The organism is Candidatus Acidiferrales bacterium, assembly GCA_035515795.1.
Taxonomy (GTDB): domain Bacteria; phylum Bacteroidota; class Ignavibacteria; order Kryptoniales; family JAKASW01; genus JAKASW01.
In genome coordinates this window covers 1-52847 of sequence record DATJAY010000001.1, presented here as the reverse complement: position 1 = coordinate 52847, position 52847 = coordinate 1, and the positions used below count along the sequence as shown (strand labels likewise).

Genomic DNA, 52847 nt, shown 5'->3' with positions numbered 1-52847 from the left:
TTTCAAAAATTTCACCAAGAGTCATCGGTAGAATTTGAGAATTCATGATTTCACTCCGCAGGTTATCAAGGTGTTCCGAGAAATAAATGATGGAAAATTTCGTTTGTCATCAAGAGCACAACTGGAATGAATTTAGATAAGCTGAGCCGAAAAGTCAAAGAAAATCAAACAGAAATGGAATCCGATCTCGATTTTTTGAGATGAGTTTTGAGCTGTAAAACCCGGGTTTGATCTCAGCACCGGAATGTCAAATCGCGAAGAGGCGGCAATAATTCTGAATAATCCGCCGTTCTTTGTGTCTCGGCAGATAAGAACCTCACAGCTGAGTCATCGCCGGATTAATGCAGGATTATCTAAGGATTATTGTCCGTGAGTCCATCGCATAAGCGGAAAAATATCCCACTGAACCGTTGGTGAGATTTGTGTTTGGGTTGGCGGGAGACAGAGAGGTTGGACTCTGGTCTGCGGCTATAACGTTTCTGAGAGTATAAAGATAGTCGTAGGTAGCCTTATCGATCGAGAGAAGGTCGACTTTCACGGTGTCGCCAGGGCCAATCTTGGCGCTGTTGTCGTTTCGATCCGTTCTGATGCCGAAGCGGAACGTAATTTCATTTCCATTTGTAAACTCATCGTCGGCTATGAAGATTCCGCCTCGTCCGCCTCTGATTGAATCAGGCGGAATAGAATTCACATGCGGTATGATGCGATAATAATTTCCGGACTGAGGGGGATCTTTGAACACCACGTAAAAATCGTAGCCCGATTCGCCGAACAGACTGGCTGAAGGTTGGGCATAGAAGGAATCTATGTCTACCTTCCGAGGCATCGTGGAGACAGCGTCATATTCCTTTCCATTTGCAATTACTTTCAACGAGTATGTTATCCCCGGTGCGCCGTCGGGCCTCAAGGAATAATAAACCCCGTTTGCAGAATCCTGCCTCAGAGTGTCGACATCGCCGGCATTGTCTGAAATTACTACCGTTGCGTTTGTTATCGGTTGAAAGTATAAGGAAGGCGTGAAGTAATCTCCCGTCATATTTATCACGACGGAATCCATTCCGCCCTGGTCGTTCACGAGTCCTTCAATCACTATCTGCGGGCTTGTCTGGTTGAGGTCGATGGAGATGACTTTTTGACAGGAAGAGAGACTGAAGAGCAGGAGCAACAGAAATAATATTCGATCGTGTCTGCGAGTCATGATGTAATTCTAAAAATTAAAATTATAAGTTATTGATGGCATGATAGGGAATATCGTGGTCTGCACCGCCTGTGTCTCGTTTGGATTGTCCGGGTTTTGCCGGAAGGTGATGGAGTACGCGTTCTGGCGATTGTAGGCATTGTAGATCGAGAAGTTCAAGTTTGAATGTTGGTTGATCGTCCATGTTGCCGACAGATCGAGTCTGTTATATGCCGGCATTCGATAACCGTTCTTTGAAGTATAATATGGCACAAGTCGTCCGTCGATCATGTAGTTGCCGCTCGGGAAAGTAACCGCGTTGCCGGCATAATAAACCCAGGTCGCACCAAATGTCCACGTGTCGTTTAAGTCATATGTGACGACGGCTGAAAAGGCATGAGTCCGGTCCTGCGTTGCAGGGAACGGATTCCCGTTGTTTATCTGCGCGAACTTTTCTTCCGTTCGCGAAAGTGTGTAAGAAAGCCACCCAGCGATTGGCCCGATTTTTTTCTTAACGAGTAATTCTGCACCGTAGCTCCATCCCGTCCCATATAACAGAAGAGACTCGACAACCGGATTAAGCTGCAAGTCGGCGCCGTTCCGGTAATCGATCAGGTTGCGCATTAATTTGTAGTAAAGAACGAGCGAAGATTCATATTGGTTGTTGTCGAAGTTCTTGAAATATCCGATGTCAACCTGGTCCGCATACTCCGGCGGAACATTATTTGTGCTCGGAACCCACAGATCGCTCGGATTAGTCGAAGTCGAATTTGAAAGAAGGTGCAGGTACTGGACAGTCCTGTCGTAAGAAGATTTGATAGAGTTTTCCTGGTCGAGAATGTATGTCAGCGCAATGCGCGGCTCAAGGCTCACGTAAGTCTTTATTGATTTTCCGGACCCATAAGCTGCTGTGTCCATAATGTCTCCCAGGTCATTATAAGTGTAGACTGTGCCCGGGCCAAGGAGAGTAAATGATGAGACTCTTAACCCGTAGTCGAGATTCAAATCTGAGAGTATGCCGATCTGGTGGGAGATGTATGCCGCATTCTCGAGGGCATACTTGTGTTCAAGCGACAGGCTGTTGACGGAACTTGTCGAACTGGATGTGATAGCACCGGGGAAGAATGTGTGATAAATCGAATTGAGGCCGAAACTGATGGTATTACCCGAGGTCATGAAATACTGGAAATCGGTTTTGAAATTTGCATCCTGGATCCCCGATGTTATCTCAAATTGGTTCGTGCCTAAACCTACATCGTTTGTGTATTCGTAGTCGCTGTAGATCAGCGAAGTATTGGAGAAAAATTTGTCGCCAAAAACATGGTTCCATCTCAAAGTCGCGGTTGCGTTCCCCCAGTTGAATCCGAAAATATCCGGATAATTGAAATTGTCTCTTCCGAAATATCCCGACAAAAAAACGCGGTCTTTATCGCCGAGCGTGTAATTCACCTTCGCGTTCAAATCGTAGAAATACAAACGCACACGGTTTATGGTCGTGTCCTTGGAGAGTCTGAGGAAGAGATCCGCGTAAGTTCTGCGACCGGAAATGATGAAGGAACCTTGATCTTTGATGATCGGTCCGTCGACGGTCAACCGCGAATCGAGGAGTCCGATTCCGCCCGTGGCACCGAATTTTTTGTCGTTGCCATCGTTGGTCCGGATATCGACCACAGAAGACAACCGCCCGCCGTATTCTGCCGGCATGCCTCCAGTGATGACCGTGACGTCGTTTATCGCATCCGAATTAAATACAGAAAGAAACCCAAGAAGGTGAGATGGATTATAGACGGGAGCCTCGTCGAGCACGATCAAGTTTTGATCCGCGCTTCCGCCGCGCGCATAGAAGGCGGTGCTTCCTTCGCCTGCCGCCTCGATTCCTGGAAGGAACTGGATGGTCTTCAAAATATCCTGTTCGCCGAGAATGACGGGGATTGCTTTTACCTGCTGAACCTGAAGGTTGTTCGAGCTCGTGTTTGTGGAGACGACGTTTGCGTTGCTGTGTTCTCCCGACACCACCACTTCGCTTTCGGTTATCGGCTGAGGCGCAAGTGAGAAATTAATTGTCCGGTCGCGATCGAGAACGATCGTATCGAGCTTAGTCTTGAAGCCGAGATACTGGATATTGACCGCGTATGTTCCTTCCGGAAGCGTAATTGAATAAAAGCCGTAAGCATTGGAAGATGCGCCCACATCTTTCAGTTCTCTCACGATGACAGTCGCCCCGATGAGGACTTCACCGGTCTCAGAATTCTTGATTGTGCCGCTGAAAGTATAACTCTGCTTGACCCGCGCGTGAGCATCATACGCTGTGGGCATGACTGTCGCAGTTAATATGAAAAGCAGGGAAGTCCTCATGTCACAGTCTTATCGACGTTGAAGCAAATCATACGGTTTAATAATAATTCAACGACAAATCTTTCATTGCCGTTCCACCTCGTAACGAACAACCTTTGACAGAATTAAATATGGAATGATAGAAATCCTAATGTATTAATTCGACAATCTTATTGTGAGATGATGACCCTCTAATCAAGCGAATCTTTGAGCGTGAAACTTTCAAGAATTTGCTCAAAGAAATGAGGAGAGCTTCATTTGCTTTGCCTTCGATGGGTTTCGCGCGAAGGAATACTTCGAAATTGTCCGGAGCCTTTTGTATTACTTCATCGCGTTTAGATGAAGGATGGACTTTAACTTTCAGATACATTAGTGATGGTATGAAGTGTCGGGGCGGTGGGATTCGAACCCACGACCTTGGCGCGAAACGCGCCACGCTCTAAGTGCTTGTCTTAGTTTCAACATCTTCCAGATATCTTGCGGCTCCGCGAGACTTTATTCCCATTTCCTTTTTTACAGCTTCGGAACGCGATTGAAATTCTTCGAAATGTACCAGTTTCCAGGGAACCTCTCTTCGTGTTGAAGGAGTGTCTCCGTTGTTGTGTCTCATCAAACGGTTCTCAAGTTCCTTCGTGCTACCTGTGTAATATCTGAGGGTTTTCTCACTCTGGATGATATATGCGAAATACATTCTCTGTCGGCGCGGTGGGATTCGAACCCATGACCTTGGCGCGAAACGCGCCACGCTCTAACTCCCATACTTAGTTTTGATATCTATTAGAAATGTTACCGCTCAGAAGATATATGCGAAATAATCTGTCGGGGCGGTGGGATTCGAACCCACGACCTCTTGGTCCCGAACCAAGCGCTCTAACCGGGCTGAGCCACGCCCCGCAATTGACTTATAATATAACCTTTGGGATTGTTTTGGAAAAGGTTTTTCATAATTAATACGCGGATAACTTACTTTGATTGCGTATTAGGGCACAGCAAGCTAAATTCTTAGGTGGATAAGAAGGAAATCATTCATGCCCTCGAAGAAATCTCTTTGCTCCTTGAATTGAAAGGCGAAGATAAATTCAAAGCCGTCGCGTATTCTAGAGCTGCGCGATCTTTATCTCAAACTACCTCCGATGTCGTAGGGCTCATTCAGAAGGGCGAGGCTAGAAAAATACCGGGAATTGGCGAAACATTGTCAAAAAAATTATCCGAATTCGTCGAAACAGGAAGGATTTCTTACCTTGAAGAACTGAAAAGCTCATTTCCACCGGGACTTACGGAACTGTTCGAAATCCAGGGACTCGGCCCGAACAAAGTTCGAGCCTTATATGAAGAGCTTGACATAAAATCCCTTTCCGAGCTTGAATACGCCTGCCACGAAAACCGTCTTGTTACCTTAAAAGGTTTCGGCAAGAAAACTCAGGACAAGATTCTCGCCGAGATTGAAAAGGTGAAAGCGAATAGCGAATACCACCTCCTGAACGTTATCCATGCGACTGCCAATGAAATATCTGCGGCGCTTGAAAAGTTGTCGGGAGTTGAGAAGTATGAATTCACCGGCAGCTACCGGCGGAGGAGAGAGATAATTCGTGACATCGATTGCGTCATAAAATTTAAGTCGGGTGAGCGGGATAAACTTTTTGCATCCTTGCAGAAGCTGAAGGGTGTGAAGGAAGTCAAAGATGTTCAGAATGATTTTGTCTCAGTCATCTGGGAAAATGGAATACAGGTTGAGTTCATTATCACGAACAAAGCCGAGAATCCGTTTGCAATTTTGCATTCGACAGGAAGCAAGGAGTTTTATCAGAGCCTGAGGGAATACGCCTCTTCCCGCGGATACACATTGTTATCGAACGAGTTAAAGAAGGGGAAAGAAAAATTACAGTTCGAGTCCGAAGAGGATATTTTCAGCGAGCTGGGACTCCAGTTTATTCCTCCTGAGCTGCGCGAGGACGGAGATGCGGTAAGGGCCGCTTCGAAAGGTGAAATACCGAAGCTCATTGAACTCGAGGACATAATCGGGGTGTTCCATGTTCACACCAACTGGAGCGACGGCGCCGACTCGATTGAAGACATGGTGAAAGCCGCGCGTAAACTTGGACTGAAATATCTGGGACTCAGCGATCACAGCAAAGTCGCAATCTACGCAAACGGTTTGGACGAAAAGAGGCTGAAGGAACAATCCGACGCGGTGGACAAGATCAACGCAGTACAGAAAGATTTTTTTGTGTTCAAAGGAAGCGAAGTAGATATATTGTCGGATGGCAAGCTTGATTTTGGTGACGGCGTTTTGAAGAAGCTTGACTTCTCAGTCGGCTCCGTTCACAGCAGACTGGGCATGAAAAAGGATGAGGCGACAAAAAGACTTGTCAGCGCCATGAAAAATCCGTACCTGACGATTCTTGGCCACATGACCGGCAGACTGCTCCTCGGCAGAAATGGCTACGAAGTCGACGTCGATGACATAATCAAGACGGCATCTCGGAACAAAAAAGTCATAGAAATTAATGCTAACCCTCATCGTCTCGATATCGACTGGCGTAACATAAAGAAGGCTAAAGAAGCCGGTGTGAAATTCTCGATCAATCCTGATGCTCACTCCAAAGCCGGGCTGGCGGATTTCATATACGGAGTTTACATCGCAAGAAAGGGCTGGCTCACGAGGGATGACCTTTTGAACACGATGGACGTGGATCGTGTGAAAAAATTCTTGAAGAATGCCAAAGGGTAAACAAAATTCTTTATTGCTGGTCTTAGATTTTGGATTGAGCATCTGATGTTTGAAATTTCACATGCTTGATGATGGATGCCAAAGGTACTATTCGTTCCTCTGAATAAAGTGGTTGAATTAAAAACCGGGGAGACCCTTTTTAAAGCGGCGCGCGTAAATGGAATTCCAATTGGAAGCTCCTGCCGTGGAGACTGCGTATGCGGCTGGTGTAAAGTCGAGGTTGTCGACGGGATGCAAAATCTTTCGTCGCCTGAAGAATGCGAGAAGAAACTCATGAGGTCGGGCAATTACGGGAAAACGGAAAGAGTTGCCTGCCGGGCAAGAGTCTATGGAGACGTGCGTATTACCACGGGATATTGGTAACGGAAATCTTAAGCGATGATTTATGAATTCTTATGAGATACATTCGCCACATTTTTATTTGTACCAATAGAAGAAATGACGATGATCCCAAAGGTTCCTGCGCGCAAAAGGGAAGCGAGGAAATCCGCGGGTTGTTCAAGAAGGAATTGCATGACCGCGGCTTGAAAACAAAAGTCAGGGCAAACAAAGCCGGCTGCCTTGACGTTTGCGAATATGGACCGAACGTCGTGATTTACCCGGAAGGAGTGTGGTACTGTCACGTAAAGAGAGAAGACGTCGCCGAAATCATAGAACGCCACATCATCGGCGGTGAAGTTGTCGAACGGCTCCTTCTGCCCGATCCACGGTACAAACCTGAGAGGATGAAATACGATCCTATAGACGGGCGATTTTCCCGGTCGGATGAGAAGTAAGATCTCGTCGTTGACTTGCATTTGATTTGTGCACGGTATAATATTTTAGCGGACATTTGCTCAGAATGCCCTAAAAATGAGATTGTGCAACAATAAAAGGGGGAGTATATGAAGCGCAGTCGGACAATTTTCTTTTTGGGTGTAATTGTCGCGGTTATCATGACCAATTTCGGATGCAGCCATGTGACATCACCGGGCAATAATCCCAATCCCAATCCCAATCCACTACCTATCAGTCCCATCGAAAAGCAAGTCGAGTCGGCAACTAATTCGTTTGCGGCAAATCTCTTCGGACAGGTTGCGGCACAGGAAAAGGGAGAAAACTTTTTCATCTCGCCGCTCAGCGTTTCAATGGCGTTGGCAATGACATTAAACGGAGCTAACGGGAAGACATACGACGACATGCAGAAAACTCTCGGTCTCAGCGGACTGACGAATGATGAAATCAACCAATCGTACCAGAGTTTAATCACCATGTTCAGCAATCTCGATCCGAATGTTACATTCAATATTGCGAACTCAATATGGTACAGGAACACTTTTCAAGTGATCAGCAGCTTTCTGACGACCGACTCGGTGTATTACAATGCGGATGTGAGACCGCTCAATTTCAGCGACCCTAATGCAGCTAATGTCGTCAACTCGTGGGTAAGCGACAAAACGAACGGGAAAATTCCCGATGTGATTTCGCCGCCGATTGATCCCGGCACCATGATGTATTTGATAAACGCCCTCTACTTTAATGGCACCTGGAAATATGAATTTGATTCTGCAAACACGGAAGACAAACCATTTGCACTCTTGAGCGGAACAAATGAAAATGTCCCGACCATGATGGTACATGATACCGTGATGAAATATTATTCGGACAGCAGTTTCACGGCCGTGGAACTTCCGTACGGAAGCGGCGATTACAGTATGTTGGTATTGCTGCCGAATGGGTCGTCGTCATTTTCGGACGCCGAGGTTTCCTTGACTCAGACCGAGGTGAATAACATCATAGACGGTTTATCGGAACAAGACGTTGTAGTGAGCCTTCCAAAATTCAAGGTGGAATACAAAACGGATTTAGTCCGTATCCTTACGAATTTGGGAATGGGAAGCGCGTTCAGCGGCGGAGCCGATTTTACGAGGATCAACAAAACTATGCCATTGCAAATCACCGGTGTCCTCCACAAGACTTACATCGATGTGAATGAAAGAGGAACGGAGGCAGCAGCGGTGACGGTAGTGACTGTAGGAACAACTGTCGTGGGTCCACATATCGGACCAATCTATTTCACCGTCGATAGGCCTTTTATCTTTCTTATCAAGGAGAACCACGACAACACCATCATGTTCATGGGAGCTGTTGTCGATCCAACTGCATCTAGTCAGAATTGAACGATACCTTGTCAAGGCAGAAAGTCCGAAGGAGCGCTTCGCAGAAACCCTGACAAGGTTTTATTATCGACAGATTTTTCTATTCAGCTCCATTTGACTAAATTTCCATGTACCAAGAACAATTCGAGCGACCCATAAATCTATGCCCGTCAGTGCAATTCAAGCTAAAACCAGGAAAGAAGCTAAATCAAATTTCGCAGGTATCTCTGTCAAGGATCGCGCGAAGAAAGTTCTTGAGCTTTTGAAGAGAGAATATCCTGATGCGAGAGCCGCATTGAGTTTCAGTTCGCCGTTCGAACTTCTGATTGCAACGATCCTTTCGGCTCAGTGCACCGACGCGCGCGTCAATATGGTCACGCCGGGCCTTTTCGCGAAATATCCTTCGCCGAAAAGTCTTGCCGGGGCCGACAGGAAGGAGCTTGAGAAAGAAATAAAATCGACGGGGTTTTTTCGGCAGAAAGCCAAATCGATTCTGAGCACCAGCAAATCGATTGTGGAAAAGTACGACGGGGAAGTTCCGCGGACCATGGAAGAGCTGCTGACTCTCGATGGCGTCGGTAGGAAAACTGCTAACGTAGTTCTTGGAAATGCCTTTGGAATTCCCGGGATCGCAGTCGACACTCATGTCAGAAGACTCTCACGACGGCTCGGTTTCTCCAAAGAAGATGATCCGACAAAGATCGAATTCGATTTGATGGATTTGTTTCCGCCGAAAGACTGGGCGATGTTATCGCATCTGTTGATCTCACACGGCAGAAGGGTCTGCACCGCAAGGCTTCCAAAATGCGAGGGATGCATCGTCAACAAGTTATGTCCATCCGCATTAGGTTTTACCGGCAAGGAAGGAAAAAATTGAAAATAAGAGTAGCACACAGTCCCGATTCAGATGACGCCTTCATGTTCTATGCACTTGCCAATAAAAAGTTTGATACGGGTGGAATCGAATTTGAAAATATTTTGAGCGACATCGAAACGCTGAACCAGAAGGCAATGAACGGGGAATATGAAGTAAGCGCGGTGTCAATCCACGCTTATCCTTACATTGCAGACAAATACCAGATGCTCAGCAGCGGGGCAAGCATGGGAGACGGTTACGGCCCGATGGTGGTCAGCACGAAGCCGTACAAAGTTGGAGACATAAATAATCTTAAAATCGCAATTCCGGGGAAACGAACATCGGCGTTTCTCGCGCTCAGCATTTTCGCCGGGACTTTCGAATATCAGGTAGTTCCGTTTGATCAAATAATTGAGAACGTCTTATCCGGTAATTTCGACGCAGGATTGATAATACATGAGGGGCAGCTCACGTACGAAAGCACCGGACTGCACAACATAGTCGATCTCGGAGCGTGGTTTAAAGAAAAATTCGATTTGCCTCTTCCTCTCGGTGGAAATGTCGTTCGACGCGACCTATCGTCGGAGGTCAAGAAAAAAGTCGCTTACTATTTGAAAAAGAGCATTGCCTACTCGCTCGAACATCGTGAGGAAGGGTTGAGATATGCTTTGGAGTTTGCCAGAGGAATGAATCGGAATCTTGCCGATAGATTTGTCGGAATGTACGTGAACGACTGGACTCTCGACTACGGCAAGAAGGGGAAAGAGGCGATTCAGTTGTTTTTGGATTTGGCTTACGAGCGGAATCTTTTGCCGGCGAGATGCAAAGCAGAGTTCGTCGAAACGCCGGAACAATTGTAATGGCACAGGATTTTGCACGTGCCTGGCAAAAATCGGAAAATGAAAAGTCGAATGAGACTATGAACAATATCTCCGGTCGAGGACAAATGAAGACCGGTGCAAAGGTCGCTCTTTTTGTTATGATCGTCGGCGGCGTGTTTTACCTTGGAGGGTCATCTGCGCGGGCGATAATCGGAAACGATCTCGTCGAGATCGGAACTTTGAGGTTTCGGCAGGATATACCGTTCGATGCGGAAAAGGAAATTTATAACCTGCTTGCACGGACTTCGCTTCTGATCGTGTTCGGCTACCTTCTTGCGCTGGTTGGATTCATCACGTTTTTGTCGAAGTCCGATTTACGCATGAAGGATAACCCAAACACTTTCATGGCGATCATCCTTTTCGCGATTTTCATTCCGATAGAGTTTTATACTTCGTATCTTGATCTGAGGTTTTTTTTATCTTACGTGGATTTTCAACTACAGCTCTTTCTCGGTGCAGACCCTGGGCCGCTGCGCGATGAAATGCGCAAGCTGTTTGTTGAGAGGGTGAGCGGTCTTGGCGGACTCTCGGTCATAGCAATACTTTCATATTATAGTGCGATCGCTGCACTGGTCTTCCGTCCGATAAAAACAAATAAAAAGAGAACTGAATCTCCGGAAGGAATAAGGAAAAATGCCGAAGCTGAAAACTGAAGCGCTGATTGCAGAGCTCGAGGAAGCCGCATCGCAATTGGGCCTGAAGGTTATCTATGAAAAAGGTGATTTCAGCGGTGGCTACTGCATTCTAAAAGAGGAAAAACTAATCGTCATAAATAAAAAATTTGATCAGAAACATCGTGCCTCGACGCTGGCGAGAAGCTTGTCTGAAGTGGGGATAGAAAATTTGTTCCTGAAGCCGGCAATACGTGAATTCATCGAAGAACAGAAGGAGACTCGAAATGAAACTACTCGTAGCTAATGGTCCCAACTTGAACTTGACTGGACTGCGCGAGCCCGAGATTTACGGCAAAGATACACTCGCGACCATCAATTCGGAGATGAAGGCTAAATTTCCAGAGATCGGTTTCGAATTTTTCCAGACAAACAGCGAAGGAGATCTGATCAATAAAATTCAGTCGGTTGATAAAGACGGTTTCGACGGAGCCATTCTTAACGCCGGAGCATTGAGTCATTACAGCGTCGCATTGAGAGACGCAATCGCGTCGATCAAAAGACCGGTTGTTGAAGTTCATCTTTCACAGGTTTTTGCCCGCGAAGAATTTCGGAGGAAAAGTGCGATCTCGGAAGTATGCAAAGGAACGGTAACGGGCTTCGGGAAGTTTTCATATTTTGCCGCCGTGTTCGCACTCTCTGAGATTCTGAAGAAATGATCAAGGCTGTAGTTTTCGACCTCGATAACACTCTGGTTGACTTCATGAAAATGAAGGGAGAGGCGATCGACGCTGCGATTCGCGCCATGATTGATGCCGGACTGGACTTGTCTTACGACGAGGTGAAGAAAAGGATCGACGCGATTTACAAGGAGAAAGGGATCGAATTTCAGTACGTCTTCGATTCGCTGCTTTCTGATATCTTCGATAAGGTAGATTATAAAATTTTGTCGGCGGGCGTGGTCGCGTATCGTCGCGCTCGTGAAGCGGCGCTCGTGCCGTATCCGCACGTTAACATGACCCTCTACGAGCTATTGAAGATGGGAATGAAGCTCGCGGTGGTGTCGGATGCACCGGCAAGAGAGGCATGGCTGCGTTTGACTTATTTGAATATGCACAATATCTTCGATGTCGTGGTGACGTTTGAGGATACCAATGAGCGAAAGCCCCACCCGGCTCCGTTCACTCTCGCCCTTAAGAAGTTGGGCGTTAAGGCGGTTGAAGCGTTGATGGTGGGCGATTGGGCCGAGCGCGACATTATCGGCGCAAAGAAGGTCGGAATGAAGACCGTCTTCGCGCGTTACGGCGACACATTCGACACGGTGATATCCGGCGGCGATTATGAGGCCAACGATATTCAGGAGCTTGTCGGGATAATCAAACGGGAGAATTCCGGTGGTTGAAGGAGTCGGCATAGACATAGTTGAAGTCGGCAGGATCAGGACGAGCATCGAGGATTATGGCACACTCTTCGTGGATAGAATTTTCACAGGTGAAGAAATAAAATACTGTTCCGACAAACCCAATCCGTTCCAGCATTATGCGGCGAGATTTGCCGCCAAGGAAGCTTTCAGTAAAGCGACCGGCACCGGATGGAACAGCGATTTCTCCTGGCAGGAAGTAGAGGTGACAAACGAGCCGAGCGGGAGACCATGCCTTCGACTGAATGGATCTGCGCTCAGAAGTTTCGGCATGAAAAAAATATTTCTGTCATTGTCGCATTCGGGAGATTATGTTGCGGCGGTCGTTATTATCTCATCCGAAGGCTGACCCGCCGGGCGGGAGAATCCTGACTTAAACCACGGTTCGTTTTTCAACGTCTCATTATCAGACAAAATCAAAAGCATGAGAAACTCCTTACTTTCCGAATCTTCCGAGGACTTCCATGCTGGCATTCGTCCCTTTTCAGGTTTTTTTCGAAAACCGGACGAGTAGAGTTCTTTTCCCGAAGGGATCCTGTTAGGAGAATGCAAAGTCCAAGCGATCTGGAACTTATAGGGCAAGTAAAAGATGGAAATGACAGAGCCTTTTCAGAAATCGTTGACCGCTATGAAAAAAAAGTTTTTTTCGTGGTCAAAAGGATGCTCAATGATGACGACGAGTCTGCCGATGCAACCCAGGAGGTTTTCATAAAGCTGCATGATTCTCTCAAGAAATTTCGCGGCGATGCAAATCTATACACGTACATATACAGAATTGCAACGAACGTTTCTATCAGCTACCTGCGGAAGAGGAAAGTAAGGGCTGTTGTGAGATTGGATGAAGTTGTGTCGAATATGTTGAGTGGAGGAAGTGAGCCTCAACGCCAGGTGGACCAGGATGAGTTGAAGAAACTTGTCTCCAGGGCGGTAGCCGCACTTCCGGTGCAGCAGAGGCAAGTTTTTATCTTGAGGTTTTATGAAGAGCTGTCATACGAAGAGATAGCTCAGGTGATGCACAGATCTCTGGGTGCGCTGAAAGCAAATTATTTTCACGCAATGAAAAAAATCGGAGAATTTTTAAAAAATGAAATGCGATGATGTCGTTCTGAATCTGCCGGACTATGTTCTTGACAGGGTTGAACCCAATCTTAAAAGGAGTATTGAAAGCCATCTTGGGTCGTGTTCCGAGTGCAATGAAGAACTTGCAGCGATGAGGAAGGCAATCACGATTCTGGACGGAGTGGAGCGCGAAGAATACCCCGACGGGTTTTGGCAGGAGTTGAGGGTCTCTATCATGGAGAGGATTACTGTGCCGCGGCCCGCGCCATGGAAAGTCCCTGCATTTGCCGGAGGGCTTGTCGTTCTTCTGCTGGCATTCGGAATAGGAGTTTACGAATATTCGTTCAAATCCGGTGAGCCGGTGTCGAGCATAACGAGCTTGGCTGCTTCACTTCCCGCGGAGCAGGTTATCGATCTCTCCAATCTCAACGTGAACTATGTTAGTTCTGCAGCTCTGCCGCTCCATGAAACGGATGAGATCAGCACCGTGGACGATTCGTTGCAGCTGGCTGTCGTCAAATCGATGTGGGCGTCGGTTGCGGATTCGTCTATGTCTCTTGAAGATTTTGATTACACGGGGAATATTTCTTCTAACTAAGAGGATGATCATGAAGAGAATTGCAGTTCTGTTTTTCCTTTTGCCCGCTGCTTATCTGTTCGGGCAAGAAATGGGCCCGCCGCCGGAAGGCCCTCCGATGAACCGCGAAGTCGGGAGACAGCTTGAGCAGATAAAAATCTGGCAGATGACGAAGGATATGGATCTTCCGATGGGTAAGGCTGAGAAGTTTTTCCCGCTTTATAATAATTACGACTCCCAGCTCAGGAATATCGCTATGGAGCGAAGAGGAGCGGTCCGTGCGCTCGATTCTTTGCTGAAGGAAAATGCGGAAGACCCCGAGCTAAAAAAACAAGTCCAGCAAATTCTGAATCTTGACGCTCAGCTGGCGGAAGAACATGCAAAATTCATGCAGTCGTTGGAGGGGGTACTTTCACCGATTGAGGTCGCAAAATATATAGTTTTTGAACAAAAATTTGAGCGCGAGATTCGCGAACGGGTTAGAATGATAATGCAACAGAGGATGAGGGAACGAGGTTATTGAGAATTTTTTTTTGCCGACACTTTTAATTCCCGCCTTCATATCTTAAATTTATTGCCGGATCCCGTATGCGGGGTCTTCCTTAATTTGAAATCGATAACAATTTTCGTTGACCTTTGAAATCGAAAGCTCTTTTGCACATTGCCGTTTTCATGGACGTCGTGGCGGCATTAAAAATATCCGCAAACAGAGCGGTAGCTGGGAACCTGCAGGGGGGCATCACCAGTGCACAAAACCTCCCGCTGGCCGCAGTCATTGCGGCCGTAATATTTCTCGCCGAGGTTTTATCCCGAAAGAAAATATCCAATTTGCTCGTGGCATTTTTCTTCCTGACTGCGATGATTTTTTTAGCATGTTCGTTTTATCTTCCTCCTGCCGGTGAAGCTTCAGGCGAGCCATCTGTCCTGGCATATGCGGCAGTGATGATTCAGTTTTCAAGCATCGCGGTAATTTCATTCACGAAGCGTCCCAACATTGGCAAAATTTTAGCCGGAATTGTTTTCATCGCCGGAGTCTTTACGTTCGCCGGGTTCATCTATACTTTCACGAACGGCGAAACATTTCGTCCTGGCATGAAGAGTGATGCCGCGGTAGTGCTTGGTGCTTCCGTGTGGGGAAAATACAAACCGAGCCCGATACTTCGCGGCAGACTGGAGACGGCCATCAATATATTTAATTCCGGCCAGGCCAAAAAAATCATCGTCACAGGCGGAACCAAGAGGTTCGATACTATAGAGTCGGAGGTCCAGGCATGGTACCTCAGACAGCGAGGCATTCCCGATTCGTCCATAGTTGCCGAACATAATACTTTTTGTACCAGTGAACAGGCGGAATATATTAAGGATGTTCTCGTAGATTCGCTCGGGATGAAGAACATTGTGGTGGTAACAGATAATTGGCATTTGCCTCGTGTGCTGTTGATGTGCTCATGGGAAGGCGTCACGCAGGCCGGGATTTATGGAGCGGCAAGTTCATACAGGTTGTTTGCCGCAAACGAATTCTACTCCCGTCTTCGGGAGTCTGCCGCAATACAGGTCTTCCTCCTTTTTGGAGCATGAAGTGGATTTTGAATTTCAAACCATGAGTGTTGGATCGACGGCCGGCAACAAATATCCAGAATCCAAAAATTAGAATTCAAATTTAATTTACAATGGCTTCTCAACGAAGACTCGCTCGTGAACGCGTACTCCAGACGCTCTATGCGTATGAAATGTCCGGAACGTCTCCGGATTTCTTGAGCAACGACATTTTTAAAGACATTGTGGATCGAGCAGCACTTGAATTTGCCAGGAAGCTTTTTCGCGATACTCTTGAACATGTGCAGGATCTGGACTTGGTTCTTCAAGGGCATCTGGACCATTGGGATATTTCACGTGTCAACCCGGTCGACCGCAGTTTGCTCAGGATGGGTGTGGCGGAAATTCTTTTTGCTCAGGAGATTCCAACGAAAGTGACGATGAACGAAATTATTGAATTGGCAAAGAGATACAGCACGGAAGAGAGTCCGAAATTCGTCAACGGAATACTCGATGCTTCTCTAAAGCAGTTGTCGAGTGAAGGAAAAATAAAGAAAAGCGGCAGAGGACTGGTAAATACTTCGGTAAAAAAGAAATTATGACCGAAGAGCGCTACTCTCGTCTCACGATTTTCTCCTGGACGCTTTTCGATTACGCTCGCACATCCTTTTCGGTAATGATAAAAACGGTGGGGTATGCTTTGTACTTTCGTGAAATCGTAACTGCCGGGACGTCACGCGGAGATTTTTATTGGGGGCTCGCGGATAGCATCTCAATGATTATTGCCGCAGCGTTATCACCGGCATTGGGAGCAGCAAGCGATTATTCGCACAAGAGGAAAAGATTCCTGATGGCGTTTTCGATGTTGTGCATACTCGCGACCGCATTGCTGTACTGGATAGAAAGAGGTATGATACTTGCGGGAATGATCGTGTTCATCGCAGCGAATGTAGGGTTTCAGGGCGGCTACACTTTCTATGATGCGTTCTTGCCGGAGATCGCACCAAGATATATTTACGGCCGCGTGTCAGGATACGGGTTTGGGATGGGATACCTTGGCGCGCTGTCGATATTGGCGATCGCATTTCCACTCATAAGGGGAGGCTTCGATCCGGGCAACATCCAGAGTTTTCGGCTGAGCTTTCTAATCGTGTCTGCATTCTTTGCCGTGTTCTCAATTCCAGCTTTTCTCAGACTTCGCGATCACTCGGGCGTCTACCGGCACAAGCTTCCGTACTTTCGCCTGGGACTCAGACGGGCCGTCAGAACTTTCAAACGGCTCGGAAAGTATAAGTCGCTCTCGAGATTTCTGCTTGCATTCTTTTTATACATAGATGGTGTCAATACCGTAATTTTTTTCTCTGCACTCTATGCGCGTGGCACACTCGGGTTCACCGAAATCGAAGTAGTAATGTTTTTCATCGTGGCGCAATCGACGGCTATCTTGGGCTCGGTCGTGTTCGGGATATTGACCGACCACTGGGGGCCGAAAAGAAGCATTACCATCACGCTGTTCATCTGGGTTGCGGTCGTGACCTCGGCATTCTTCATTCAGACTAAATGGGAGTTTTATATCGTCGGTTTGTTTGCCGGAATGGCGATCGGTTCATCACAGTCTTCGAGCAGAAGTCTCATGGCTCTGTTGAGTCCGGCGGAACATGCGGCGGAATTTTTCGGATTCTACGATGGAATTGCCGGCAATGCATCCGCCATCATGGGGCCCCTTACATTCGGAGCGATATCCAGTTTCACAGGGAGCCAGAGAATTGCCGTCCTTTCCGTGCTGATATTTTTTGTCGGGGGGATTATATTACTTCGACAGGTCAAGATCGAGTGGCATGGGCGAACGGAGAACGGAGAGTCGGGTTGATGTCGCACTTTAAATTGTTAACCGTCGGAAGTTGAATGTTAAGGCCGATTCTTTTGTTAATCATTACAACGATGAGCATTGCAGTTTACCCGCAAAAATATGTAGTCCTCGAAGTAAAGAACAATTTTATCGATGTCGAGAACGGCAAACCTTTTAAGTTCCTCATAGAAGTGAGACCGTCGAGCGGGATTCATGTAAATGCTCAACCGCCGATTTCAGTGAAGCCGTGTGACAGCGCGGCGAAGGTGAGTGTTAAAGAGCCTCCGAAATCGGGAGAATATCTGGATTTGTCGAATCCGATCGAAGTGGAATGTAACGTCACCGGCCTCGACGCGGGATCGCATGAACTGGGCTTCGTCGTCGGCTATACCTTTTGCTCGAACAAAGAGGGGTGGTGTCGCATGAGCAAGGATACAGTTTCCGTGGTCGTGAGAGTGAAAAAGTAATTGAAGCCGGTCTACTTCATCTCCGATATTCACCTCGGCGCTCCGACACTCTCGCAGGATTTTGAAACGAAGAGGCGAAAAGAGGTGTTGAAATTCCTGGACGTTGTGGTCGGGAATGGAAGCAGGCTGATCGTAGTTGGTGATCTATTCGATTTTTGGTTTGAATATAGATATGTCGTGCCGAAAGATTATTTTTGGCTGTACGTGAAGCTCAAGGAAATGGTCGATGGCGGGATTGCTGTGGATTATGTCGCGGGAAATCACGATTTTTTTCTGGGAGAATTTTTTGAGAAGTCTATCGGGCTCCGAGTTCACCAGGAAGGTTTTTCCGAGAACATAAACGGAAAGAGGTTCTTGATAATACACGGAGACGGTTTGGCACAGAAAGACTCCGGATACAGGATGTTGAAGAAAATATTGAGAAATAACCATTCGAGAACATTTATCCGATGGATTCATCCGGATGTCGGTTTCTATTTTGCGAAGGCTTTCTCAAAAAAGAGCAGGGAGTATACGTCGAGCAAAGATTTCGGCGAGGCAGACGGGATGTTGATGTTCGCAGAAAGGAAAATCAGCGAGGGTTATGATTTTGTCATCATGGGACACAATCATGTACCACGATGCGAGTATTTCCCGCGCATCCCGGCTCCGCCTGCGGGACATCCGAACGGGAAAGGCGTATATGTAAATCTTGGGGATTGGCTGAAGAATTTTACTTACGGCATTTTTGACGGCGACACCGTAAAATTAATGAACTGGGAAGTAGAAGCATGAAGTGGCGCTATTCCAAAGAAGAGATGGAACGTTATTTCAACGATCCTGAATACAGAAAAAGCAGGAGAGGGGGAAAAAAGTTTTTTTCGAGAGGTAAACTTAAATTCAGATTATGGATGATCGGGGGGATTTTGGTCCTCTTGATGGTATATGTGATTTACATAATTTCCGGACTTCCCTCACTCGAGGAGCTGGAAAATCCGAAACCTGAGTTGGCGACTCGCATTCTTTCGACAGATGGGGACATCATAGATCAGTTTTTCATGAAGAACCGCGCCGTCACTGACGTGGGCCAGCTTCCTCACTACGTCGCCGACGCGCTGATTTCAACTGAAGACAAAAAGTTTTATTCTCACTGGGGAATCGATCCTCTCAGGATCATGAGTGCGATAGCGGTTGACGTAATTCACCTCCGTGCGAAAGAGGGCGCGAGTACGATCACGCAGCAATTGGCTCGAAACCTGTATTTGAATCAGGAAACGACGCTGACGAGGAAGCTTCGCGAGGCGATAACTGCAGTTCAGATCGAGCGCACCTACACGAAGCAGGAAATCCTGGCGATGTATCTGAATGACGTTTACTTCGGGAGAGGGGCCTACGGCATCGAATCAGCCGCGCAGCTTTATTTCGACGAATCATCATCTGACCTAACGCTTCCGGACGCTGCCCTGTTGATCGGACTCTTGCGGTCGCCTGCAAGGTATGATCCGCTCGAACATCCCACGCGGGCGGTGACTGTCCGCAACGTAGTACTGAAAAATCTTTACGACGATGGTAAAATATCTCAGACCGATTACGACGCCGCAAAGAAAATACCGCTCGATGTGAAATATCATGGGCCGTCAACCGGATTGGCACCGCATTTTGTGGAGATGGTGAGACAGGAGCTTGAAAAGAAGGCAGAGAAGTACGGATTCGATATTTATCGCGACGGGCTGACCGTTTACACGAGTCTAGATTCGCGTATGCAGGAGTATGCCGACTCGGCGGTGGATCGTCAGGTGGCAGATTACCAGAAAATTTTCGATTCGAGGTGGGATTGGAAAAACAACGATGCGACATTGTTGATAGCGATTGACAAAGCAATAAAGGATTCGCCTGGCTATCGTGATGCGGTGAACGACAGTGACCGGAAACAGATTTATGATCAGCTCCACTCGAATCAGGCTTTCATAGATTCTGTCAAAAAGGCGGAGGAGATGATACAGGTCGGATTTGTCTGCATCGATCCTAAAACAGGGTACATTAAAGCGTTGGTCGGTGCTTCGAACTATAAGCAGTTCCGCTACGGACTCAACCATGTCACGCAGATTGCGCGCCAGCCGGGTTCCGCGTTCAAGCCGTTTGTCTACACGGTGGCCGTCGACAACGGGTATGCACCGTCTTACAAACTGCTGAACCAACCAGTGACTATCGTTATGGCGGACGGAACAAGATGGTCGCCCAGGAATGCAGACGGCGAGTTCGGCGGCGAGATGTCGCTTCGCGATGCGATAAAATATTCCGTGAACGTCGTCTCGGTCAGGGCAGTGCAGGAAATTGCTCCTGTCAATCAGGTAGTTGATTATGCTCATCGAATGGGAATCACCACCTACCTTGCTCCCTACGAGTCTATCGCAATGGGAACTTCGGTAGTCATTCCCATCCAGCTGACTTCTGCGTATGGTGTCTTTGCCAACGAAGGGATTTTGACTAAACCGATTTTCATTCTTCGGATAGAAGATAAGAATGGAAATGTGATCGAAGATGATCACGCTCAGTCTTCCGAAGTCTTGAGCAAGCAGACGGCGTACCTGATGACCGACATGCTTCGCGGGGTGATGACTCCGGGTGGGACCGGTGCAAGAGTGAGAAGTTATTTTTATCTGGATGCGGCAGGCAAGACCGGCACGACTCAGGACTTTGGCGATGCGTGGTTCGTCGGATATACGCCACAGCTCGTAGCTGGTGTTTGGGTTGGTTTCGATGACGATAGGATGCATTTCACTGATTGGGACGGTCAGGGCGGAAGGGCGGCGGCCCCGATCTGGGGGATGTTCATGAGAGACTCGTACAACGACAAAGAGATCGGACTTCCGATTTCGTCGTTTGTTCAGCCCGATGGCGTCGTGACTGCGACAATCTGTGCCCAGACCGGAAAACTTGCTACCGAGTTTTGTCCGCAGAAAGTCACGGAGATTTTCAACGCGAAGTATCTTCCGCCCGTTTGTGATGTGCATACCTCGCCGAATCAGCAGGCAGTAACGCAACCTGACGGGAAGATCGGTTACTGAAAAAGGACGCATGATAGGAAGCACCAATTGGATTGACGCTCCATGCTTTCGTTTTCTAACATTTGATTTTGTTTACATCATCCCTCTATACGCTCCGCCGTCAAACTGAATCGTCGCTCCCGTAACATAGCTGTTCTTCTCCGAACATAAGAAAGCAACGAAATCACCGAATTCTTCGGGCGTACCGAGTCTTCCCATAGGAATTTCTTTCACGATACTTTGGAGCGCCTGATCTTTTGTGATCCCTTTCTTCGCCGCCGTTTCCTCCATCAAGTAATCGATTCTCTTGGTCGCTATGTAATAAGGAGCGATGTTGTTGATCAGAACATTGTCGCTCGCAAGGTCGCGTGAAATCGTTTTCGTCAGACCGACTACCGCGGCACGTATCGAATTGGAAAGGAGCAAATTGTCCGCCGGTTGTTTCACCGTCACGGACGAGATGTTTACTATTCGTCCCCATTTTTGTTTCTGCATGATCGGCGCCGCCTTGCGTATGAGTCTGACTGCGCTCATGAGACTTAAGTCGACGGCCTTCAGCCATTGCTCGTCGTTGAAGTCGTTGAAAACCCCGGCAGGCGGGCCGCCGGCATTTGAGACTAAAATGTGAATTGTACCATGATGTTTGATTACATCGTCGAAAAGTCGGTCGATGTCCTCGGGCTGGGTCAGATCGCCCTGGATGGCGAGCGGGGACTTGCCGGTTTTGCTTTTGATCTCATCGATGGCATCATGGATGTTTTGCTTGTGCCTGCCGTTGATGACGACATTAGCGCCTTCGGATGCGAGCGACAAGGCCGTTGCCTTCCCGAGACCCTTAGTCGATGCCGTGACAACAGCAACTTTCTCTTTAAGTCCTAAATCCATTTTATCCTCTGTAGGTTATAATACAGGATAACAAAAGGGAATGCAGGGGGAAGCGAGGTTCATGGAGAAAATTATTCAGGGTGTAGTAAAATTGCAAGTGCCATTCGCAGATGGAATGATTGTCAAATATTTTGTATCTTATATGCATGGTTGTTTGCAGAATCAGGACTGAAAGAAACAACAACAGGATCCGTCTTTTCGAAGCATACTCATCAGTTTGATCTAATCGATGAACGCGCGTCAGCTGAACAGCGCTGATGCTCGAATTCCTTCAAAACTACTATTCTGCGGTCTAATTAAATGTCTGTTCATTTTAGGATGCTCGATGTCGATTGCTAACCATGTTGACGTGACGCTTGCCGAGACGGTACAGGACGAAATAGGTATGTCGGTCAATCACTGTTACCAGTGCGGGAAGTGTTCTGCGGGATGCCCGGCGGCAAATGAAATGGATTTTGCTCCGAGCATAATCATGCGGTTGCTGCAAACAAGAGAGGCAGCTTCGGAGATGAAGATACTTGGCAGTTACACCATATGGCTTTGTTTGGCCTGTCACACATGCGACGCACGCTGTCCGATGGACGTTGATCTTCCAAGAATTATGGATATTCTCCGGGCGGAATCCCTGAGGCGCAAGGTGGTACACCGCGGAGCGAGAGACATCATCGCGTTCCACAAGTCGTTCTTACATACTATTCGTCACTTCGGGAGAATGTGGGAGGTTGGCCTTGTCGCGGGTTACAAGCTTCGCACCCGTCATTTTTGGCAGGATATTGTTCTGGCTCCACTGATGCTCAAAAAGGGGAAGCTGGCACTTCTTCCGTCATATCATAAAAAACTTTCGAGCCGGTTTTTTTCAAATGCCGGACGCGAAGTGGAGCAGCCGAAGTGAAAATCGGCTTATATCCGGGATGCTCATTTGAAGGATCAGCGCGCGAATATGCAGAATCGCTGCGCGCAATCGCGCCGCCGTTAGGTATGGAGCTTGAAGAAGTCGAAGGATGGAGTTGCTGCGGTGCGAGTTCTGCCCATGCCATTGATCACGGACTATCGCTCGCTTTGCCTGCGAGTATTCTGGCACAGGCAGAACGCCAGAAGATGGATGAGATGGTGGTCCCTTGTGCAGCATGTTTCAACCGACTCGCTTCAGCCAAATCGGATCTTGCGGCAAATGCAAGAGTCAGGCAGCAAGTGGCGGACATGATAGGAATGTCGTACGCCGGAACTACGATAGTCAGAAATATCCTTGAAGTTCTCGACCGTGTTTTGACGCCCGAAGTTTCAAAAACTTTCCCGAATACTTTTCCGCATAAGGTTGTTTGTTACTACGGTTGTTTGCTTGTTCGTCCGAAGAGTGTGACACGCGAGGGACGAATCGAAGACCCGGTGCAAATGGATGAGCTAATGAACCGTATCGGTGCCAAGCCGCTTGATTGGGGAATGAAGACAGAATGTTGCGGTGCAAGCTTGTCCGTTACCCGTACCGATGTTGTCGGACGCCTGAGCGGTAATATTCTGGAGGATGCAGCCGGGCGAGGAGCAGAGGCTATCATCGTTGCTTGTCCGATGTGCCATTCGAATCTCGACATGCGGCGAAAAGATATCGAGCGGACAACGGGCAAGAAGTTTTCAATACCGATTTTGTATGTTACTCAAGCCATCGGACTTGCCCTCGGGCTTGACCACAAACAACTAGGTATGCAGCGTCATTTTGTTCCGGTCGATTTGAAAGGGAAGAGCAAGATTCAAATCAAACCGCAGACTGGCGTTAAAGCGGCCGTATGATGGAGGACTGAATTCTTCGATGTCACGCGTAGGAGTATTCATTTGTCATTGCGGCGAGAACATCGGCGCTACTGTCGATTGCAGGAAGGTCGCTGAGACATGTGCTGCAATCCCGGGCGTCTCTTACAGCGTCGATTATAAATACATGTGTTCAGATCCAGGCCAGAATCTGATCCGCGAAGCGATCAAGCAAAAAAATCTTACCGGCGTTGTCGTCGCGGCGTGCTCACCTCGAATGCACGAGCCTACATTTCGCAAGACCTGTGCGGCAGAGGGTTTGAATCCTTATATGTGTGAGATGGCAAATCTACGCGAGCATTGTTCGTGGGTCCACACGAAAAGCGATGCGACGACGGAAAAAGCAATTGATCTTGTTTCAATGATGGTAGAGAAGGTCAAGAGAAACAAACCGCTGTATTCGATAAAAGTTCCGGTCACAAAGACTGCATTGGTTATCGGCGGAGGAATTGCGGGAATCCAGGCTGCTCTCGATATCGCAAATGCCGGCCAGAAAGTTGTAATAGTGGAGCGAGAGCCGTCGATCGGCGGACACATGTCCCAGCTTTCTGAAACATTCCCGACTCTTGATTGTTCGCAATGTATTCTGACGCCGCGGATGGTGGAGGTGGCGCAACATCCTAACATCACGTTATATACTTACTCGGAAGTTGAGAGCCTGACCGGTTTCATCGGCAACTTCACAGCGAGGATTCGCAAGAAGGCGAGAGGCATTGATGAGAAGGCTTGCACGGGATGCGGTGACTGTTCGACGGCATGCCCGTTTAAGAAAAATCCGAGTGAATTTAATATGGGACTCGGAATGCGCAGCGCTATTTACATCCCGTTCCCGCAAGCAGTTCCAAACAAACCCGTCATCGACCGGGCGCAATGTTCGTATTATCTCAGAGGTAAATGTCAATTCTGCGTGACGAAGTGCCCCGCAAATGCTATTCAACTGGATCAAGAGGACGAACTGATTGACATCCCTGTCGGCTCTGTTGTTGTGTCCACCGGGTTTAACATCGTGGATACATCTTTCTTCCCGGAATACGGTTACGGGAAGTACAAAGATGTCGTTACAGGGTTGCAATTTGAACGACTCCTTTCGGCTTCGGGCCCTACGCTTGGTGAAGTGAAACGTCCGTCCGATGGAAAGGTTCCGAAGAAAATTGTTTTCATCGCGTGCGCAGGATCGCGCGACCCCGCAAAAGGGATCGAGTACTGTTCAAAAATCTGCTGCATGTACACGGCAAAGCATGCGATGCTGTACAGGCATGAAGTTCATGATGGCGATGCGTATGTGTTTTATATGGATATTCGCGCCGGTGGAAAAGGGTACGACGAATTTGTCAGGAGGGCTATAGAAGAAGACAACGTCAATTACATTCGCGGGCGCGTCTCTCGCGTGTACGAACGCGGAGGCAAACTCATTGTCCGCGGAGCCGATACGCTTCTCGGTGCACAGCAGGTGGAAATTGAAGCCGACATGGTGGTGCTGGCAACTGCGGGTGTCGCAAATGCCGGTGCCGAGGAACTCGCGCAGAAACTGCACGTGAGTTACGATTCGCACCATTTCTTTGCGGAAGCACATCCAAAGTTGCGACCGGTTGAAACAAACACTGCAGGGATTTTCCTCGCGGGCGCATGCCAGTCACCAAAAGATATCCCCGACAGTGTCAGTCAAGCCTCGGCTGCAGCGAGCAAGGTGGTTGGAATGTTTTCGGGCGACGAATTGACGCGCGAGCCGGTCGTTGCCGTCGTGAACAGAAGCGCGCCGCCTGCGTTTTCGACGTGTGTCGGATGCTTCATGTGTCAGTCTGCATGCCCGTTTCACGCGATCGAACGGGAAGAAATAAAAACTCGCGACGGCAAAATCATTAAGACAGTCGCCAAAGTGAATCCCGGTTTGTGCCAGGGATGCGGAACTTGCGTCGCATTTTGCAGGTCGGACTCGATCGATTTGCAGGGCTACAGCAATGAACAAGTCTATGCGGAAGTCATGGAGCTGATGAGCTAAGATGGAAAACAGTTTTGAACCGAAAATTGTCGCATTTGTCTGCAACTGGTGCACATACGCCGGGGCCGACTTAACCGGAACAAGCAGAACAAAGTATGCGACGAATGTGCGCATCGTTCGCTTTCCATGCACGGGAAGGATCGATTACAACCTATTGCTGAAAGCGTTCGAGCAGGGTGCCGACGGAGTCATCGTTTCCGGTTGTCATCCGAACGACTGTCATTACACCTCAGGAAATTTTCACGCACGGCGCCGCTGGATTGTCTTCCGGCAAATGATGGAATATATGGGCATCGACATGCGGCGCGTGAAGTTTTCATGGGTGTCGGCGGCGGAAGGTGCCAAGTGGGCGGAAATCGTCAACGAGACGGTTCAAGAAATCTGCGACCTTGATCCATCAAAAGAATTTTCCGAGACGGCCATACAGAAAGTTGCTTGATGTGTCGATTTAGATTTTGAAAGAAGAATAAATGCGAGCGTTACAAGAAAAGGCAAAAGAGTTACTTGAGTCCGGAAAAGTCGGCGTTATCATCGGGTACGGCAACGGGAGTGGTGAACGGGTCCGGCCGGTATTCGTGCGTAATTCAGCCGATGTCGCAAAGCTGGTATCGGATAATCGTTGCCGTCTAAACTTATCAACGTATCTCTTCAAACCTGAGCTGAAAAAGATTGGCAGACCGGCAATTGTGGCCGCGCCCGCAACGGTGAAAAGCATCATTCAATTGATTTCTGAAAACCAGTTGAAAAGCAGCGACGTAGTCACCCTTGTCGTGGAGGATGATGCTGTGGTGGAATTGGGAGACAACGCCTCGCTTGAAGCTTATTCGGCGAGTCACCCGGTAGTATTTCCACCCTTCGCGCGAAAGGAGATCGAAACGATCGCTGGTATGTCTTTGCAGGAGCGCTTCAAATACTGGCAGGACGAGTTGTCGAGGTGTTTCAAGTGTTATGCATGCCGGGCGGCTTGTCCGCTGTGTTATTGCGAGCGGTGCATTACAGACAACAACCGACCTCAGTGGGTTTGTGTACCATCCCACGCTCAGGGAAATTTTGAGTGGCACATGAATCGTGCGATGCATCTTGCCGGCAGATGTATCGAATGCGGCTCATGCACGATCGCTTGTCCTGTGGGGATTCCCATTGGACTTCTGACGATTGAAGCGTCACGCATCGTGGAACAGGAGTTCGGTTTCAGGCCGGGTTTGCGTTGCGACGCGCCTTCAGCATTGTCGTCATTCAAGGTAGATGATAAAGAGTCGTTTATTGTATGATTTGTCTTGAATGAAGGACCAGGAAAAAGAAATGATCGTTGAAAAAACAATATGAGCGCAGCCTCAAGGGTGTGAAACAGGAAATGACTTTCATTACACGTGATAATCTGTTGGTATTTCTCAGGAGTATTATTGATTCAGGTAAAGAACTTTACGCGCCGCAACTGAGGGCAGAGAAGATTTTTTTCCTGCCGGTGAAAGACGTTTCATCCGTCGTTTTTGATTATGTACAGACTGTCGAATCACCTAAGGAATTATTGTTTCCGAAGGTAGAGCGAATGCTTTCGTACCATTATGTCGACGGCAAAATGAACGTCACTGATTGTTCCCGGGGACAAAAAACGGCAGATCGTGTGCTATTTGGCTCGCGTCCATGCGACGCAATCGGGCTGAAGACGCTGGCTGAATTTTTCCGGCAAGACATTCCAGATACTTTCGTTCAGCGGCGGCAGGATTCCCTGACGGTCGTAAGTATGAGCTGCGCAGGATCCGATGAGAATTGTTTTTGCACCTCGGTCGGTGCCGGGCCGGGCGATTCCACAGGAAGCGATGTCTTGCTGACGCCGGTGAGAGACAAGCGATATCTCGTAGAATGTCTGACTGAAAAAGGTAAGTTTCTGGTTGAATCCGAAAAAGAGTTGTTTGACGAGGGTGAAGAAATAAACAAAGAAGAATATCTCACAAAGCTTCTGCAAACATTCTCGCATAAAGAAATTGCAGGAAAGCTTTCCGGCGCGTTCAATAATCCGATATGGGATGAAGCTTCGCTGCGATGTTTAGGCTGCGGTGCGTGCGCATATGTCTGCCCTGTGTGTTCGTGTTTCGACATCCAGGATGAAGGTAACAGCAGGAAAGGTGATCGGCTTCGGTGCTGGGATTCATGTGGATTCGCACTGTTTACATTACATACATCGGGGCATAATCCACGTCCAACCCAGAGTACTCGCTGGCGGCAGCGTGTCATGCACAAATTTTCATATATGCCCGAGCGGTATAATTTGCTCGGCTGCGTCGGTTGCGGCAGGTGCTCGCGCGCCTGCCCGGCGGATATGAATTTGAAAGAGGAGTTGAACGCTTTGGATCATATACTGGAAGAAGGACGACAACGAGTTGAGGAACGGCAGTGAGTTTGGACAACATCTATAACCCGTACCTGATGCGGATCGAGAAGGTGACCGAAGAGGCGCCGGGCGTCAAGACGTTCCGCCTGGATTTCACAGACGATTCCGATCGCGAGAGGTTTGCATTCGGAGCGGGACAATTCGGCGAATATTCTGTTTTCGGCGAAGGTGAATCTACATTTTGCATTGCATCATCACCGACTCGGAAGGACTACATCGAATGCACGTTCCGCGAAGCCGGTCGAGTCACGTCCGCGCTGGCACGGATGGAAGCAGGCGAAGTCATAGGATTTCGCGGACCGTATGGAAATATTTTTCCTCTGGAAGAATGGAAGGGTAAGAATCTTCTCTTCATTGCAGGCGGCATTGCGCTTCCGCCAATGCGATGCGTGATATGGAATGCGCTTGATATGCGCGATTGGTTCAAGGACATCACCATTCTATACGGCGCACGCACGGTTGACGATCTCGTGTACAAACACGAGCTGGATGAATGGGGGAAACGTACGGACATGAAGCTTGTCACCACTGTCGATCCGGGCGGTGAGACCGCTGACTGGAAAGGGAAGATCGGGTTTGTGCCGACGGTGCTCGAGCAAATGTCTCCGACAAGTTCAAATACTGTCGCGATTGTCTGTGGACCGCCTGTAATGATAAAATTCACCTTCCCCGTATTGGAAAAATTCGGTTTCGATTCGGAGATGATTTACACAACTCTGGAAAACCGGATGAAATGCGGTGTCGGGAAATGCGGGCGATGCAATGTCGGATCGGTTTATGTGTGCAAAGACGGACCTGTTTTCACTTACAGGCAATTGCAGTCGCTCCCGCCGGAGTATTGACAAAGATTCGGCCCCCCAACAGTTACATCTTTACACAGTCCATCGTCACAAATGGAACCTGCATCGTGAATCCGCGGGACTTGCCGGACTCAAGGTTGAGTTTTCTCTCGATCTCCTGAAATGTTTCTTCCCGACGGTTATCCGGAATGATCTCCTTCCAGCTTGGCATGAAGGCTAGCTTGATAAAAAAATGGTCGAGCATCGCGGTTGCATCCACGAAACGATAGTAAAAGATATCTTGATAAACCGACGCAACCTTGAAGCCATTCTTCTTTAATTTCTCCTTGAATTCGGAAACGGGTCTGCGTTTTGAATAAATATGCTCGGATAGCTTCTCCTGCCACTTTTCCATCCCGCGTTTCCTAAGGATGTCACGGTACACATCATAGAATTCCACGAAGGTCTGATCTGTGTTGAATGTGAAGATAAACTGCGCGCCGCTCTTTGTAACCCGGCGGCATTCTTCAAAAGTCTTGTCGAGGTCCGTGACATTGTTGATTCCGTTGTTAGAGACAACCAAGTCGAAGTAGCCTGGATCGAAGGGCATCTCTTCAGCATGACCCCCAATGACTTCAACGTTCGCTAACTCGTATATCCTTATTTTTTGCCGGACACGGTCGAGCGCGGCTTTCCATGGATCGATTCCGAAGACTTTCGATGTATTTCCCAGCCGCATTGAGAGTTCCAGGAGTGGAAATCCCGGTCCGCAACCGATGTCCAATGCGTGGATGTTCTTTTTATACCGAACGACGTCCAAAAGCTTCAATCCAAACGGTGCCGACCAGTAGGACAGCTCATCGATGACGGAGACTGTTTCAGGATTGTTCAGGTCATCATAGAAGTGAGACATGGTGTAAACTCCAAGTGATTATCTTATCGGTGATTCTGCATAAAAAAGTAAACTGGCTTATGCAAAGAAGCAAATTTCGGGGTGGGCCTCAATTCAAATCTCGATACCTCAACTTGAAAGAGGTTTCGGGCCACAGAAATTGGCAGGCCACGCGGGTGCCTGCCAATACTAAGGGAGTGAGAGAGGAACGACGTCGTTCTACATATATTCTCGGATGAAACGATAAGCACTTGAGTCGGTTCCGGCTTGTTGGTAATTAATTCTTTATTAAATAAATTCGATTGAGCAATTCAATCGAGCGAGGTAGCAAATGGCGAAAACAAATCTCCAGCATTCATTCCCAAAAAGTTTTAATCACCAAATCGATGCCTATATAGAAAGGTCGGCGGATTTTGCCAAACCGATATTGGATCACATCAGGAAAGTTGTCCACGCCGCCTGTCCTGAAGTTGAAGAGGCAGTCAAGTGGGGAATGCCATTTTTTCTCTACGACGGAATGATGTGCAACATGGCTGCCTTCAAGGAGCATTGCTCGTTCGGTTTCTGGAAGGGGAAGCTGATATTCGGCGATAAATATGCTGAGGCTGGAGAAGAGGCGATGGGAAGCTTCGGCAGGATTAAGGAAATTTCCGACTTGCCTTCGGAGAGTATCCTGATAGGCTACATCAAGAAAGCCATGAAGTTGAATGAAGAAGGCGTGAAAGCGCCGTCGAACAAGGCAAGACCAAAAGCTCAATTGAAAGCGCCTCCATATTTCATGGCTGCGCTTAGAAAGAACAAGAAGGCACTTGAGACTTACAGGAACTTCACCGAGTCAAATAAAAGAGACTACGTTGAATGGGTCGTCGAGGCTAAGACCGAGGAAACTAGGAAGAAGAGACTTGGTACGGCAATCGAGTGGATGGCCGAAGGCAAAGCAAGGAACTGGAAGTATATGAAGAAATGAAAAAGGAATGAGATAGTAGAGGAGCAAAATGAATACACCTTACAAGCCGAAAGGCTACAACACAGTCTCGCCATATTTAGTGTTAGACGGAGCAGCGCGCACGATTGAATTCCTCGTGAAAGTCTTCGATGCGGTCAGTCTGCGTCAAGTTCCCGGCCCTGACGGAAAGCTTATGCACGCTGAGGTGCGCGTCGGCGATAGTGTGATCATGATGACTGATGGCGGGGAAGGTTGGCCGCCCGTCCCTTCCCAGGTTCATATATACGTTGAAGATGTGGATGTGACATACGAACGCGCACTGCGAGCTGGTGCGATTTCAGTTCAGGAGCCGGTGAAAAGAGGCGATGAAAATAAGCGTGGAGCTGTGAAAGACGCAGGGGGTACGACATGGTGGATCGCCACGAAAGTAGAGTAGGCAGCGCTGTCGTCACTCCTGCTCCATGACGAGTCGAGTGCACTGGCAAATTTCTCTGCTGGATCAATTGTCTATCCGTGTAAATCCTGTTAGATTAGAAGATGGACGTCAGACGCAAAGCGGCTTGCAAGAAGGCGGTATGGATTTCTGCAGTCGGCGTATTTGCTTTGATGGTCTCAGCATTGGCGTTGAATTCCGTCTATGCGATTAATTTCTTCAATCTCGTGACAAAGAACCTGCAATCCGCGGGCTGGAATTCCACCGATTCAAGTTCAGTGATGCAGGTAAACGAAGAGATGACTTTCGAGGCTGGTTATCTTTTCTTCAAGATCGGGTCGGTGAAATTCCAGGTACTCGGAAACGGTGAGTACGACAGTGTGTCGGTTTACCGGCTTCGCGCATATATAGATTCGTACAGCGGAGTTCCGTTTGTAAATTTTCATGCCGTCTACGATACGTATGCCGACGCGAAAACTCTCTTCTGCTTGTTTAATTTGCGAACGCAAAAGGATGGAGACATCCGGGTCAACACGACAACGAATTTTCAGCTTGACAGGAAGAAAATTGAATGGGCCCAATCGCGGGGCGATAAATTGATCAAAGAAATAGACATGCAGATGGACACGAGTTACACCAATGGTGTGAGCTTCATTTACTTTCTGCGAAATGTGTGCCGCCGTGCCAATGGAGAAGAGATGAAGCTCGATGTGCCGATCATTGACGATACAGTTAGATCCACAGTGAGCCTGACGATTAACGAGAGGAGGGAGCCATGCGACGTAACTGCCTTCGATTTTCCACTCGATTCCTATCGTCTTTCGGGTCGTGTTAACTTCACGGGGACTTTCGGTATCAGCGGAGACGTTGTCGGCTGGATGGTAGCAGATTCTTCCGCCCTTCCTTTGAAAGCTAACGTGAAAGTTTTGATAGGAAGCGTCGTCGTTCAGCTCAAGGAAGTCAAGAGGGACAATTGGACACCGCCGAGGTCAACCTCCAGTGAATAGGACTAGTATTTCCCCACGTGCCCTGTGACATCCGACTTGACCACGAGTCGTTGGACTTACATGAGCAAATAGGAGGCATTATGGAAAAACCCGTTCTTTCAGATCCTAAAATTTTTCCAACCGAAGAAGTACTTTCCGCTCATTTGGGAAAAGCAAAACCGGCTTTCACATCCTTGTTTGAATTCAACCACGCCAATCACCCGGACTTTGTCGAGAGGTGGAGATACTACAACGATGGGAAAACCTGGCTGCTCAACGTGTCGAGAAAGAAGAAAACACTTTTTTGGCTTTCGGTGCACGACGGCTCTTTTCGAACGTCTTTCTACTTGAATTCCAAGTTGGAGCGCGACGTCCTCAAAAGCAAAATCCCGAAGGAGTTGAAGGATCAATATTTAAAAACTGCCGGAGAGAAATTCCGCGCTGTAAGGGTCGTGGTCAAGTCGAAGAATGACCTGGACGCTTACAAAGAACTCTTGTCTATAAAAATGCTCAAAGCATGAAGTGGCGAGCAGCCAAAGGCTTGGTAAATTGGCAGGGTCTAGTTTGAAACCGAACTTTGCCGCGAATCTTCAGCTCGACTACCTTCTCTGATCTCCATTCTTGCTTTTTGGCGAAGGTACTGCCGTCTGGTCAACAATCAGAGTGTATCCCTGTCCAAAGTCGTTGAAGATGAGAAGTCTCACGTTGTTACCATCATTGAACCACTTCAACTTTTGATCAAATGGTCCTTGCGGGGTCTCAATTTTCGATGTCATCGTAAGAGTATCTCCGACAAAATTTCCTTTGTACACGGGACTATCGCCGTAGTTGTTGAACATAGAAAGAACATAGCGTCCATTTTGAGAATCATATCCCAATATGCCGAATCCTTTGTATGATCCCAGCGCAGCGACTGTCTCTTCTGAAGAATAAAATACGAACATGGAATCCAGTCCCCAGTAAGCTTCATTTGTGCCGGTACCGTTAGCCGTATTGTTGCCCATCATCAAGCGAATCTGAGTGTTAAAATGGCCGGTCACGAAGGACAACCTTGCCAGTTCCGGGCCGAAGGTTGGTTTCGCCATCTGTGCAAAAGGTTTTCCCGAGATTATTAAAACCGCAACTATCGTAAAAACGAATTTGTTTCTAACGGATGGAACGATCGTTTTCATTGCTCCTCCTCAATTTTGTCTGAGAATATATGTCGACGGTGTCAAAAGTCAAAGCTCAGAAGGCAAAATAATGATTCGAAAGCGAATGCTAAGGCTGTTTAGACTCGACTTTCGATCCGTGCTTTTGGTTCCCGAATTTTGAGTTTATGATCGTTGAATATTTTCCCCTCCTGTCCTATATTTTTTCTACCCTGAAAATGCAGATAGAGGTTAACGGTTGAATCTTGAGTTTGTTGTTTTTCTTGTTCTTGCTGTGGCTGCTGTTGCCTCCGCCATTCTGATGATAACCCGCCGAAATCCCGTAACAAGTGCACTTTATCTTGTTTTTAACTTCTTTGTCATCGCTTGCCTCTATCTCCTCCTTCGAGCACAATTTATCGCGATCATACAAATAACGGTCTACGCCGGTGCTATCATGGTACTGTTTCTTTTTGTGATAATGCTGCTCAATCTTGGGGACGATAAACTTCTCAAGTGGAAATTGACTTCGGGGAAGTCGGTCGCCGCACTTTTGGGAATTGCAATGCTCATCGAGATGCTTTACTTCGTGACGAATTTTGCGTCGACTTCGGAAATATCGCCTAAATCCGAATCGATGGGAACAGTCGAATCAATCGGCAAGGTTTTGTTCAGCAGTTATCTTTTTCCATTCGAGATGACTTCAATCCTATTGCTTGCCGCCATTGTTGGAGCGATTCTGTTGGCAAAGAAAAAGTTTGAATAGAAGGACAAATGGTACCACTGGGCTATTATATCGGTCTAAGCACGGTCCTCTTTACAATCGGGGTCGTTGGGGTTCTCACTCTCCGAAACGCGATCGTGATTTTCATGTCTGTCGAACTGATGCTTAATTCGGTCAATCTGTCTTTGATAGCATTCTCTGCTTATTCCGGCGATCCGGCCGGACAGATACTTGTCTTCTTCGTGATCGCAGTTGCGGCGGCGGAGTCTGCAGTCGGGTTGGCAATCATTATCGCCCTCTTCCGCAATAAATTAACCGTGAACATAGACGAAGTGAACGTTCTGAAATGGTAGAGCCGTCGGACATCCTGCTCAAGGATAATTCATGCAAAATCTGATCATCTGCGTAATGGCATCCCCGATCATCGGTGTTTTGATTAACGGACTCTTCGGAAGTTTCATCCAAAAAAAACTTGGCGAAAAGGTCGTCGGCGTTATCGGCAGTGCAACGATCGGTCTCTCCTTCATTTGTGCAATCTTGATTTTCTCGAACATGCTGGGTCAGCCGGACGACCAGCGCAGGCACGTGTACGATATTTACGACTGGATTTCTACCGGGGGATTAACGGTAGGAGTTTCGTATTTAGTCGATCAGATTTCGATTGTGATGCTCCTTGTTGTCACAGGCGTGAGCTTCTTCATACACATTTACTCGATCGGCTACATGCAGGGGGACAGAGGTGTGTTCAGGTTCTTTGCCTACCTGAATCTTTTTGTATTCGCGATGCTGAACCTGGTTCTTGCCGACAATTATCTCTTGATGTTCCTCGGGTGGGAAGGCGTCGGTCTCTGCTCTTACTTGCTTATCGGATTCTGGTATGATAAGAAGTTCGAAGGTGTCGGCATAACATGGACAGGTGATGCTGGGATGAAGGCCTTCATAGTCAATCGTATCGGTGATTTCGCATTTCTCATCGGGATGTTTCTTGTGTTTGCAGACTTCGGCTCATTTAATTTTGATACGGTATTTGGCGCCGCCGCCTCGCGATTCACGACCGGAGACGCCGCCGTAACGTGGATTGCGGTCCTGTTTTTCATCGGGGCGACGGGGAAGAGCGCCCAGATTCCACTTTACATCTGGCTTCCCGACGCCATGGCAGGCCCGACTCCTGTTTCGGCCCTGATTCACGCGGCGACTATGGTCACCGCAGGTGTCTACATGATAGCGAGAAGCGCTGTCCTATATGCGCTCGCTCCGACCGCAATGCTTATCGTGGCAATTGTTGGTGCCGTTACGGCGATTTATGCTGCGAGCATGGGACTTGTTCAGAACGATATAAAAAAAGTTTTGGCCTATTCGACGATCAGTCAGCTCGGTTACATGTTTCTTGCGGTTGGAGTGGGCGCGTTCGGGGCAGGGCTGTTCCATCTTATGACGCACGCATTTTTCAAAGCACTCTTGTTTCTCGGAGCGGGCGCCATCATTCACGCTCTGCACGAAGAGCAGGATTTACGCAACATGGGCGGCTTAAAAACGTTCATGCCGGGTACATATAAGACTTTCCTGCTGGCAAGTCTCGCGATTTCCGGCATCCCTCCTCTCGCGGGTTTTTTCAGCAAGGATGAGATTCTCTCTTATGCTTTTGCAAGTTCGCCCGTCCTTTGGGTGATCGGTGCGATCACGGCATTCCTTACCGCTTTCTACATATTCAGATTATTTATTATGACTTTTGAAGGGAAACCGCGTTTCGATGTCCACCACCTGCATGTCCATGATGCACGTGCGACAATGCTTGTTCCGCTCTGGGTGCTCGGTGTTCTCTCGGTAGTTGGCGGCTGGATTGGGATTCCGTCCGTACTCGGCGGAGGCGAGAACTTCGACAAGTTTTTAGAACCGGCGTTCGAAAATGCTCAAGCCAAGATGTCGTCGGTCTTTTTCACCGATGCCTCGACGGAGTATATGTTGATGATAGTTTCGGTTTTGCTGTGCATAGGGGGAATTTACCTTGCTTATGCCGCTTATAGAAAGAGACCGGAACTTTCCGCTAAACTCCGCAGATCTGTCGGCGACTTTTACGAAATCCTCTTGAACAAATATTATATCGATGAAATCTTTCAGGCAATCGTGGTACGGCCGCTTGTTTTTGTGAGCGACAGGTATTTGCGGCGCGGGCTGGATGAGATCGTAATCGACGGCACCGTGAACGGTGTAGGAAGAATTGTCGGGTTTTTCGGGAAAATACTGCGCAGAGTTCAAACCGGCTTTGTTCAGAACTACGCGCTCATATTCGTAATCGGCATAATCATAATTATCGGATTCCTCATATATGCTCACTGACAACTGACAACCGATGACTGAGAACTTATTATCATACGTAGTTTTTACACCGCTGGTTGGAGCGGTGGTGCTTCTTTTGATTCGCACCAAGACTCTCGTGAAGAGTATTTCCGTCCTTTTTGCCGCTGTGACTTTTGCATTTTCGATATTTCTTTATCTCAGCTTTGACGCCGCGAAACCGGGCTTTCAATTCGTCGAATATGTGCCATGGATATACAGCCTGGATGCATCGTATCATCTCGGTATCGACGGCATTTCACTGCTGCTCATCGTTTTAACCACGTTCCTGACATTGATATCGCTGATCGCGTCCTGGAATTCGATAACGACACGCATCAAGGCCTTTAACTTTTTTGTCCTTTTGCTGGAGGCCGGCATGTTGGGCGTTTTCTCGTCGCTCGATCTATTCTTATTCTATATTTTCTGGGAGGCGATGCTTATCCCGATGTACTTCATAATAGGAATCTGGGGGCACGAAAGAAAAATTTACGCAGCCGTAAAGTTTTTTATTTATACGATGTTCGGGAGCTTACTGATGTTGGTCGCAATAATCTGGCTTGGGTATTATGCCGGAACGCTCCCTGGCGGAAGGTTCACGACAAATCTTGTGACCCTTTATCAGGTCGGTCCGGCAATTCCAATCGCGATACAGGTGTGGATGTTTCTCGCTTTTACACTGAGCTTTGCGATCAAGGTCCCCATATTTCCGCTCCACACGTGGCTTCCCGACGCGCACACCGAAGCTCCTATGGCGGGAAGCGTTCTTCTTGCCGGCGTCTTGTTGAAAATGGGGACTTACGGCTTCTTAAGATTCTCTCTGCCGCTTTTTCCTCAGGCTGCATTCAAATTTCTTCCGCTGCTGGCAATACTTGCGATTATCGGAATCGTTTACGGCGCACTTGTCTCCATGGTTCAGAAAGATTTGAAGAAGTTGGTCGCATATTCGTCCGTCGCGCATCTTGGATTCGTCGTGCTCGGAATTTTTGCAATCACAGTTGAATCAGTTCAGGGTTCCGTAATTCAAATGATCAATCATGGCCTCACAACAGGGATGTTATTCTTATTGGTCGGAATGCTTTACGACAGGAGGCACACGAGGCTGATAAGTGATTTCGGAGGAATTGCAAGAGTTGTTCCGATTCTTTCAACGTTTTTCATGATCGCGATGCTTGGCTCGGTGGGTTTGCCTGGGCTGAATGGTTTCGTCGGTGAGTTTCTCATTCTCGTGGGATCGTTCAAGAGCGAATTTCTTGGAAGCAGCGCCTATGCGATAGCCGCTACCGGCGGAGTAATACTCGCAGCAGTTTATTTATTATGGATGTACCAGCGCGTATTTTTCGCTACCGTTGAAAAGCCGGAGAATGAAAAGATGATCGATTTGCATTACCATGAAATCGCGGTGCTTGCCGCGATGGTAATTTTTGTCGTTTGGATTGGAGTTCATCCCAACACTTTCCTATCCAAAAGCGAACCGGCCGTGAAAGCTTTGGTGGATACGTTGATAAAAGCAAAGGTCGGCGGCCTGGCGGCGTCGCAATGGTAAATTATGCGGATGAATATCGAGCGATGGATTTGTGCCTAACTCCATCCATGGTGTCTTATTCTTTAATATCAAGCCTGAACTCAAAAGCTTCATCAATGAATAGCCCGAGAAGAACTAAGCATGAATTAATGTCCGGAGATTGCAATGGCTTTTAATTACAACGACGTGATTTCCGTCAGTCCGATAATTTTCCTGAGCGGTCTTTCTTTGCTGGTGCTCATTATTGACGTATCGTTCAAAAAATCTGCCGATGCTTTGTATTGGGTGACAATTCTCGGCTTGGTGATATCCGGGTTGTTGACCGCTAACACATACTTTGCTCCGGGCGCCGCATTCAACGGCTCCGTATTCACTGGAAAATTCCCGGCTTTTTTTGAAATGGTTTTTGTAGTGAGCGCAATCTTGAGCGTGCTTCTCTCAAAGTCTTATCTTGAACGTGAGGGGATCCATTTTGGTGAGTATTATGCTTTGATAATATTTGCAACTGTCGGCATGATGCTTATGGCCAGCGCACGGGATTTAATGGTCTTATTTATCGGACTCGAATTGATGTCGATCAGTCTCTATGTCTTAGCCGGATTTATTCGAAGAGATGCGAAATCAAACGAAGCATCCTTGAAATATTTCTTGCTCGGCGCATTTGCGACGGGTTTTTTCCTCTTCGGAATTTCACTTGTGTACGGCGCGAGCGGTACGACGAATCTCGCGGCGATTCTAGACAAGTTTGCATCCATCCAGAATAATCCGATTCTCTGGATCGGCGCTGCTTTAATTCTGATAGGGCTGAGTTTTAAAATCTCGGCCGTGCCGTTTCACATGTGGGTACCTGATGTCTACGAAGGGTCTCCGACCACGGTATCCGGCTTCATGTCGACCGGGAGCAAAGCGGCGGCGTTTTCAGCATTGGTCGTCGTCTTCAATTATTCGGTCCACCCTTCATGGGAGATCCGATTGGTGATTGCTTATCTGGCCGCGGCGACCATGGTACTGGGCAACATCGTTGCTCTTGTCCAGCAGAATATTAAGCGAATGCTTGCTTACTCCAGCATAGCCCACGCCGGTTATGCGCTGGTCGGTATCGCTTCGGCAAATGAGATCGGGAGAACAGGAGTTCTGTATTACATGCTTGCTTACACTTTTATGCAGATCGGCGCGTTCGGGGTCGTTTCGATTCTTGAAAACAAGGAAGGAAAGTATTTGGCGATTTCCGACTATGCTGGTCTTTGCTCGAATCATCCATTTATTTCTGCACTTATGGCGCTGTTCATGTTTTCACTTGCAGGCATTCCACCTTTTGCAGGTTTCTTCGGAAAATACTATTTGTTTGCCTCAGCTGTGACTGCAAACATGACATGGCTGGCGGTGGTCGGTGTTTTAGCGAGTGTCGTTTCCGTATACTTTTATATTAATGTTGTGGTTAATATGTACTTCTCAGAACGGACTCGTTCCGGAGAGGATTTGCCGGAAGCAGCCGGTCGCGCTCCGGTGTCAAAGTTGGCGGTGACGGCTTTGATTATCGCTGCGTTATCGGTCATCGGGTTGGGCATTGCACCTGCCTACGTGGTGGCATTTACTGAGAAATTATTTTAATATGTATGGCGAGCTTAGGTTCGCACAATTTTTCTTGCGAGGGAGCATAACATGGAACAGTTGTTAACAGCAGATGAAATGAGAATGTGTGACAGTGAAGCTGTTGAAGATGGAAAGGTCACCAGCGAGTCACTGATGAACAAAGCAAGCCTCGGGGTGGCTGAAGTGGCAGCGAGGATGCTTGGAGATCTTCAGGGGAAAAAGATTGCGGTCCTTTGCGGCACGGGCAATAATGGCGGTGATGGATTCGGTGCTTCATATTATCTTGCGCAGAAGGGAGCGGCGGTTAAAGTATATGTTGCGGGTAAAACCGACGAAATTACCGGTGATGCGAGGACTTTTCTGGACAAATTGAGGCTGTCTCCGTTTGATCGTTCAAAAATCGAAATTTATGAATTTGAAAGCAGCGTAATTTATTTGAATGAATTCGATCTCGTTATCGATGCGGTACTCGGTACCGGACTATCCGGTGAACCGAAGGATGAGGCGCAAAAAGCAATTGAGCTCATGACTAAGACGCTTATACCCATTCTCGCGGTCGATGTCCCAAGCGGAATCAATTCCAGCAATGGTGCGATCTACACGTCTGCTGCAGCGGCCACGGCTACGGCGACCATGGCGTACGTCAAGCGCGGCTTGATCATGAATGAAGGAAAGGACAATTCCGGAAAAGTCTACGTGCTCGACATCGGTATGCCGTCCACACTCGTAACGCTCGAGAAGGCCAACACTTATGTCATAGAGTGCAGCGATGTCAGAAATTTGCTCCCCTTGCGAAAGGCGGAAACCTACAAGCATGCCGTCGGCAAGATTTTCGGACTTGTAGGATCCGTCGGCATGACGGGAGCCGGAGTAATGGTTGGTCAAGCCGCGATGCGTGCCGGTGCCGGTTCGGTGGTGCTCGGAGTACCATCTGAGTTAAATCAAATTTTCGAATCGAAGCTGACTGAGGTGATGACACTTCCGCTTCCTCAAACCAGAGACGGAAGTCTTTCACTCGCAGTGTTGCTTCAGATTCAGAAAAACCTTCAGTGGGCAGACGTGCTGGTCGTCGGTCCAGGCCTTTCGAGGAATCAAGAAACTTCCCAGCTTCTAGTCAAGCTTCTTCGAAGTCATACCGGTAAAACTGTGATAGATGCCGATGCGTTGGATGCAATTGCCGACCAGCCGGAGATACTGATGGAGACTCATACAGACATAATCATGACCCCTCACCACGGAGAATTCAGTCAGCTGAGCAGGCTCTCTCCTCAGGAAATTGCCAAGAACAGAATTGAGGTTGCCCGCCGGTATGCGAAAGAACGACAGGTTACTCTTGTTTTGAAGGGCTCGCCGACCGTGATCGCCTCAAAAGATGAAAGAGTCTTCGTCAATGTTCATGGAAATCCCGGAATGGCCACCGCGGGAATGGGAGATGTCCTCACAGGAATTATTGCTGCCTTAGTCGGACAGAAATTAGAGCCGCTGGATGCGGCCATTGCGGGGGTTTATATCCACAGTGTGGCTGGCGATATCGCGCTCGAATCCAAGGGAATGTATTCACTCATGGCGACGGATGTCATTGAGAGTCTGCCCGCGGCTTTCAAGAAAATACAGGATGGAGATATTGTTGAATTTGAAAAAATATCCTGACTTCGTTGCATTTCTCCTGCCTGTGTTGATTTGGATGGCATTTATATTCACGCTTTCTTCAATTCCGGGTTCAACACTTGCAAAGATTGAGTTTCCCTATGCGCATTTAATTGCTCACGCGACCTTGTATGGGATACTGTATTATCTTTGTTATAGAGCACTGGATCACTACTATCTTCGCCTTGGGAAATTCGGCCACATCGTAGTTTTCATTTTTGCCTTTCTGGTCGTCGGAGTATACGGCATGAGCGATGAATATCATCAGTCCTTTGTACCCGGGCGCACCGAAGAATTGAAGGATCTTCTAATAGATTTGTCAGCTGCGCTTATAGTTTTGGTTGGGATAGCGATCATAAAAAAAATCCGGGACTTGCGGCATCCGTGAACTCCCTTGTGTTGTCTCGCGTTGACCTGAAATGATTCTCACAATAATTTTTTCCCTGGTGCTGGTAGCGATTTTCTCTGCCGCCGAGACGTCGTTCGTTGCCGCCGACAAGGTCGCCTTGACAGTTAATAGCGGCTCTGGATTTGAAGCAAATTCGGTGTTCTTTTTTCTCAAACAGAATGAGCTTTTCTTCGCTACCGTGGTTGTCGCCAGTTCGTTGGCGATAACTACCTTCTCATCTGTGTCGGAGATTTTTTTTCACGAGGGACTGGGAGTAGGAGCGTCGGTTCTTCTTCCCTTAACTACTTTGACTGGGTTTATTTTTGGCGAGCTGATCCCGAAGAGTTTGGCGCTCGAAAGTCCTGAGACAACCGCTCAACTTATCCTTCCGTTTGTGAGAGCGTTTTACTTTATTGCGAACCCTTTGGTGAACTTCACTGCAGATTTCTCGAAGTTCATCGTCCGCGTCGTGCTCCGCTCGCCGGAAAGGACAGCAATTTTCCAGAAACGCGACGTGTATCGCTTTCTTGGAGAAAGCGTTTCAAGCGGATATCTCGATAAAATAGAATCGGACATCATCAGAAGATTGCTTGTCAATGCGAACCTGCCCGTGAGAAATTTTTGCGTGCCGAGAACGCAACTTATTGCGGTAGATATTCGCACGGAGATTGACAAACTACGCGAGCTGTTCGAAAAAACCGGGAAAACAAAGGTCATAATTTACGATTCGTCGATCGACAATATTGTAGGCGTTGTCCATGCAAAGCACATTTTCAAAAATGTCGATACGATCGAACATCTGGTAAGCGATGTGATTTTCGTCCCGGAAAGCATTTCGGTGCTCGACGTGCTCGAGGAATTCAGGGCGGAGAGAGTTTACTCCGCGATCGTCATCGACGAATTCGGCGGAACCGCGGGACTTGTGACATCCTCCGACATCATGGAGATATTTCTGGGTGATGTTGCGATATGGACAACGGAAGAAGATATTAAACAAATAAGCAGCAGACAATTCTTGTTGCATGGGAATACTTCGATATCGGAAGCGGAGAAAATTCTCAATTTGAAATTTCCTAAAGGGGATTTTACCACCATTTCCGGTTTGGTAGTTTCTCATGCGGGGAGGATTCCGATGCAAGGGGAAAGGATTCAAATGAACGATCTCGAATTTCAAATTCTCAAGAGCGACGGAAGAAAACTGGAAACGGTGAAACTGACCATGAGATGAGAAGAACCGATAAAGAGATAACCGATCCCAATCTCCTGCAAGATATTCTAATCAACTCCCAGATATGCCGGCTTGGTCTTGTAGATAATAGTGAGGCATATATTGTCCCCGTCAATTATGCATTTGTTGACGGATATATCTATATCCATTCTGCCTCTGAAGGAAGGAAAATAGAAATTTTGAAAAGAAATCCTAAAGCGGCTTTTGAAATAGAGTATCCAAGCGAGACAATCAGAGGAGAAATACCGTGTAAATGGGGGACAAGATATCGTTCGGTTATGGGAAAAGGGACGATCGTGATAGACGATGATATTGAATCAAAAAAGAACGGTTTCGACGCCTTGATGAGGAAATATGGTGCAGAGTTTGCGCTTGTTTATGATGAATCGGCGCTGGCCAAGGCCGTTTTGCTGAAATTAAGAATAGAGTCGTTAACGGGCAAACAATCCGGGATCTGGTAGACGCTCTGTCGTGACACATCGGTTCATTTAGATTTTCCTCCATTGCATTTCAAGCATCATAGAGCTACTTTAGTTTGTTTAAGGAGTATCGATGTTTTCACTTATCATAGTGGTGCTTTTGAGCTATTTGTTGGGCTCGGTTCCAACAAGTATCATTATTACCAAAGCCCTCAAAGGGATCGACATCCGAAATTATGGAAGTGGGAATGCCGGTGGCACGAATGTAATTCGGGTGATTGGCTGGGGACCGGGAGTTTTCGTGATCTTGTTTGATGCAATGAAAGGTTTTCTGGCCGCAGTAGTTCTCTCGCGATTGTTTTACGGAAATTTCCCGCTCGACAATGCAACTCCATTTTCGGATTTTACGGTGGTGCAGATTATAGCTGGAATCAGTGCAATCCTCGGCCATACGTGGACGGTCTTTGCTGGATTCAAAGGAGGAAAAGGAATAGCCACAGCCGGAGGAATGCTGGTCGGTATTGCTCCGATCGAAGTTGCGATCGCCGCCGGCGTCTTTGCCGTAGTGGTCGCCAGTTCAAGGTACGTTTCGCTCGGATCGGTCAGTGCCGCCGTTGCTTTTCCACTTGCGATGTTTGTCAGGGCAAACGTGTTCGACGTGGCTACCAAATATTATCACTCCATGATTTTCTTCAGCATCGCTATCTCAGGATTTTTGATTTACAATCATCGTGCTAACATAAGTCGTTTGCTGCACGGAAGAGAACATCGTCTCGAGAAACTAAGATTTTTTTACAGAGCTAAATCTCATCATCCGCAGCCGGGGTCTCCAACAAATTTGGGTAAATGAGAGTTACTGTTCTTGGTGCCGGCGGCTGGGGAACGGCACTGTCAATTCTTCTTCATGACAACGGATTAGCGGTTACACTGTGGGCGTACATGGAGGATTACGCGAAATTACTTTCCTCGACGAGAGAAAACACGACTTACCTGCACGGTGTGTCGATTCCGAAGGAAATTGAAATAACTTCGGACATAGAAAAGGCTGCTGCCGGGGCGGAAGTGGTTGTAGCATCCATACCTTCGCAGTTTCTGCGCCAACAACTCGAGAACATTTCTGATATGGATTTCCGAAAAAAGATTTTCATAAACACGGCAAAAGGAATCGAAGCCACGACTTTTTGCACGATGTCCGAGGTTGTGCAATCCACACTGAACAAATGCCCGGCGGAAAATTACGCCGTCCTATCGGGACCCAGCCATGCCGAAGAAGTGAGCCGCAGGATGCCGACGGCGATAGTTGCGGCCTCCCACCATCGGAGAAGCGCTGAACAGGTCCAAAAAATCTTTATGAATGCGTATTTCAGGGTCTATTTGAATCGCGATGTGAAAGGTGTCGAGTTGTGTGGTGCGCTGAAGAATGTCATCGCGCTGGCGGCAGGCATGAGTGATGGTGCAGGATACGGCGATAATACGAAAGCCGCGTTGATGACACGCGGGATGGTCGAGATTACGAGATTGGGAGAAACGCTTGGTGCTCATCACAAGACTTTTTCGGGTCTCGCAGGGATGGGCGATTTGATCGTCACATGCATGAGCCGTTACAGCAGAAATCGATTTGTCGGCGAACAGGTTGCCGCTGGGAGAAAGTTAGATGACGTGCTGGATGAGATAAAGATGGTTGCCGAAGGTGTGCCCACAGCGAAAGCCGCGCATAAGCTTGCGGAAAGATATGATGTCGAGATGCCTATCATGGAACAGGTGTACAAGGTCCTTTTCGAAGGAAAGGATCCGCAAAAAGCAGTGCGCGAACTTATGACGAGGCCGGGAAAGGACGAATATTGAGAGACCGGACAAAGATGCAAAGCCGCAAAGCCGATCGTTCATGCCTGATTTCTGAGTTCGTAATTCTGTTTTTTCTTCGTGCCTGCTAAAGGAGAGAAAATGAGAATCGCATATTTTGATACGTTCGCCGGGATCGCGGGTGATATGGTTCTGGGAGCTTTTGTTTCCTCCGGCGTCGATGTGAACAGATTAAGAAGTGAAATAGCAAGATTAAACATCGGGAATGTTGAACTGCGTGCAGAGAAGGTTGTCAGGAACGGAATCACTGCGACAAAGGTCGATGTAGTTGTCTCCGGTAGGGTGGAAAAAGTGGACGATTTGGGGCCGAGCCTTCACGAAAATTCCCATAAACATTCCAAGCATCATGGAGACCATGAGCACGGGAAAAGTTACCTCGAAATAAAGCATCTAATTGAGAATTCCGGTCTTTCTGATTTTGTAAAATCTAAATCTCTGGCGGTCTTCTCAAAACTTGCCGAGGCGGAAGCAAAAATACATGATACCACCGTTGACAAGATTCATTTTCATGAGGTCGGTGCAGCAGATTCGATAGTTGATATTGTCGGAGCGGCAATATGCATCGAGATCACGGGCGTAGAATCGATATATACTTCGCCGATCCGCCTTGGCTCGGGCGGCTATATTGATGCTCGGCACGGTGTGTTGCCGGTTCCCGCTCCTGCAGCGATTGAAATTCTGAAAGATTATCCCGTCATCTTCAACGACATCCCTTTTGAACTGACTACGCCGACCGGTGCTGCGATTGTTTCTGCACTCTCGAACGGAGTGTTGAAAGACCGACCGATCGAAATCGAGAAGATAGGTTACGGATCTGGCACGAGGGAGCTGGGAAGCCTTCCAAATCTTCTGAGGCTCATCATAGGGCAATTGAAATCCGAGCTCGAAGAGGACCATGGAGTCCTGGTCGAAACCAATGTGGATGATATCAATCCGCAGGTAATTCCCTTTGTAATTGAAAAAGTTCTAAGTCTGGGGGCGACCGACGCCTTCGTAACGCCGGTGATAATGAAAAAGGGAAGACCCGGTTTCATGCTGTCGGTCCTGATTCCAGAAACCCTTTTGGATAGAATTGCGGCGGAGATTTTTTCACAAACGACGACGCTTGGTCTTCGTATTAGGAACATACGCAGAATGAAGGTCCACAGAGAAGTGAAAACGGTCAAAACGAGCTTCGGCGATGTTCAGGTGAAAGAAAGCAACATCAACGGTAAGAAGAGAATCTCCGCCGAGTTCGAGGAATGCAAGAGAATTTCCGAATCAAAAAATATTCCGCTGGCGGAAGTAATGCAGAGGCTTAACGCTGAACTGAATAGGGAGTGAAATTGAAGGCACTGTCGGCGGGAAGAACGTATTGCGATGTCGCATTTCCAATTCCCGTGCATCGGGAGTTCACTTACGAAATATCCGGTGAACTCGCCGACGCTGCAAAGGTCGGCGTGAGAGTAGTCGCGCCGTTCAGAAGAAAATACCTAACTGGCGTAGTTGTAGGGCTCTCCACTCATTCCGAACTTGCCGATATAAAATTGATCCATGATGTTATGGATGATCAACCGGCCTTTTCGGAAGATATTCTCCGGCTTACGCGCTGGATTTCTGATTACTATTTGAGCTCGTGGGGCGAAGCGCTGAAGACTGCAACTCCAACTGGCACATCGATCGAGAGTGCGCAGGTAGTTAGACTTCTGAAAACGAGTGCGACTGAGAAAAACGAGACTCGGAAAAAGATTCTGCAGGCACTTTCAACCCCGAGAGAGTTAACGGTGAAACAAATTAGGAAAAAAGTTGGGGCGAGCGGTCTGAGATATCATCTGGGAAAGATGAAAACGGATGGAATAGTGGAATTGGTGGAAAAAATCACGGATCCTCGTGTCTCGATCAAATACGAAAATTATGTACAGTTCAAGGGAGGATATGAGTCACCGGAAAAATTAAAGGTAGTTTTAAACGAACTCGACAAGCGCGCGACGAAGCAATCTGAGATTTTGCTCAAGCTCACTCACTTGATAAGAATTTCAGAAGGCGGAGTAAGCGTTTCCGAGCTCCTCGCACAATCGAAAGGAAGCATGAGTTCACTCCTGGCTTTGTGTGAAAAAGGGATCATCGAGCTTTACGGCAAAGAGAGCTATAGGAAACCTGAATTCAATTACCGTGAGGCTGAAAAGGAATTCGACCTGACCCAGAATCAGAGAGATGTGATAAACGAAATATCGCAGGAGGTATGTGGAAACAACTATGCCGCATTTTTGCTTCATGGGGTCACTGGAAGCGGAAAGACGCAGGTCTACATTGAATCAATCGATCTCGCGATGAAGCAGGGGAAAAGCGCCATTGTGCTTGTGCCGGAGATTTCCCTCACGCCGCAAATTGTTGCAAGGTTTGAACAGCGTTTCGGTGAGACCATTGCTGTGCTGCATAGCCGCATGTCTCTCGGAGAGCGGTACGATTCATGGCGCAGAATCGAAAGAGGAGAAGCGAAAGTTGTTATCGGGGCGCGCAGTGCGGTGTTTGCTCCGGTAAGAGATCTTGGACTGATCGTGGTGGATGAGGAGCATGAATCGAGCTATAAACAGAGCGACACGAGTCCTCGGTATAATGCCCGCGATGTTGCCGTGATGCGCTGCTCGATAAACAAAGCGGTTGCGCTCCTCGGCAGCGCTACTCCATCGGTGGAATCATTTTACAATTCGTCGAGCGGGAAATACAAACTGCTTAATCTTCCAGACAGGATTGACAATGCAAGGATGCCGAAGATCGAGATTGTCGACATGAAAGAAAAGAGAAGAAATAAGTTGGTCTTCGGCAGCTTTTGCGATGAGCTGAAGTCGAAAATTGACGATAGGCTTTCAAAAAGGGAAGGAATTATCATACTCAGAAATCGCCGTGGGTTTTTCACGTACCTGCAGTGCAGCGAATGCGGCGCGACTGAAATGTGTCCGAATTGCGATGTTGCTCTCACATTTCATAAGAGAAGAAAACATCTGAGATGCCACTACTGCGGCTTTGTCAAGGAGCCGCCGGTACGATGTCCTAAATGCGCAAGCGACAAGCTCATTTACGGCGGAACGGGCACCCAGAAAGTAGAAGAAGAAATGAGCGCACTTTTCCCGGAAGCAAAAATATTGCGTATGGACCTAGACACGACTTCGCCACGCGGAGCGCACGACAGAATCCTGTCCGAGTTCGGCAGCGGAGAAGCGGACATCCTCGTCGGGACGCAGCTGGTTGCGAAGGGGCTCGATTTTCCGCGGGTGACGCTCGTCGGAGTTGTTTCCGCGGACTCCACCATGCTCATGCCTGATTTCAGATCGAACGAACGAACGTTTCAGCTCCTGACACAAGTCTCCGGAAGAGCAGGGAGACGCGAGAAGGAAGGTGAAGTCATAATTCAGGTCTCGAACAGCAAAGATGATGTTCTGCGGTTTGTAGGCTCGCACGATTATTTGGGATTTTATCAAAAAGAAATTGAAGTCCGCCGGGAGCTAAGCTACCCTCCATTTTCGCGGATGGTAGTACTAGAGTTCAGAGGGAAGGATATGCCCAAGACCGGCGATGCGGCGGAAAAAGCCGCAAGAAAAATTAGAAAGGAACTTCCGGTGATAGCGGTTCTGGGTCCTGCGCCGGCGATGATCGGAAGGCTTCTCGGCAAATTCAGATTTCAAATTGTCATAAAGATGAGCAAGCAGCTTGACAGAGCCACGGAAAGATTGGAAAGAGTTCTCGACGAGATAGATTTCGATCTAAAAAGAAATTACGGCAACTGGGTAAGTTTCTTTGCCGACGTCGATCCGGCAACCACGATGTAAATGCATGAATGCCCGTAGTTAGCCGAATCGTTCCGAACCTTTGTAGGTTAACCCTTTCATTGGAAATGCTTCAACATCAGGTAAATGAACGGAGCCGAGAAGAGGAGACTGTCGAATCTATCGAGGACGCCGCCGTGCCCGGGAATCATCTCCGAAGAATCTTTTGCGCCGGCGTCTCTTTTGAAAAGCGATTCGACAAAATCACCGGCTTGTCCCAGTATGCCGACAATGATGCCGGTTCCCAAAGCAAGCCTCATGTCGAGGTGGCGCAGCACTGAGAAATGCGCGGCAGCTGGCGTCGCTGTCGCAAAGACAAACCCGGCGATTGCGCCTTCCCATGTTTTGTTCGGGCTCACGAACTTACTCATCTTATGTTTTCCTGCCGACTTCCCGACGAAGTAGGCTGCAGAGTCACAAATCCAGATGGTAGCAAAGATTGTGATTACGTAGAGTCCCGCGTCCCTGTCGTCAGGAAAAACGTTCTCTATTCCGTATCGCTGTCGGATTGTAGTTAATATCGCTCCAAAGAATCCGATGTAGAAAATCCCGGTAAGAGTGCTCCCGACGTTCTCGAATGTTCCTTTCACTCCATCGGTTCTCTTTCTTGATAATTCATATAGCAGGACTATAGCGATCATCAGGACCATGAACTCCACCGCAAGACCCAATCCAAAGGCGTAAGCAATTGCATTCACAACCCCGGCCAGTATTATCCCTAACGGCGCCAATGGTTCGAGATTTTTCTTTTTAGCGAGAGAATAAAATTCGTTTGTTGAGATGACAATCAATGCGGTGGTGAACAAAAAGAAATAAGTCCCGCCGAGATAAGAAGCGGCGACGATCAGGGGAATAGCTATTACGGCTACAAGGACACGGGTAGTCAGGTTTGACATTATGAATCATTCTCCTCGTTCTCGTCGGAGAGGCCGAGTAATTTTCTGATTTCTATTGCACTCTCGTACTTTTGCGAATGTACAAGTACTTCGACAAGAGTAGGACGTACCATGGCCTCGGTGGTATCAGGATTTACCTTTGAAAAAACTATCGTCTCGATGCCGCGCTGCTCAAGGTTTGCATATAGCATCGCAGCTTCATATTCAAAGTCGAACGTGTGGAGCACTTTCCATTTTTCCAGATATTCGCGATGCTCCAGATCGCTGCAGAGGATTTTGTTGCCGATGTTTTCGGCGCATTCTTCGCATACTGCATGTCCGCACACGACGCAGAAACCGATTGCGCGGTTATCTATATGTGTGTCACAAACGATCCCTTGGTCCGAGGCTCGTTTGTTGTTTAATGCTCCACAATTCTTGCAGTACAAGAAAACGTCGGTGTCTAATTCGGCCCCGCAGTTACTGCATCGCTCTACTGGTGCCATGCCGGTTCCTTTGTGCACTGCAAATGATCTGAGAAATCATCCGTGCGAGCATATCCACAATTCGAATAGATTGCTTTTGCCTCCTATCCCGATCCGCCGGACCCATTTTCGCCGGGCAAGGACCGCGATTTGCTGTAGTTAACCATCGATGTTGTCGTTGCCACAAAAATTAGGAAAAGAACTAATGACCATGCAATGATATATCCAGCTCCGAGCTTTTGATCCGCCGGGGCTATTACACTCTCCTTATTAAATTTATATAAAATTAGCGTAGAAACGAAATTGTTTGTGAAATGGGCGACCACCGGGACTATAATGCTTCCGCTTACGGATACGAGGTAGCTCAGGTAGATTCCAAGAACGCATAATGCGACGAAATCAAACGGATTGAGATGGTACGCGCCGAAAATTACTCCAGTCCATATTATTGCTTTTGTTTTAGACATTTTCAACTCGAAATTTGACTGTACCAATCCGCGGAAAAGAGTTTCTTCGCAAATTGCAGGCGTTACCGCGACCGCCAGGACCACAAAAGAGAATTCCACAGGCGAACGTGCAGTCAAGAGAACTTTGTATGTTTCTTCGATCGTCTTTTGGAACTGGTCAATTAAATGTTTGATCTGGTGAGGCAGTGGTATTAGGTCCTGTAAGTAGAGATAGATTTCTAAGAGCTGCTGCAAGGCTATAACTCCGATTACCGCAAGTCCGATGTAGTACAGGTCGGTCTTGCGGAGCCGGAGAAAGCGTCCCCAAGTTTTTGTCTGGAGCTTTGCGAGAAAGAAAGTTGGGATCAAAATAAACAGAATTTCCGCGAGCATCATGGCAAGCTGCAGCGGCAATGTTTCTTTGCCGACCGTGAAGTTTCCAAAGAGATAAAGAACGATCCCGCCACCAACTATTTGATATAGGAAGAATACTACTAACAGAGAGATTAATGCAAACGCAACGGGTTTGTATTTCGTGCCATCAGATTCAGCGGGCTGGGATAGAGGCTGTTCAGCGAAATTCATTTCTAAAACTTTGAAGTCATTACTCCGTCTAACCCGCTGTAGCCCACTAGTTCGGCGACCACGGAACCAATCGTGACCTGAGTTTGAACTTTCACCGGAACCTTAAGTGAATCGTTGGTAATCCAGACGACTATTTTGCCGGTGTTCCTGAACAAGCCACCTTTTACTATGACAGGCTCGATCATCTGGCAATGAAACTTTCCGGCTTTCGTTTCCACGTCCTGCAGTCCTAAGTATTCTACATCCAGTGGATAAACCTTGTCTTGATAAAAATTTGTGAAGTGGACCTTCTGCCCGACCTGCATCGTATCGTAATTAAGAGTCCTCGCATAAAAAAATGTGCTCACTGCGTCCTGGGTGTACGGAGGTATGCTGTACGGGCCGCCTTCGCTTGTCTTCGCCACATGATTTCCCTGGTCAAACCATGCTTCGAAGTCTTTTTTGTAGCCACCCTCTTTTTGGTGCTGCTCAAATTTCCAGGGGAAAAGTCCCTCCGCATCTATGATGGATGAGTAGGTATCCCTGACTTTGAAAAAAATATCGAAGAACTTTGCGGAGCGCATTGTGAATTCAACCTTATAACACTTGCGGTTATTGTATGATTCGTACGACGATGTCAGGATTGTCGCGCTTCCGGCGACTATCGGGCCGTAAGAGATGTCATAATCAAGTTTTTCCCCGGCAGCGAACGCGGTATTGGAGAGAATCCGAAAAGTATCATCCGGATTTTCGGATATGTTCGACAGCGTATCGGGGCTCGGCGAAACACCCTTGTAACCGGGATCTGAAATTGTCAGGAAAAGTCCCGGAATCAAGATGACGACGAGAGAAAACGACAAGCACCTCTTCATCTTGGTTCAATATTCATGAGCTTACGGACGGCTTCCGTTACTTCGCCGACAGGAATTAGAGATAAATTGTTCGAACCGTCTTTGGGGACCAAGATTATTTTTTTATCAGTCAGCGGCATCCATCTGACCGGTGCCATGGGTTTGCCGTTTGGATAAATCCCTATCAGGGGAGTACCGACGGCTGCGGCAAGATGGAGCGGCCCGGTAGAATTTGAAATGAACAGCTCAGCTTTTGACAAAAGGGCGATGAATTCCAGCATTGAGAAGCGACCTGCTGTGTTTATTGCGTTTCCGATTCCCTCGGATATATTTTTGCACAATAAATTCTCTTGCACCGTTCCGGTCACGACCACGTTCAACCCGAGGTCGTTTGTAATTGTTTTGACTATTCCGCGAAAATTGTCGGGTCCCCATTCAAATGCAGAACCTCCACTGCCGGGGTGAACCACTATAAACTTTGTCAGACAGTTCTTACCAAGAAAGACATCGATACTATCTAAAGCAGCCTCATTAATATTCAAAGTCGTGTCAAAGATTTTTTCTTTGCATCCTAAAACTTCTACGAGAGTCAGATTATACTCGGACTCACTTTTTACGGAATATTTCCTGTGTTCACGGATTCTTCTGTTCAGCAGAAATGAATACAAACGGTAAGCAGTGCCGATACGAACTGGGATGCCCGCGAGAAAACTTGCTGCGGCAATTTTAAATCTTGGGAAGAGAATCACTATTGCGTTCGCTTCAATCTTCTTTAATTTCTTCCACGTTAAGAAGATCGATTCATTCGGATCGTAAGTTATCACATCGTCGACGAACGGGGAAGAACGAACCACATCAGCGGTATAGTTACTGACGAGCGCTATCGCACGCCTTTCAGGGAAACACTTCTTCAGCGACGCAAAAACCGGCAGAGCGAGAACAACATCTCCGATATGATCAGTTCGTGAGACTATGACCTTTCCAAGATTATGGGACATCTCAGATAATATAGATTTTGCAGGGGAGAGAAAAAATTCTAAATCGCAACACGGGACTTTAAATGTAGATTTGCTGTCATCCTCTGATTAAGGATATCCGTATCGAATTTTGGACATCTACCGAGCGAAGCTGGAAATCGTTGTATCTTTGCCAATTCAAGATTCTTGATCTACTGATTGAGGTTCGCTTCCTTGCG

At 47.7% G+C, this 52847-nt stretch carries 55 protein-coding genes and 1 tRNA gene; 44 read left to right on the top strand and 12 right to left on the bottom strand.

Annotated features, from left to right (window positions below; all coding sequences use genetic code 11):
- Window positions 1-349: 349 nt before the first annotated feature.
- The 4 genes from VLX91_00280 to VLX91_00265 all read right to left on the bottom strand — a co-directional run bounded on the left by VLX91_00280 (window position 350) and on the right by VLX91_00265 (window position 4405).
- A complete protein-coding gene (locus VLX91_00280; protein HUI28619.1) occupies window positions 350-1198 on the bottom strand; it encodes a DUF4249 domain-containing protein in 849 nt (282 codons plus the stop codon).
- Between the two features lie 9 nt (window positions 1199-1207).
- A complete protein-coding gene (locus tag VLX91_00275; protein ID HUI28618.1) occupies window positions 1208-3532 on the bottom strand; it encodes a TonB-dependent receptor in 2325 nt (774 codons plus the stop codon).
- A gap of 418 nt (window positions 3533-3950) precedes the next feature.
- The gene (locus VLX91_00270; GenBank protein HUI28617.1) at window positions 3951-4202 is read right to left on the bottom strand and encodes a GIY-YIG nuclease family protein; all 252 of its coding nucleotides are present in this window, start codon (window positions 4200-4202) and stop codon (window positions 3951-3953) included.
- A gap of 128 nt (window positions 4203-4330) precedes the next feature.
- Window positions 4331-4405 (bottom strand) — tRNA-Pro (locus VLX91_00265).
- 112 nt (window positions 4406-4517) lie between these two features.
- Between VLX91_00265 and polX the strand changes: the two genes are divergently transcribed.
- The 20 genes from polX (at window position 4518) to VLX91_00165 (ending at window position 20683) form a co-directional block, all read left to right on the top strand.
- Window positions 4518-6242, top strand: a complete 1725-nt coding sequence (gene polX, locus VLX91_00260) for a DNA polymerase/3'-5' exonuclease PolX (protein ID HUI28616.1) — start codon at window positions 4518-4520, stop codon at window positions 6240-6242.
- Between the two features lie 75 nt (window positions 6243-6317).
- Entirely contained in the window at window positions 6318-6605 is a 288-nt protein-coding gene (locus tag VLX91_00255) for a 2Fe-2S iron-sulfur cluster-binding protein (GenBank protein ID HUI28615.1), read from the top strand.
- A 32-nt stretch (window positions 6606-6637) separates the two neighbouring features.
- Complete coding sequence (locus VLX91_00250; protein ID HUI28614.1) at window positions 6638-7018, top strand: (2Fe-2S) ferredoxin domain-containing protein; 381 nt, start codon at window positions 6638-6640, stop codon at window positions 7016-7018.
- Between the two features lie 108 nt (window positions 7019-7126).
- The gene (locus VLX91_00245) at window positions 7127-8401 is read left to right on the top strand and encodes a serpin family protein (protein ID HUI28613.1); all 1275 of its coding nucleotides are present in this window, start codon (window positions 7127-7129) and stop codon (window positions 8399-8401) included.
- 142 nt (window positions 8402-8543) lie between these two features.
- Entirely contained in the window at window positions 8544-9257 is a 714-nt protein-coding gene (gene nth / locus VLX91_00240; protein ID HUI28612.1) for an endonuclease III, read from the top strand.
- Window positions 9254-10096 (top strand): MqnA/MqnD/SBP family protein, encoded by an 843-nt coding sequence (locus VLX91_00235; protein ID HUI28611.1) that lies wholly within the window; start codon window positions 9254-9256, stop codon window positions 10094-10096. Before nth ends, VLX91_00235 begins: the two co-directional genes overlap by 4 nt.
- A complete protein-coding gene (locus tag VLX91_00230) occupies window positions 10096-10770 on the top strand; it encodes a hypothetical protein (protein HUI28610.1) in 675 nt (224 codons plus the stop codon). The genes VLX91_00235 and VLX91_00230 overlap by 1 nt, the downstream gene beginning before the upstream one ends.
- Window positions 10751-11035, top strand: a complete 285-nt coding sequence (locus tag VLX91_00225; GenBank protein ID HUI28609.1) for a hypothetical protein — start codon at window positions 10751-10753, stop codon at window positions 11033-11035. Before VLX91_00230 ends, VLX91_00225 begins: the two co-directional genes overlap by 20 nt.
- On the top strand, window positions 11016-11447 hold the full coding sequence (locus VLX91_00220; GenBank protein HUI28608.1) for a type II 3-dehydroquinate dehydratase: 432 nt from the start codon (window positions 11016-11018) through the stop codon (window positions 11445-11447). Before VLX91_00225 ends, VLX91_00220 begins: the two co-directional genes overlap by 20 nt.
- Window positions 11444-12130: a TIGR02253 family HAD-type hydrolase gene (locus VLX91_00215; GenBank protein HUI28607.1), complete on the top strand. Its 687-nt coding sequence runs from the start codon at window positions 11444-11446 to the stop codon at window positions 12128-12130. Before VLX91_00220 ends, VLX91_00215 begins: the two co-directional genes overlap by 4 nt.
- Window positions 12123-12497 (top strand): holo-ACP synthase, encoded by a 375-nt coding sequence (acpS, locus tag VLX91_00210; GenBank protein ID HUI28606.1) that lies wholly within the window; start codon window positions 12123-12125, stop codon window positions 12495-12497. The genes VLX91_00215 and acpS overlap by 8 nt, the downstream gene beginning before the upstream one ends.
- 197 nt (window positions 12498-12694) lie before the next feature.
- Window positions 12695-13246 (top strand): sigma-70 family RNA polymerase sigma factor, encoded by a 552-nt coding sequence (locus VLX91_00205; protein HUI28605.1) that lies wholly within the window; start codon window positions 12695-12697, stop codon window positions 13244-13246.
- Window positions 13233-13805 (top strand): zf-HC2 domain-containing protein, encoded by a 573-nt coding sequence (locus VLX91_00200; protein ID HUI28604.1) that lies wholly within the window; start codon window positions 13233-13235, stop codon window positions 13803-13805. Before VLX91_00205 ends, VLX91_00200 begins: the two co-directional genes overlap by 14 nt.
- Window positions 13806-13815: 10 nt before the next feature.
- The gene (locus VLX91_00195; GenBank protein ID HUI28603.1) at window positions 13816-14307 is read left to right on the top strand and encodes a hypothetical protein; all 492 of its coding nucleotides are present in this window, start codon (window positions 13816-13818) and stop codon (window positions 14305-14307) included.
- Between the two features lie 113 nt (window positions 14308-14420).
- Window positions 14421-15362, top strand: a complete 942-nt coding sequence (locus VLX91_00190) for a YdcF family protein (protein HUI28602.1) — start codon at window positions 14421-14423, stop codon at window positions 15360-15362.
- Between the two features lie 92 nt (window positions 15363-15454).
- Window positions 15455-15922, top strand: coding sequence for a transcription antitermination factor NusB (gene nusB, locus VLX91_00185; GenBank protein ID HUI28601.1), 468 nt, complete (start codon window positions 15455-15457; stop codon window positions 15920-15922).
- Window positions 15919-17190 carry an MFS transporter gene (locus VLX91_00180; protein ID HUI28600.1) on the top strand — a complete coding sequence of 424 codons (1272 nt, stop codon included), beginning with the start codon at window positions 15919-15921 and terminating at the stop codon, window positions 17188-17190. The genes nusB and VLX91_00180 overlap by 4 nt, the downstream gene beginning before the upstream one ends.
- A 35-nt stretch (window positions 17191-17225) precedes the next feature.
- On the top strand, window positions 17226-17636 hold the full coding sequence (locus tag VLX91_00175; protein HUI28599.1) for a hypothetical protein: 411 nt from the start codon (window positions 17226-17228) through the stop codon (window positions 17634-17636).
- Complete coding sequence (locus VLX91_00170; protein ID HUI28598.1) at window positions 17637-18410, top strand: UDP-2,3-diacylglucosamine diphosphatase; 774 nt, start codon at window positions 17637-17639, stop codon at window positions 18408-18410.
- Entirely contained in the window at window positions 18407-20683 is a 2277-nt protein-coding gene (locus VLX91_00165; protein HUI28597.1) for a PBP1A family penicillin-binding protein, read from the top strand. The genes VLX91_00170 and VLX91_00165 overlap by 4 nt, the downstream gene beginning before the upstream one ends.
- Before the next feature lie 72 nt (window positions 20684-20755).
- On the opposite strand, the gene VLX91_00160 is transcribed toward VLX91_00165, so the two are convergent.
- On the bottom strand, window positions 20756-21547 hold the full coding sequence (locus VLX91_00160) for an SDR family oxidoreductase (GenBank protein ID HUI28596.1): 792 nt from the start codon (window positions 21545-21547) through the stop codon (window positions 20756-20758).
- A gap of 325 nt (window positions 21548-21872) precedes the next feature.
- Between VLX91_00160 and VLX91_00155 the strand changes: the two genes are divergently transcribed.
- The 7 genes from VLX91_00155 to VLX91_00125 are packed head-to-tail and all read left to right on the top strand — an operon-like array spanning window position 21873 to window position 28583.
- Window positions 21873-22439, top strand: a complete 567-nt coding sequence (locus VLX91_00155) for a 4Fe-4S dicluster domain-containing protein (protein HUI28595.1) — start codon at window positions 21873-21875, stop codon at window positions 22437-22439.
- On the top strand, window positions 22436-23332 hold the full coding sequence (locus tag VLX91_00150; GenBank protein HUI28594.1) for a CoB--CoM heterodisulfide reductase iron-sulfur subunit B family protein: 897 nt from the start codon (window positions 22436-22438) through the stop codon (window positions 23330-23332). The genes VLX91_00155 and VLX91_00150 overlap by 4 nt, the downstream gene beginning before the upstream one ends.
- 19 nt (window positions 23333-23351) lie before the next feature.
- On the top strand, window positions 23352-25349 hold the full coding sequence (locus VLX91_00145; protein ID HUI28593.1) for a CoB--CoM heterodisulfide reductase iron-sulfur subunit A family protein: 1998 nt from the start codon (window positions 23352-23354) through the stop codon (window positions 25347-25349).
- A 1-nt stretch (window position 25350) separates the two neighbouring features.
- The gene (locus VLX91_00140) at window positions 25351-25788 is read left to right on the top strand and encodes a hydrogenase iron-sulfur subunit (protein HUI28592.1); all 438 of its coding nucleotides are present in this window, start codon (window positions 25351-25353) and stop codon (window positions 25786-25788) included.
- Between the two features lie 31 nt (window positions 25789-25819).
- Window positions 25820-26620 (top strand): hypothetical protein, encoded by an 801-nt coding sequence (locus VLX91_00135; protein ID HUI28591.1) that lies wholly within the window; start codon window positions 25820-25822, stop codon window positions 26618-26620.
- Between the two features lie 38 nt (window positions 26621-26658).
- A complete protein-coding gene (locus VLX91_00130) occupies window positions 26659-27747 on the top strand; it encodes a 4Fe-4S dicluster domain-containing protein (GenBank protein ID HUI28590.1) in 1089 nt (362 codons plus the stop codon).
- Window positions 27744-28583: an FAD/NAD(P)-binding protein gene (locus VLX91_00125; protein ID HUI28589.1), complete on the top strand. Its 840-nt coding sequence runs from the start codon at window positions 27744-27746 to the stop codon at window positions 28581-28583. The genes VLX91_00130 and VLX91_00125 overlap by 4 nt, the downstream gene beginning before the upstream one ends.
- Before the next feature lie 22 nt (window positions 28584-28605).
- Here the strand turns inward: VLX91_00125 and VLX91_00120 are convergent, their stop codons facing one another.
- A complete protein-coding gene (locus VLX91_00120; GenBank protein ID HUI28588.1) occupies window positions 28606-29433 on the bottom strand; it encodes a class I SAM-dependent methyltransferase in 828 nt (275 codons plus the stop codon).
- A gap of 310 nt (window positions 29434-29743) precedes the next feature.
- On the opposite strand from VLX91_00120, the gene VLX91_00115 reads away from it, so the two are divergent.
- The 4 genes from VLX91_00115 to VLX91_00100 all read left to right on the top strand — a co-directional run bounded on the left by VLX91_00115 (window position 29744) and on the right by VLX91_00100 (window position 32298).
- A complete protein-coding gene (locus VLX91_00115) occupies window positions 29744-30379 on the top strand; it encodes a YdeI/OmpD-associated family protein (protein ID HUI28587.1) in 636 nt (211 codons plus the stop codon).
- A gap of 28 nt (window positions 30380-30407) precedes the next feature.
- A complete protein-coding gene (locus tag VLX91_00110; GenBank protein HUI28586.1) occupies window positions 30408-30794 on the top strand; it encodes a VOC family protein in 387 nt (128 codons plus the stop codon).
- Window positions 30795-30895: 101 nt separating this feature from the next.
- A complete protein-coding gene (locus VLX91_00105; GenBank protein ID HUI28585.1) occupies window positions 30896-31798 on the top strand; it encodes a DUF3108 domain-containing protein in 903 nt (300 codons plus the stop codon).
- An 80-nt stretch (window positions 31799-31878) separates the two neighbouring features.
- Window positions 31879-32298 carry a DUF3788 family protein gene (locus VLX91_00100; protein ID HUI28584.1) on the top strand — a complete coding sequence of 140 codons (420 nt, stop codon included), beginning with the start codon at window positions 31879-31881 and terminating at the stop codon, window positions 32296-32298.
- Between the two features lie 78 nt (window positions 32299-32376).
- Here the strand turns inward: VLX91_00100 and VLX91_00095 are convergent, their stop codons facing one another.
- Window positions 32377-32949, bottom strand: a complete 573-nt coding sequence (locus VLX91_00095) for a DUF1579 family protein (protein ID HUI28583.1) — start codon at window positions 32947-32949, stop codon at window positions 32377-32379.
- A gap of 217 nt (window positions 32950-33166) precedes the next feature.
- On the opposite strand from VLX91_00095, the gene VLX91_00090 reads away from it, so the two are divergent.
- The 13 genes from VLX91_00090 to priA all read left to right on the top strand — a co-directional run bounded on the left by VLX91_00090 (window position 33167) and on the right by priA (window position 48434).
- Window positions 33167-33673: an NADH-quinone oxidoreductase subunit J gene (locus VLX91_00090; protein HUI28582.1), complete on the top strand. Its 507-nt coding sequence runs from the start codon at window positions 33167-33169 to the stop codon at window positions 33671-33673.
- Between the two features lie 8 nt (window positions 33674-33681).
- Complete coding sequence (nuoK, locus tag VLX91_00085) at window positions 33682-33984, top strand: NADH-quinone oxidoreductase subunit NuoK (protein ID HUI28581.1); 303 nt, start codon at window positions 33682-33684, stop codon at window positions 33982-33984.
- 31 nt (window positions 33985-34015) lie between these two features.
- Window positions 34016-35968: an NADH-quinone oxidoreductase subunit L gene (nuoL, locus tag VLX91_00080; GenBank protein ID HUI28580.1), complete on the top strand. Its 1953-nt coding sequence runs from the start codon at window positions 34016-34018 to the stop codon at window positions 35966-35968.
- Window positions 35969-35981: 13 nt separating this feature from the next.
- Complete coding sequence (locus tag VLX91_00075; protein HUI28579.1) at window positions 35982-37511, top strand: NADH-quinone oxidoreductase subunit M; 1530 nt, start codon at window positions 35982-35984, stop codon at window positions 37509-37511.
- Window positions 37512-37655: 144 nt separating this feature from the next.
- Complete coding sequence (locus VLX91_00070) at window positions 37656-39101, top strand: NADH-quinone oxidoreductase subunit N (GenBank protein HUI28578.1); 1446 nt, start codon at window positions 37656-37658, stop codon at window positions 39099-39101.
- A gap of 51 nt (window positions 39102-39152) precedes the next feature.
- Complete coding sequence (locus VLX91_00065; protein HUI28577.1) at window positions 39153-40733, top strand: NAD(P)H-hydrate dehydratase; 1581 nt, start codon at window positions 39153-39155, stop codon at window positions 40731-40733.
- Complete coding sequence (locus VLX91_00060) at window positions 40711-41118, top strand: VanZ family protein (protein ID HUI28576.1); 408 nt, start codon at window positions 40711-40713, stop codon at window positions 41116-41118. Before VLX91_00065 ends, VLX91_00060 begins: the two co-directional genes overlap by 23 nt.
- Before the next feature lie 31 nt (window positions 41119-41149).
- Entirely contained in the window at window positions 41150-42346 is a 1197-nt protein-coding gene (locus VLX91_00055; protein HUI28575.1) for a hemolysin family protein, read from the top strand.
- Window positions 42343-42807 carry a pyridoxamine 5'-phosphate oxidase family protein gene (locus VLX91_00050; GenBank protein HUI28574.1) on the top strand — a complete coding sequence of 155 codons (465 nt, stop codon included), beginning with the start codon at window positions 42343-42345 and terminating at the stop codon, window positions 42805-42807. Before VLX91_00055 ends, VLX91_00050 begins: the two co-directional genes overlap by 4 nt.
- A gap of 91 nt (window positions 42808-42898) precedes the next feature.
- Window positions 42899-43615, top strand: coding sequence for a glycerol-3-phosphate 1-O-acyltransferase PlsY (gene plsY, locus VLX91_00045; GenBank protein ID HUI28573.1), 717 nt, complete (start codon window positions 42899-42901; stop codon window positions 43613-43615).
- Window positions 43612-44610 carry an NAD(P)H-dependent glycerol-3-phosphate dehydrogenase gene (locus VLX91_00040; GenBank protein HUI28572.1) on the top strand — a complete coding sequence of 333 codons (999 nt, stop codon included), beginning with the start codon at window positions 43612-43614 and terminating at the stop codon, window positions 44608-44610. Before plsY ends, VLX91_00040 begins: the two co-directional genes overlap by 4 nt.
- A gap of 99 nt (window positions 44611-44709) precedes the next feature.
- Window positions 44710-45951 (top strand): nickel pincer cofactor biosynthesis protein LarC, encoded by a 1242-nt coding sequence (gene larC, locus VLX91_00035; protein ID HUI28571.1) that lies wholly within the window; start codon window positions 44710-44712, stop codon window positions 45949-45951.
- 2 nt (window positions 45952-45953) lie between these two features.
- The gene (gene priA, locus VLX91_00030) at window positions 45954-48434 is read left to right on the top strand and encodes a primosomal protein N' (GenBank protein HUI28570.1); all 2481 of its coding nucleotides are present in this window, start codon (window positions 45954-45956) and stop codon (window positions 48432-48434) included.
- 56 nt (window positions 48435-48490) lie between these two features.
- On the opposite strand, the gene VLX91_00025 is transcribed toward priA, so the two are convergent.
- The 5 genes from VLX91_00025 to VLX91_00005 form a co-directional block, all read right to left on the bottom strand.
- Window positions 48491-49327 (bottom strand): phosphatidate cytidylyltransferase, encoded by an 837-nt coding sequence (locus VLX91_00025; protein HUI28569.1) that lies wholly within the window; start codon window positions 49325-49327, stop codon window positions 48491-48493.
- Window positions 49327-49812 carry a B-box zinc finger protein gene (locus VLX91_00020; protein HUI28568.1) on the bottom strand — a complete coding sequence of 162 codons (486 nt, stop codon included), beginning with the start codon at window positions 49810-49812 and terminating at the stop codon, window positions 49327-49329. Before VLX91_00020 ends, VLX91_00025 begins: the two co-directional genes overlap by 1 nt.
- An 83-nt stretch (window positions 49813-49895) precedes the next feature.
- Window positions 49896-50822, bottom strand: a complete 927-nt coding sequence (locus VLX91_00015) for a type II CAAX endopeptidase family protein (GenBank protein HUI28567.1) — start codon at window positions 50820-50822, stop codon at window positions 49896-49898.
- A gap of 2 nt (window positions 50823-50824) precedes the next feature.
- Entirely contained in the window at window positions 50825-51673 is an 849-nt protein-coding gene (locus VLX91_00010; GenBank protein HUI28566.1) for a DUF3108 domain-containing protein, read from the bottom strand.
- A complete protein-coding gene (locus tag VLX91_00005) occupies window positions 51670-52650 on the bottom strand; it encodes a glycosyltransferase family 9 protein (GenBank protein HUI28565.1) in 981 nt (326 codons plus the stop codon). Before VLX91_00005 ends, VLX91_00010 begins: the two co-directional genes overlap by 4 nt.
- Between the last annotated feature and the right edge of the window lie 197 nt (window positions 52651-52847).

What these genes read in the sequence shown, in the direction of transcription:
- VLX91_00250 (HUI28614.1), top strand. Translation starts at nt 6,638, where the DNA reads ATGAGATACATTCGCCACATTTTTATTTGTACCAATAGAAGAAATGAC.
- nuoL (HUI28580.1), top strand. Translation starts at nt 34,016, where the DNA reads ATGCAAAATCTGATCATCTGCGTAATGGCATCCCCGATCATCGGTGTT.
- VLX91_00005 (HUI28565.1), bottom strand. Translation starts at nt 52,650, where the DNA reads ATGTCCCATAATCTTGGAAAGGTCATAGTCTCACGAACTGATCATATC.
- VLX91_00020 (HUI28568.1), bottom strand. Translation starts at nt 49,812, where the DNA reads ATGGCACCAGTAGAGCGATGCAGTAACTGCGGGGCCGAATTAGACACC.
- larC (HUI28571.1), top strand. Translation starts at nt 44,710, where the DNA reads ATGAGAATCGCATATTTTGATACGTTCGCCGGGATCGCGGGTGATATG.
- VLX91_00275 (HUI28618.1), bottom strand. Translation starts at nt 3,532, where the DNA reads ATGAGGACTTCCCTGCTTTTCATATTAACTGCGACAGTCATGCCCACA.
- VLX91_00120 (HUI28588.1), bottom strand. Translation starts at nt 29,433, where the DNA reads ATGTCTCACTTCTATGATGACCTGAACAATCCTGAAACAGTCTCCGTC.
- VLX91_00015 (HUI28567.1), bottom strand. Translation starts at nt 50,822, where the DNA reads ATGAATTTCGCTGAACAGCCTCTATCCCAGCCCGCTGAATCTGATGGC.
- VLX91_00230 (HUI28610.1), top strand. Translation starts at nt 10,096, where the DNA reads ATGGCACAGGATTTTGCACGTGCCTGGCAAAAATCGGAAAATGAAAAG.
- VLX91_00220 (HUI28608.1), top strand. Translation starts at nt 11,016, where the DNA reads ATGAAACTACTCGTAGCTAATGGTCCCAACTTGAACTTGACTGGACTG.
- VLX91_00205 (HUI28605.1), top strand. Translation starts at nt 12,695, where the DNA reads ATGCAAAGTCCAAGCGATCTGGAACTTATAGGGCAAGTAAAAGATGGA.
- VLX91_00195 (HUI28603.1), top strand. Translation starts at nt 13,816, where the DNA reads ATGAAGAGAATTGCAGTTCTGTTTTTCCTTTTGCCCGCTGCTTATCTG.
- VLX91_00135 (HUI28591.1), top strand. Translation starts at nt 25,820, where the DNA reads ATGCGAGCGTTACAAGAAAAGGCAAAAGAGTTACTTGAGTCCGGAAAA.
- VLX91_00070 (HUI28578.1), top strand. Translation starts at nt 37,656, where the DNA reads ATGGCTTTTAATTACAACGACGTGATTTCCGTCAGTCCGATAATTTTC.
- VLX91_00095 (HUI28583.1), bottom strand. Translation starts at nt 32,949, where the DNA reads ATGAAAACGATCGTTCCATCCGTTAGAAACAAATTCGTTTTTACGATA.
- VLX91_00025 (HUI28569.1), bottom strand. Translation starts at nt 49,327, where the DNA reads ATGTCAAACCTGACTACCCGTGTCCTTGTAGCCGTAATAGCTATTCCC.
- VLX91_00140 (HUI28592.1), top strand. Translation starts at nt 25,351, where the DNA reads ATGGAAAACAGTTTTGAACCGAAAATTGTCGCATTTGTCTGCAACTGG.
- VLX91_00065 (HUI28577.1), top strand. Translation starts at nt 39,153, where the DNA reads ATGGAACAGTTGTTAACAGCAGATGAAATGAGAATGTGTGACAGTGAA.
- VLX91_00105 (HUI28585.1), top strand. Translation starts at nt 30,896, where the DNA reads ATGGACGTCAGACGCAAAGCGGCTTGCAAGAAGGCGGTATGGATTTCT.
- VLX91_00110 (HUI28586.1), top strand. Translation starts at nt 30,408, where the DNA reads ATGAATACACCTTACAAGCCGAAAGGCTACAACACAGTCTCGCCATAT.
- VLX91_00270 (HUI28617.1), bottom strand. Translation starts at nt 4,202, where the DNA reads ATGTATTTCGCATATATCATCCAGAGTGAGAAAACCCTCAGATATTAC.
- VLX91_00050 (HUI28574.1), top strand. Translation starts at nt 42,343, where the DNA reads ATGAGAAGAACCGATAAAGAGATAACCGATCCCAATCTCCTGCAAGAT.
- VLX91_00175 (HUI28599.1), top strand. Translation starts at nt 17,226, where the DNA reads ATGTTAAGGCCGATTCTTTTGTTAATCATTACAACGATGAGCATTGCA.
- VLX91_00100 (HUI28584.1), top strand. Translation starts at nt 31,879, where the DNA reads ATGGAAAAACCCGTTCTTTCAGATCCTAAAATTTTTCCAACCGAAGAA.
- VLX91_00215 (HUI28607.1), top strand. Translation starts at nt 11,444, where the DNA reads ATGATCAAGGCTGTAGTTTTCGACCTCGATAACACTCTGGTTGACTTC.
- VLX91_00160 (HUI28596.1), bottom strand. Translation starts at nt 21,547, where the DNA reads ATGGATTTAGGACTTAAAGAGAAAGTTGCTGTTGTCACGGCATCGACT.
- VLX91_00055 (HUI28575.1), top strand. Translation starts at nt 41,150, where the DNA reads ATGATTCTCACAATAATTTTTTCCCTGGTGCTGGTAGCGATTTTCTCT.
- VLX91_00040 (HUI28572.1), top strand. Translation starts at nt 43,612, where the DNA reads ATGAGAGTTACTGTTCTTGGTGCCGGCGGCTGGGGAACGGCACTGTCA.
- VLX91_00165 (HUI28597.1), top strand. Translation starts at nt 18,407, where the DNA reads ATGAAGTGGCGCTATTCCAAAGAAGAGATGGAACGTTATTTCAACGAT.
- nth (HUI28612.1), top strand. Translation starts at nt 8,544, where the DNA reads ATGCCCGTCAGTGCAATTCAAGCTAAAACCAGGAAAGAAGCTAAATCA.
- VLX91_00075 (HUI28579.1), top strand. Translation starts at nt 35,982, where the DNA reads ATGACTGAGAACTTATTATCATACGTAGTTTTTACACCGCTGGTTGGA.
- VLX91_00155 (HUI28595.1), top strand. Translation starts at nt 21,873, where the DNA reads ATGTCGATTGCTAACCATGTTGACGTGACGCTTGCCGAGACGGTACAG.
- plsY (HUI28573.1), top strand. Translation starts at nt 42,899, where the DNA reads ATGTTTTCACTTATCATAGTGGTGCTTTTGAGCTATTTGTTGGGCTCG.
- VLX91_00145 (HUI28593.1), top strand. Translation starts at nt 23,352, where the DNA reads ATGTCACGCGTAGGAGTATTCATTTGTCATTGCGGCGAGAACATCGGC.
- nuoK (HUI28581.1), top strand. Translation starts at nt 33,682, where the DNA reads ATGGTACCACTGGGCTATTATATCGGTCTAAGCACGGTCCTCTTTACA.
- VLX91_00255 (HUI28615.1), top strand. Translation starts at nt 6,318, where the DNA reads ATGCCAAAGGTACTATTCGTTCCTCTGAATAAAGTGGTTGAATTAAAA.
- VLX91_00245 (HUI28613.1), top strand. Translation starts at nt 7,127, where the DNA reads ATGAAGCGCAGTCGGACAATTTTCTTTTTGGGTGTAATTGTCGCGGTT.
- VLX91_00225 (HUI28609.1), top strand. Translation starts at nt 10,751, where the DNA reads ATGCCGAAGCTGAAAACTGAAGCGCTGATTGCAGAGCTCGAGGAAGCC.
- VLX91_00200 (HUI28604.1), top strand. Translation starts at nt 13,233, where the DNA reads ATGAAATGCGATGATGTCGTTCTGAATCTGCCGGACTATGTTCTTGAC.
- VLX91_00280 (HUI28619.1), bottom strand. Translation starts at nt 1,198, where the DNA reads ATGACTCGCAGACACGATCGAATATTATTTCTGTTGCTCCTGCTCTTC.
- nusB (HUI28601.1), top strand. Translation starts at nt 15,455, where the DNA reads ATGGCTTCTCAACGAAGACTCGCTCGTGAACGCGTACTCCAGACGCTC.
- VLX91_00010 (HUI28566.1), bottom strand. Translation starts at nt 51,673, where the DNA reads ATGAAGAGGTGCTTGTCGTTTTCTCTCGTCGTCATCTTGATTCCGGGA.
- VLX91_00115 (HUI28587.1), top strand. Translation starts at nt 29,744, where the DNA reads ATGGCGAAAACAAATCTCCAGCATTCATTCCCAAAAAGTTTTAATCAC.
- VLX91_00180 (HUI28600.1), top strand. Translation starts at nt 15,919, where the DNA reads ATGACCGAAGAGCGCTACTCTCGTCTCACGATTTTCTCCTGGACGCTT.